This is a genomic window from Mesorhizobium sp. LCM 4576, assembly GCF_001854815.1.
Classification (GTDB): domain Bacteria; phylum Pseudomonadota; class Alphaproteobacteria; order Rhizobiales; family Rhizobiaceae; genus Mesorhizobium; species Mesorhizobium plurifarium.
The window spans coordinates 115,343-173,013 of record NZ_MDDT01000057.1; the positions used below are offsets into that span (position 1 = coordinate 115,343).

General features: G+C 64.8%; 57 protein-coding genes (2 of these 57 running past the window's edge). 31 read left to right on the plus strand and 26 right to left on the minus strand.

All coding sequences use genetic code 11. From position 1 onward, the window contains the following. The 8 genes from LCM4576_RS26315 to LCM4576_RS26350 form a co-directional block, all read right to left on the minus strand. Positions 1-818, minus strand: partial view of an ABC transporter permease gene (locus LCM4576_RS26315; RefSeq protein ID WP_071035410.1) — the 5' portion only. It extends 64 nt beyond the left edge of the window; 818 of the gene's 882 nt are visible here — the first part of the coding sequence; its start codon is at positions 816-818; its stop codon lies off the left edge, out of view. Next, positions 815-1,768: an ABC transporter permease gene (locus tag LCM4576_RS26320; protein WP_116398014.1), complete on the minus strand. Its 954-nt coding sequence runs from the start codon at positions 1,766-1,768 to the stop codon at positions 815-817. Before LCM4576_RS26320 ends, LCM4576_RS26315 begins: the two co-directional genes overlap by 4 nt. A gap of 12 nt (positions 1,769-1,780) precedes the next feature. Continuing rightward, on the minus strand, positions 1,781-4,135 hold the full coding sequence (locus tag LCM4576_RS26325; protein WP_071035411.1) for a molybdopterin guanine dinucleotide-containing S/N-oxide reductase: 2,355 nt from the start codon (positions 4,133-4,135) through the stop codon (positions 1,781-1,783). 119 nt (positions 4,136-4,254) lie between these two features. After that, positions 4,255-5,916, minus strand: coding sequence for an ABC transporter substrate-binding protein (locus LCM4576_RS26330; RefSeq protein WP_071035412.1), 1,662 nt, complete (start codon positions 5,914-5,916; stop codon positions 4,255-4,257). 236 nt (positions 5,917-6,152) lie between these two features. Continuing rightward, positions 6,153-7,337: a mandelate racemase/muconate lactonizing enzyme family protein gene (locus LCM4576_RS26335; protein WP_071035413.1), complete on the minus strand. Its 1,185-nt coding sequence runs from the start codon at positions 7,335-7,337 to the stop codon at positions 6,153-6,155. A 1-nt stretch (position 7,338) separates the two neighbouring features. Then, a complete protein-coding gene (locus LCM4576_RS26340) occupies positions 7,339-8,442 on the minus strand; it encodes a mandelate racemase/muconate lactonizing enzyme family protein (RefSeq protein WP_071035876.1) in 1,104 nt (367 codons plus the stop codon). A gap of 22 nt (positions 8,443-8,464) precedes the next feature. Then, on the minus strand, positions 8,465-9,154 hold the full coding sequence (locus LCM4576_RS26345) for a GntR family transcriptional regulator (RefSeq protein ID WP_071035414.1): 690 nt from the start codon (positions 9,152-9,154) through the stop codon (positions 8,465-8,467). A gap of 97 nt (positions 9,155-9,251) precedes the next feature. Beyond that, on the minus strand, positions 9,252-10,043 hold the full coding sequence (locus tag LCM4576_RS26350) for a 2OG-Fe(II) oxygenase (RefSeq protein WP_244510928.1): 792 nt from the start codon (positions 10,041-10,043) through the stop codon (positions 9,252-9,254). Positions 10,044-10,142: 99 nt separating this feature from the next. On the opposite strand from LCM4576_RS26350, the gene LCM4576_RS26355 reads away from it, so the two are divergent. After that, positions 10,143-11,069, plus strand: coding sequence for a LysR substrate-binding domain-containing protein (locus tag LCM4576_RS26355; RefSeq protein WP_041009050.1), 927 nt, complete (start codon positions 10,143-10,145; stop codon positions 11,067-11,069). A gap of 76 nt (positions 11,070-11,145) precedes the next feature. Here LCM4576_RS26355 and LCM4576_RS26360 read toward each other — a convergent pair whose 3' ends face one another. Genes LCM4576_RS26360 through LCM4576_RS26370 form a run of 3 tightly spaced genes read right to left on the minus strand, consistent with a single transcriptional unit; the run spans position 11,146 to position 15,802 of the window. After that, positions 11,146-12,294: an efflux RND transporter periplasmic adaptor subunit gene (locus LCM4576_RS26360; protein ID WP_071035878.1), complete on the minus strand. Its 1,149-nt coding sequence runs from the start codon at positions 12,292-12,294 to the stop codon at positions 11,146-11,148. Between the two features lie 14 nt (positions 12,295-12,308). Then, a complete protein-coding gene (locus LCM4576_RS26365) occupies positions 12,309-15,506 on the minus strand; it encodes an efflux RND transporter permease subunit (RefSeq protein ID WP_071035415.1) in 3,198 nt (1,065 codons plus the stop codon). Then, positions 15,500-15,802, minus strand: coding sequence for a hypothetical protein (locus LCM4576_RS26370; RefSeq protein ID WP_244510929.1), 303 nt, complete (start codon positions 15,800-15,802; stop codon positions 15,500-15,502). The genes LCM4576_RS26365 and LCM4576_RS26370 overlap by 7 nt, the downstream gene beginning before the upstream one ends. A 188-nt stretch (positions 15,803-15,990) precedes the next feature. Between LCM4576_RS26370 and LCM4576_RS26375 the strand changes: the two genes are divergently transcribed. Further along, entirely contained in the window at positions 15,991-16,572 is a 582-nt protein-coding gene (locus LCM4576_RS26375; protein ID WP_071035417.1) for a TetR/AcrR family transcriptional regulator, read from the plus strand. A 416-nt stretch (positions 16,573-16,988) separates the two neighbouring features. On the opposite strand, the gene LCM4576_RS26380 is transcribed toward LCM4576_RS26375, so the two are convergent. From LCM4576_RS26380 to LCM4576_RS26395, 4 genes are all read right to left on the minus strand, one after another. Then, positions 16,989-18,011 carry a LacI family DNA-binding transcriptional regulator gene (locus LCM4576_RS26380; RefSeq protein ID WP_040990919.1) on the minus strand — a complete coding sequence of 341 codons (1,023 nt, stop codon included), beginning with the start codon at positions 18,009-18,011 and terminating at the stop codon, positions 16,989-16,991. Between the two features lie 87 nt (positions 18,012-18,098). Beyond that, complete coding sequence (locus tag LCM4576_RS26385; RefSeq protein WP_071035418.1) at positions 18,099-18,893, minus strand: ATP-binding cassette domain-containing protein; 795 nt, start codon at positions 18,891-18,893, stop codon at positions 18,099-18,101. Positions 18,894-18,897: 4 nt separating this feature from the next. Continuing rightward, positions 18,898-19,884: an ABC transporter permease gene (locus tag LCM4576_RS26390; protein WP_071035419.1), complete on the minus strand. Its 987-nt coding sequence runs from the start codon at positions 19,882-19,884 to the stop codon at positions 18,898-18,900. Positions 19,885-19,991: 107 nt separating this feature from the next. Beyond that, a complete protein-coding gene (locus LCM4576_RS26395) occupies positions 19,992-20,924 on the minus strand; it encodes a substrate-binding domain-containing protein (protein ID WP_071035420.1) in 933 nt (310 codons plus the stop codon). A gap of 51 nt (positions 20,925-20,975) precedes the next feature. Here LCM4576_RS26395 and LCM4576_RS36390 point away from each other — a divergent pair, with 51 nt between their 5' ends. Further along, on the plus strand, positions 20,976-21,200 hold the full coding sequence (locus LCM4576_RS36390; protein ID WP_131803305.1) for a hypothetical protein: 225 nt from the start codon (positions 20,976-20,978) through the stop codon (positions 21,198-21,200). Here LCM4576_RS36390 and LCM4576_RS26400 read toward each other — a convergent pair. Further along, a complete protein-coding gene (locus LCM4576_RS26400; protein ID WP_071035421.1) occupies positions 21,197-22,354 on the minus strand; it encodes a fumarylacetoacetate hydrolase family protein in 1,158 nt (385 codons plus the stop codon). The genes LCM4576_RS36390 and LCM4576_RS26400 overlap by 4 nt on opposite strands. A 198-nt stretch (positions 22,355-22,552) precedes the next feature. On the opposite strand from LCM4576_RS26400, the gene LCM4576_RS26405 reads away from it, so the two are divergent. From LCM4576_RS26405 to LCM4576_RS26430, 6 genes are all read left to right on the plus strand, one after another. Continuing rightward, complete coding sequence (locus tag LCM4576_RS26405) at positions 22,553-23,836, plus strand: FAD-binding oxidoreductase (protein ID WP_071035422.1); 1,284 nt, start codon at positions 22,553-22,555, stop codon at positions 23,834-23,836. Between the two features lie 99 nt (positions 23,837-23,935). Then, the gene (locus LCM4576_RS26410) at positions 23,936-24,823 is read left to right on the plus strand and encodes an ABC transporter permease (RefSeq protein WP_071035423.1); all 888 of its coding nucleotides are present in this window, start codon (positions 23,936-23,938) and stop codon (positions 24,821-24,823) included. Next, the gene (locus LCM4576_RS26415; protein ID WP_071035424.1) at positions 24,820-25,638 is read left to right on the plus strand and encodes an ABC transporter permease; all 819 of its coding nucleotides are present in this window, start codon (positions 24,820-24,822) and stop codon (positions 25,636-25,638) included. Before LCM4576_RS26410 ends, LCM4576_RS26415 begins: the two co-directional genes overlap by 4 nt. Positions 25,639-25,665: 27 nt before the next feature. Further along, positions 25,666-26,736 (plus strand): ABC transporter substrate-binding protein, encoded by a 1,071-nt coding sequence (locus LCM4576_RS26420; protein WP_071035425.1) that lies wholly within the window; start codon positions 25,666-25,668, stop codon positions 26,734-26,736. A gap of 181 nt (positions 26,737-26,917) precedes the next feature. After that, a complete protein-coding gene (locus LCM4576_RS26425; protein ID WP_071035426.1) occupies positions 26,918-27,526 on the plus strand; it encodes a cupin domain-containing protein in 609 nt (202 codons plus the stop codon). After that, the gene (locus tag LCM4576_RS26430) at positions 27,516-28,601 is read left to right on the plus strand and encodes an ABC transporter ATP-binding protein (RefSeq protein WP_071035427.1); all 1,086 of its coding nucleotides are present in this window, start codon (positions 27,516-27,518) and stop codon (positions 28,599-28,601) included. The genes LCM4576_RS26425 and LCM4576_RS26430 overlap by 11 nt, the downstream gene beginning before the upstream one ends. Positions 28,602-28,614: 13 nt before the next feature. On the opposite strand, the gene LCM4576_RS26435 is transcribed toward LCM4576_RS26430, so the two are convergent. Continuing rightward, positions 28,615-29,316 (minus strand): GntR family transcriptional regulator, encoded by a 702-nt coding sequence (locus LCM4576_RS26435; protein ID WP_071074082.1) that lies wholly within the window; start codon positions 29,314-29,316, stop codon positions 28,615-28,617. Positions 29,317-29,548: 232 nt separating this feature from the next. On the opposite strand from LCM4576_RS26435, the gene LCM4576_RS26440 reads away from it, so the two are divergent. From LCM4576_RS26440 to LCM4576_RS26480, 9 genes are all read left to right on the plus strand, one after another. Further along, complete coding sequence (locus LCM4576_RS26440; RefSeq protein ID WP_071035879.1) at positions 29,549-30,589, plus strand: ABC transporter substrate-binding protein; 1,041 nt, start codon at positions 29,549-29,551, stop codon at positions 30,587-30,589. Between the two features lie 80 nt (positions 30,590-30,669). After that, positions 30,670-31,749: an ABC transporter ATP-binding protein gene (locus LCM4576_RS26445; protein WP_071035880.1), complete on the plus strand. Its 1,080-nt coding sequence runs from the start codon at positions 30,670-30,672 to the stop codon at positions 31,747-31,749. After that, positions 31,746-32,669 (plus strand): ABC transporter permease, encoded by a 924-nt coding sequence (locus tag LCM4576_RS26450; protein WP_071035429.1) that lies wholly within the window; start codon positions 31,746-31,748, stop codon positions 32,667-32,669. Before LCM4576_RS26445 ends, LCM4576_RS26450 begins: the two co-directional genes overlap by 4 nt. After that, entirely contained in the window at positions 32,666-33,466 is an 801-nt protein-coding gene (locus LCM4576_RS26455; protein WP_040990946.1) for an ABC transporter permease, read from the plus strand. Before LCM4576_RS26450 ends, LCM4576_RS26455 begins: the two co-directional genes overlap by 4 nt. 22 nt (positions 33,467-33,488) lie before the next feature. Next, positions 33,489-35,075, plus strand: coding sequence for a gamma-glutamyltransferase (gene ggt / locus LCM4576_RS26460; RefSeq protein WP_071035430.1), 1,587 nt, complete (start codon positions 33,489-33,491; stop codon positions 35,073-35,075). A 50-nt stretch (positions 35,076-35,125) separates the two neighbouring features. After that, positions 35,126-36,655: an acyl--CoA ligase gene (locus LCM4576_RS26465; RefSeq protein ID WP_071035431.1), complete on the plus strand. Its 1,530-nt coding sequence runs from the start codon at positions 35,126-35,128 to the stop codon at positions 36,653-36,655. Beyond that, positions 36,655-37,632: a 2-dehydropantoate 2-reductase gene (locus LCM4576_RS26470; RefSeq protein ID WP_071035432.1), complete on the plus strand. Its 978-nt coding sequence runs from the start codon at positions 36,655-36,657 to the stop codon at positions 37,630-37,632. Before LCM4576_RS26465 ends, LCM4576_RS26470 begins: the two co-directional genes overlap by 1 nt. Positions 37,633-37,734: 102 nt before the next feature. Next, on the plus strand, positions 37,735-38,346 hold the full coding sequence (locus tag LCM4576_RS26475; protein ID WP_071035433.1) for a 2'-5' RNA ligase family protein: 612 nt from the start codon (positions 37,735-37,737) through the stop codon (positions 38,344-38,346). 87 nt (positions 38,347-38,433) lie between these two features. After that, positions 38,434-38,787 (plus strand): nuclear transport factor 2 family protein, encoded by a 354-nt coding sequence (locus LCM4576_RS26480; RefSeq protein ID WP_071035434.1) that lies wholly within the window; start codon positions 38,434-38,436, stop codon positions 38,785-38,787. 96 nt (positions 38,788-38,883) lie between these two features. Here LCM4576_RS26480 and LCM4576_RS26485 read toward each other — a convergent pair whose 3' ends face one another. Both LCM4576_RS26485 and LCM4576_RS26490 read right to left on the minus strand, forming a co-directional pair. After that, entirely contained in the window at positions 38,884-39,363 is a 480-nt protein-coding gene (locus LCM4576_RS26485) for an SRPBCC family protein (RefSeq protein WP_071035435.1), read from the minus strand. Continuing rightward, entirely contained in the window at positions 39,360-39,713 is a 354-nt protein-coding gene (locus LCM4576_RS26490) for a helix-turn-helix transcriptional regulator (protein ID WP_071035436.1), read from the minus strand. The genes LCM4576_RS26485 and LCM4576_RS26490 overlap by 4 nt, the downstream gene beginning before the upstream one ends. Positions 39,714-39,899: 186 nt before the next feature. On the opposite strand from LCM4576_RS26490, the gene LCM4576_RS26495 reads away from it, so the two are divergent. Beyond that, positions 39,900-40,241 (plus strand): ArsC family reductase, encoded by a 342-nt coding sequence (locus tag LCM4576_RS26495; RefSeq protein ID WP_071035881.1) that lies wholly within the window; start codon positions 39,900-39,902, stop codon positions 40,239-40,241. A gap of 211 nt (positions 40,242-40,452) precedes the next feature. Here LCM4576_RS26495 and LCM4576_RS26500 read toward each other — a convergent pair whose 3' ends face one another. The 3 genes from LCM4576_RS26500 to LCM4576_RS26510 form a co-directional block, all read right to left on the minus strand. Then, positions 40,453-40,803, minus strand: coding sequence for a DUF488 domain-containing protein (locus LCM4576_RS26500; protein WP_071035437.1), 351 nt, complete (start codon positions 40,801-40,803; stop codon positions 40,453-40,455). Positions 40,804-40,819: 16 nt separating this feature from the next. Next, positions 40,820-42,076: an aminopeptidase gene (locus tag LCM4576_RS26505; RefSeq protein WP_071035438.1), complete on the minus strand. Its 1,257-nt coding sequence runs from the start codon at positions 42,074-42,076 to the stop codon at positions 40,820-40,822. A gap of 132 nt (positions 42,077-42,208) precedes the next feature. Beyond that, positions 42,209-43,123, minus strand: a complete 915-nt coding sequence (locus LCM4576_RS26510) for a LysR substrate-binding domain-containing protein (RefSeq protein ID WP_071035439.1) — start codon at positions 43,121-43,123, stop codon at positions 42,209-42,211. A 96-nt stretch (positions 43,124-43,219) separates the two neighbouring features. Between LCM4576_RS26510 and LCM4576_RS26515 the strand changes: the two genes are divergently transcribed. The 3 genes from LCM4576_RS26515 to sbmA all read left to right on the plus strand — a co-directional run bounded on the left by LCM4576_RS26515 (position 43,220) and on the right by sbmA (position 46,075). Further along, positions 43,220-43,420, plus strand: coding sequence for a hypothetical protein (locus LCM4576_RS26515; RefSeq protein WP_071035440.1), 201 nt, complete (start codon positions 43,220-43,222; stop codon positions 43,418-43,420). A gap of 82 nt (positions 43,421-43,502) precedes the next feature. Next, the gene (locus LCM4576_RS26520; RefSeq protein WP_244510930.1) at positions 43,503-44,675 is read left to right on the plus strand and encodes a YbfB/YjiJ family MFS transporter; all 1,173 of its coding nucleotides are present in this window, start codon (positions 43,503-43,505) and stop codon (positions 44,673-44,675) included. 122 nt (positions 44,676-44,797) lie between these two features. Beyond that, positions 44,798-46,075, plus strand: a complete 1,278-nt coding sequence (gene sbmA / locus LCM4576_RS26525) for a peptide antibiotic transporter SbmA (RefSeq protein ID WP_071035442.1) — start codon at positions 44,798-44,800, stop codon at positions 46,073-46,075. A 60-nt stretch (positions 46,076-46,135) separates the two neighbouring features. Here the strand turns inward: sbmA and LCM4576_RS26530 are convergent, their stop codons facing one another. After that, positions 46,136-47,188: a polysaccharide deacetylase family protein gene (locus LCM4576_RS26530; RefSeq protein WP_116398015.1), complete on the minus strand. Its 1,053-nt coding sequence runs from the start codon at positions 47,186-47,188 to the stop codon at positions 46,136-46,138. 201 nt (positions 47,189-47,389) lie between these two features. Between LCM4576_RS26530 and LCM4576_RS26535 the strand changes: the two genes are divergently transcribed. Together LCM4576_RS26535 and der are read left to right on the plus strand one after the other, a co-directional pair. Further along, complete coding sequence (locus LCM4576_RS26535) at positions 47,390-48,055, plus strand: tetratricopeptide repeat protein (RefSeq protein ID WP_040990976.1); 666 nt, start codon at positions 47,390-47,392, stop codon at positions 48,053-48,055. Between the two features lie 6 nt (positions 48,056-48,061). Further along, positions 48,062-49,489 carry a ribosome biogenesis GTPase Der gene (gene der / locus LCM4576_RS26540; RefSeq protein WP_071035444.1) on the plus strand — a complete coding sequence of 476 codons (1,428 nt, stop codon included), beginning with the start codon at positions 48,062-48,064 and terminating at the stop codon, positions 49,487-49,489. Positions 49,490-49,745: 256 nt separating this feature from the next. On the opposite strand, the gene LCM4576_RS26545 is transcribed toward der, so the two are convergent. Then, a complete protein-coding gene (locus tag LCM4576_RS26545) occupies positions 49,746-50,666 on the minus strand; it encodes a LysR substrate-binding domain-containing protein (RefSeq protein WP_071035882.1) in 921 nt (306 codons plus the stop codon). 115 nt (positions 50,667-50,781) lie between these two features. Between LCM4576_RS26545 and LCM4576_RS26550 the strand changes: the two genes are divergently transcribed. The 7 genes from LCM4576_RS26550 (at position 50,782) to LCM4576_RS26580 (ending at position 56,343) form a co-directional block, all read left to right on the plus strand. Next, a complete protein-coding gene (locus LCM4576_RS26550; protein ID WP_071035445.1) occupies positions 50,782-52,050 on the plus strand; it encodes an MFS transporter in 1,269 nt (422 codons plus the stop codon). 173 nt (positions 52,051-52,223) lie between these two features. Then, positions 52,224-53,405, plus strand: coding sequence for a cell wall hydrolase (locus LCM4576_RS26555; RefSeq protein ID WP_071035446.1), 1,182 nt, complete (start codon positions 52,224-52,226; stop codon positions 53,403-53,405). A gap of 267 nt (positions 53,406-53,672) precedes the next feature. Continuing rightward, a complete protein-coding gene (locus LCM4576_RS26560) occupies positions 53,673-54,065 on the plus strand; it encodes an AtpZ/AtpI family protein (RefSeq protein WP_071035447.1) in 393 nt (130 codons plus the stop codon). A gap of 66 nt (positions 54,066-54,131) precedes the next feature. After that, a complete protein-coding gene (locus LCM4576_RS26565) occupies positions 54,132-54,893 on the plus strand; it encodes a F0F1 ATP synthase subunit A (RefSeq protein WP_071035448.1) in 762 nt (253 codons plus the stop codon). Between the two features lie 79 nt (positions 54,894-54,972). Further along, a complete protein-coding gene (locus LCM4576_RS26570) occupies positions 54,973-55,197 on the plus strand; it encodes a F0F1 ATP synthase subunit C (RefSeq protein ID WP_027164582.1) in 225 nt (74 codons plus the stop codon). Positions 55,198-55,258: 61 nt separating this feature from the next. Continuing rightward, positions 55,259-55,840, plus strand: a complete 582-nt coding sequence (locus LCM4576_RS26575; RefSeq protein ID WP_071035449.1) for a F0F1 ATP synthase subunit B — start codon at positions 55,259-55,261, stop codon at positions 55,838-55,840. A gap of 11 nt (positions 55,841-55,851) precedes the next feature. Continuing rightward, entirely contained in the window at positions 55,852-56,343 is a 492-nt protein-coding gene (locus LCM4576_RS26580; protein WP_071035450.1) for a F0F1 ATP synthase subunit B, read from the plus strand. Positions 56,344-56,722: 379 nt separating this feature from the next. Here LCM4576_RS26580 and LCM4576_RS26585 read toward each other — a convergent pair whose 3' ends face one another. Together LCM4576_RS26585 and LCM4576_RS26590 are read right to left on the minus strand one after the other, a co-directional pair. Next, the gene (locus LCM4576_RS26585) at positions 56,723-57,418 is read right to left on the minus strand and encodes a ribonuclease HII (RefSeq protein WP_071035451.1); all 696 of its coding nucleotides are present in this window, start codon (positions 57,416-57,418) and stop codon (positions 56,723-56,725) included. 194 nt (positions 57,419-57,612) lie between these two features. Beyond that, positions 57,613-57,671 carry the 3' portion of a PA0069 family radical SAM protein gene (locus LCM4576_RS26590; protein WP_071035452.1) on the minus strand. Its footprint extends 1,096 nt past the window's final position, so the window shows 59 of its 1,155 coding nt (coding positions 1,097-1,155); its start codon lies beyond the right edge, outside the window; the stop codon is at positions 57,613-57,615.

The following is a 57,671-nucleotide window of genomic DNA, read 5'->3' on the forward strand; positions in this document are numbered from 1 at the left end:
ATGGCGAGCGCATCGAACAGCACCGTCCACCAGAAGCCGCCGCCGATCATGCCGTAATTGGAGGAGATCGACAGGCCCCAGTCTGGCGACGGCGGCTGGATGCCGAAGCCCATGAAGGAGAGGGTCGCGACCGCGAAGATGGCATAGCCAAGCCGCACCGTCGTCTCGACCAGGATCGGCGGGATGACGTTGGGCAGGATCTCGACGAACATCGTGTGCAGCGCGCCCTCGTGGCGCAGCTTTGCCGCGGCCACATAGTCGAGCTCGCGTTCGGCCAGCACCGCCGAACGCACCGTCCTGGCGATGATCGGCGCGAAGCTCAGGCCGATGACGACGATGACGGTGATCTTGGAGGTGCCGAGCGCGACGATGGCGAGCAGCGCGATGATCACCACCGGGATCGCCATGAAGGCTTCGAGCACGCGGCTGACGATGTCGTCGACGATGCCGCGGAAATAGCCGATGACGAGGCCGAGCGCGGTGCCGGCTATGGTCGCCAGGATAGTCGCCAGCGGCGCCACGGTGAGGATGTCGCGTGAGCCGACAATGACGCGCGAGAACACGTCGCGGCCGAGCTGGTCGGTGCCGAACCAGTGATTGGCCGCCGGCGGCGTCAGCGCATCGATGATGTCGCTGGCCAGCGGATCGTAGGGGACGAAGTGCTGGCCGAACAGCGCGCAGACGATCCAGAAGACGACGATGCCGAGCCCGGTCAGGAAGGTACCGGACCGTAGCAGCGAATGCAGCACCTCGCCCCAGGGACTGCGCTGTGCGGTGTCGGGCGTCGGCAGGCTGACAGGCGTGTCGGTGGCGCTCATTGCTCTGCTCCCAGCCGGATGCGCGGATTGAGCACCGAATAGAGGAAGTCGGCGACCAACGTGGCCACCGCATAGACGATGCCGATGGTCAGGATGCCGGCCTCGAGCATCGGGAAATCCTTGCCGCGCGCAGCGGTGAAGATCAGCGAGCCGATGCCCTGGTAACGGAACAAAGTCTCGATCACCACCAGGCCGCCGATGAGATAGCCGGTCTGGGTGGCGATCACGGTGATGGTCGGCAGCAGCGCGTTGCGCAGCACATGGCGCCAGATCACCGTGCGCCACGRCAGGCCTTTGAGCACGGCCGTCCTCGTATAGTCGGAATCGAGCGCCTCGATCATGCCGGAGCGCGCCATGCGCGCGATGTAGCCGAACAGCACCAGGAACAGCGGCAGCGAGGGCAGGATGAGGTAGTAGAGCTGGGTGAAGAAGCCGGCGCCTTTCGGCCAGGCGGCGGCGATCGGCAGCCAGCGCAGCCACACCCCGAAGATCAGGATCAGGATGATGCCGGTGACGAACTCGGGCAGCACCGTGACCGACAAACCGCCAAGGCTGATGATGCGGTCGAGCGGCCTGTTGAAATTGAGCGCGGCGATGACRCCGCCGAGGATGCCGATCGGCACCACCAGCACGAAGGCGACCAGCGCCAGCTTCATCGAATTGCCAAGCGCATCGATGACGAAGGGCGCCACCGGCGCGCGGAATACATAGGACGTGCCCATGTCGCCATGCAGGAAGTTCCAGATCCAGCTTCCGTATTGGACAAGCAGCGGCYGGTCGACGCCGAGCGAATGGTTCAGCGCATCCACCGCGCGCTGGTCGGCGAAYGGCCCCAGGATGGCACGCCCGACATTGCCCGGCAGCACCTGGCCGCCGAGGAACACCATGACGCTGAGCAGGAACAGCGTGACGAGCGACAATGCCAGGCGCCGGACGAGGAAAGCTGGAATGGCGTCGTCTCCTTATGAAAGACCTTTGCGCCCGGACATGCCGGGCAAATCGGATAAATCAATAGTGGCAGGCGGATCGAAGGCTGTCACGGGCGGAACGGTTCCCGTAAACCGCGACACCTGAACCAGCGTCGAATTGCAGGTCGGCGACTGCGCAAGCCGCGACGTGCCGCGATCGGGCGTCARCACATTCGGATTGCCGTGCTTTTCGAGGCCTTCCGGCTCGCCTGGCCGTGCCGGGTCGAACCAGGCTCCGGTCGGCAGTTGCACGACGCCGGGGGTCAGGCTGTCGGTGAGCACGGCGCCGGCGAGGCACGATCCGCGCTCGTTGAAAATCTTGACCACCGCGCCGCCCACGATGCCGCGTGCCGCCGCGTCCTCGCGATTGATCAGCAGCGGCGCGCGGCCCGCGACCTTGCCCGCCCGGCTGACCGACCCGTGGTCGTACTGGCTGTGCAGCTTGTCGGCCGGCTGCGGCGACAACAGATGCAGGGGAAACCGTTCGGCAAGGTTCTCATTGCCGAGCCATTCGCGCGGCTCGCGCCAGACGGCGTGGCCGGGACAGTCGTCATAGCCGAAGGACTCGATCGTCGCCGAGAACAGCTCGATGCGCCCGGACGGCGTCGCCAACGGATGCTGCTCCGGATCGGCGCGGAACGCGCCAAGAAAGGTCTGCGACGTCACCGAGCGCGCAAGGTCGGCATGGCCGTCCTGCCAGAAGCGCTCGAAGGGCGGCATCTCCACGCCGGCAGCATTGGCATTCTCTACCGCCTGGCCATAGAGGTGCCGGATCCATTCGTCGGCGCCGCGTCCTTCGGTGAAGGCTTCGCTTGTATCTAGGCGCGCGGCGAGGTCGGCGAAGATGGCAAAATCGTCGCGCGCCTGCTGGAACGGCTCGATCGCCTGCTTCATGGCGACGATGAGGTTTTCCCGGTTCGAGAAGGCGAGGTCGTTGCGCTCCAGCGGCGTCGTCACCGGCAACACGATGTCGGCGTGACGCGACGTCGCCGTCCAGAATTGCTCGTTGACGATCACAGTCTCGGGCCGCTGCCAGGCCTCGACCAGACGGTTTAGGTCCTGGTGGTGATGGAACGGATTGCCACCGGCCCAGTACACGAGCCTGATGTCGGGATAGGTCAGCCTGGCGCCGTTGAAGTCGAACGATCCACCGGGGTTGAGCAGCAGGTCGGCCATGCGCGCGACCGGGATGAAATGCGCCACGGCATTCCTGCCCTGCGGCACCGAGGGCCAGCGGAACCCCATCTCCGGCCTGCCGGCGCCGTTGGTCGAGGAATAGCCGAAGCCGATGCCGCCGCCCGGCAGTCCGATCTGCCCGAGCAGAGCGGCGAGCGTGATCGCCGCCCAGTAGGGCTGCTCGCCATGATCGGCGCGCTGCAGCGACCAGYTGACCATCAGCATGGTGCGGTTGGCGGCCATGTCGCGGGCGAGCGCTTCGATCGTCGCGGTATCGACACCGCTGAGTTTCGCCGCCCAGGCTGGATCCTTCGGCTGGCCGTCGCTATCGCCCAGTATATAAGCGCGCACGGTCCCGAAACCTGTGCAGTAGCGCGTCAGGAACGCCCCGTCGTGCAGGCCCTCGCGGATCAGCACATGGCAGAGCGCCAGCATCACGGCGGTGTCGCTGTTCGGCCTTAGCGGCAGCCATTCGGTCTCGGTCCCGCGCGGCGCGTCGTCGCGCACCGGCGAGACGTTGATCAGCCGCGCGCCGTTGGCGACGGCGTTGCGCAGCGCCGCCGAAGCCTCGTGCCGCGCCGAGCCGCCGCCCTGCACCTGCGTGTTGYGCCAGGGCAGACCGCCGAAGGCCACGATCAGCTTGGCATGTTCTTCGATCCCGTCCCAGGTGGTGTGATTGCCGGTCAGCRCATCGGTGCTGCCCAGCACATGCGGCAGGATGATCTCGGCAGCGCCATAGGAATAGCTCAGCACCGAGCCGGTATAGCCCCCGATCGTGTTGAGGAAGCGGTGGACCTGCCCCTGCGCATGGTGGAAGCGCCCGGCGCTCGCCCAACCATACGAGCCCGCATAGATCGCGCTGTTGCCATGCGTCGAGCGGACGCGCTGCAGCTCGGCGGCCACGATGTCGAGCGCGGTTTCCCAGGAGACTTCGACGAAGGGTTCGTCGACGCGCCTGCTTGCCGGGCTGGACCTGTTTCCCTCCAGCCAGCCGCGCCTGATGGCCGGGCGGGCGACGCGCAACTCGCCCTGCACCGTGCCGAGCATCGACCGGCCGATCGGCGACGGGTCAGGATCGCCGCTCCATGGCTCGACGCCGACGAGCCGGCCGTTCTCGGCGCGGACCTCGTAGGTCCCCCAATGCATTGTGGTGAGCAGGGTAGCGGTTCCCATGGGTCGCATCATCCCGCTACGGCCATCTACGGGCAAGGCGTTTGGCACCCTGTCGCGCTTGGCCGCGAAGCGCCAGCCCTTCCGAAGCCGGCGCTTGCGGGATTACGCTTGCCTCATGCTCAGCCTTTCGACGCCTTGTCGAGGAACAGCTGCGACATGGCGGTGGGCTGCACGCCGGCCACGCCTTTCGCCGTCGCCGTCAGATAGTCGTAGAAATAGCCGAAGATCACCGGCGTTTCCTCGAGCAGCAGCTTCTGGATCTTGCCGGCGTCGGCCTTCTGCGCCTCGAGATCGAGGGCGGCGATATAGCTTGTCGCCAGTTGATCGTAGTCCTTGTTCTTGAAATGCGCGGCGTTCCAGGTGCCGTCGCTCTTCAAGGGCGCCGCGAGATAGACATTGGGCACGCCGCGATGGCCGTAATCGGTGATGCCCATCGCCGAATCCAGCCAGTTCGACTTGCCGAACACGGCATSGCCGTAATAGGCGCTCTGGTCGAGGATGTTGAGCTCGAGCTCGATGCCGATTTCCTTGACCCAGTTCTGGATGAGCTGGGCGTATTCCGGGATTTCCAGGTAGCGCTCGGTGGTCAGCGTCATCTTGAAGCCTTGAGCGAGGCCGGCCGCTTCCATCAACTGCTTGGCCTGGGCGATATCCTGCTTGCGCTGCGGCACGCTGGTGTCGGTCGAAGGGTAGACGGCGGCGAACGGGCTGTCGTTGCCGAGCGCCGAGCGTCCMTTCATCAGGCCGGCGGCGAGCTTCTCGCGRTCGAGGCAGAGCGCGATGGYGCGGCGCACGCGGGCATCCTTCGTCGGGCCTTCGTCGCAATGCATATGCAGCTGCTGATGCGCCGACGACTTCAGGCTGATGATGTCGACATTCGGGTCGTTGAGCACGGCGACACCCGCCAGCACCGGCATCTGGTTGATGATGTCGATCTGTCCGCCCTGCAGCGCCAGGATCTGCGGCTGGATGTCGGTGAAGAAGGTGAATTCGGTGCGGTCCGGCAGAGCCTTCTCGCCCCAGTAATCGTCATTGCGCACGAAGGAGGCGCCGACCTTGGGTGTGTATTTCTCGATCTTGAACGGCCCGGTGCCGTCGAAGCTCTGTTCGTAACCGCCCTTGTAGCTCGCCGGGATGATGACGGCGTTGTAGTTGTCGGACGACAGCATGTAGGGGAAGTTGCCGTTCGGCGCGTCGAGGTGGAATTCGACGGTGTAGTCGTCGACCTTCTTCGAGGCGCCCTTCTGCAGGATGCCGGTGAACACCGACAGCGCGTTGGACGAGTTTGCCGGATCGGCGAGACGGTCGATGCTGGCGACCACGTCGTCGGCCTTCATCTCGCCGCCCGAATGGAATTTCACGCCCTTGCGCAGCTTGAAGGTCCACACCGTGCCGTCGGTGTTGGGGGACCAGCTCTCGGCCAGCGCCGGCTTCAGAACGAGGTCCGGACCGTCGACGCAAAGGAACTCGGCGACCTGCTGCATGACGAGCAGGCCGCCGGCGTCGGCGATGGTGACCGGGTCGATCGCGGCGGCCGGCACGCTGCTGCCGACGCGGATGGTGGCGCCGGGCGCGCCGGCGCGCGCGAGCGACGGCGCGGCGCCGAAACCGGCGGCCATGCCGATGCGGCCGAGCAGCGGCAGCGACAGGCCGAGCAGGCTGCCGTGGCGCACGAATTCGCGGCGGCTGATGCGGCCGTCGATCAGGCCGTCGATGAGATGGTTTTCGAGCGGCGTACGCCCGCGGCGGAGGAGATCGAGAATGCGGTAGTTCTTGCTCATGGGTCTAGGCCCTTTCCCCAGTTGTTGTGGTTGGCGGGTGCATTCAATTTGCGAGTTCCATGGAGTTCTCCGGTCCAGGCACTCAGTATCGGTCGATGTACAGTAGCATGCGGTTCCGACTGGTCCATCCGCTCGTTGGGACGGAAAAGTCAGATTTTCTTGATGAATTGTCTGTCGGCCAGGCGACTTGTGGCCGCCTTTTTCCAGATAAGTCCTGCTAGCTTTTCGACATCCTCCTAATTCAGCGGCAGTCTGCGGTAGGTCCCGGGCTTTTCCGGGTCGTGATATTTGTTGCAAGCACCGTTCTCGACGAAGTCGCGGTGGCAGGCGGCAAGCCTTYCCCGTACCAGCGTGACCCCGAGGCCATGCCCTTCCGGCACCGGCACAGTGTTGTTCTTCGGCGTAAACGGACCTTCCTCGATAATGTCCATCGGCTGCATGCGAAACAGCGACTGGTTGGGCTCCCTGATCCAACCGAGCGCGGCGCACAGATGCAGGTAGCAGGCGCTGCCGATGYCGGTGTCGCCGCTGTAGCACCAGTAGTCGATGCCGGCATGCTCGCAGGYGCCGACGAAGCGCAGCATGCGGTTGATGCCGCCATGCGCGGTCGGGTTGCCGACGAAGGCGTCCGGCACCTTCAGCTCCATGGCGCGGGCGATGTCGATGTTGTGGGTCGAGAACGGTATCGAGGTGTGGCGGCGCAGCTCACGCATCTCCTCGATGGTCGCCACCGGGTCCTCCCAGTTGCGCACGCCGAGTTCTTCCAATGGCCGCGCCAATTGTCTGGCCGTGGCCAGCGAATAAGCCTGGTTGGAATCGATGCGGATCATCGCATCGTCGCCGAGCCTCTTGCGGATCAGCTCGACCATCTTCATGGAAACTTTGGGATCGTGCGTTGAGAACTTGCCTTCGAAGAAGGTCGTGCCGTGGCGCTCGTTGAGCTCGACGCAGTAGTCGGCGACCTCTTCCGGTGTCTTCTCGCCTTTCACCTTGGCGCCGTCGCCGCGCAGCGAGAAATAATCGGTGAAGGGAATGTCCTTGCGCACCGCGCCGCCGAGCAATTGGTAGAGCGGCTGCTTCCACGCCTTGCCCCGCAGGTCCCATAGCGCCATCTCGATGGCGCCGAAGGCCATGATGCGGGTGCGGTCGTTGATCGACTGCACGCCGCTCCAGAAGGGCAGGCAGACTTCCTCCGCGCCGGCGATGTCGAAGGCGTCCCGGCCATTGAGTCTCGGCGCCAGCACGTCGTTGATGATGGCCGCCGCGCCCGGCGTCGGCGCTTCGCCGATGCCGACGAGCCCGTCCTCGGTCTCGACCTCGACGATGGTCGGCGAGAAGCCGTCGAGCTCGCCGAAGACCCAGACGTAAGGCGCTTCCAGCCTGTAGTTGATTGGTGTCGCCTTGACGCGCCTGATCTTCATGTCAGCCGATCTCGAAGAAGGGCTCGCCGAGCAGGCCGGGGTCGACATCGATGCCGAGGCCAGGGCCGTCGGGTACGCCCATATGGCTGCCGGTCACCGGCGGCGCGTTCCTGGCCGTGCGCACCGTGACCCATTCGTGGAAGGCGATGGCGTGCAGCCGGCGTTCCGCCGGTGTCGACAGCGACAGATGCGCCATCGCCGCGGTATCGATCTCGGCGCCGCCGGTGTCTTCCACCGTGATCATGAAGCCGAGATCGACGGCGACGTCGCGGATCAGTCGTGTCTGCGTCACGCCGCCCAGCCGCGAGATCTTCAGCGTCAGCCCGTCGGYGGCACCGCGGCGATGGATCTCCAGCATCTCGCCCAGCGAGGTGACGGACTCGTCCAGCACCATCGGCTTGTCGAGCATGCGGCGCACCGACATGTTCTCATCGAGCGTCGTGCAAGGCTGCTCGAATGTGTAGTCGATGCCGCGCGTGGCATCGGCGAACTGCCGCGCCTGGTAAGGCGTCCAGCCGGCATTGGCGTCRCAGAAGATCACCGTGCCTTTCGGCACGGCAGCGGCCACCGTCGTCACCCGCTCGATGTCGTCATGCACGTTGCCGCCGACCTTGACCTGCAGGCGCCGGCAGCCCTCKGAAATGATCCGCTTGGCCAAAGCCGCCATCTGGTCGAGCGTGCCGTGGGTGACGACCCGGTAGGTCTCCGCCATGTCGCTCTCGCGGCCGCCGAGCATGGTCACCAGCGGCACATCAGCCGCTCGCGCCGCGAGGTCCCAGCACGCCATGTCGAGCGCCGACTTGATGTAGGGGTGGCCCTTGAACACCGTGTCCATCAGCCGGCCGATGCCGGCGAACCCGCGCGGATCCTGGCCGATGAGATGCGGCGCGATCTCCGGCACGCCCGCGCGTGCTCCCGCCGGGAAGGCGGCCGAGTAGAAATTGCCGAGCGGCGCCATCTCGCCCCAACCGGTCAGGCCGCTGTCGGAGGTGATGGCGACGATCACCGCGTCGAAGCAATCGGCGACGCGCCCCTTGGACATGCGGTAGGGCCCGTCCACGAAGGGCTGCACGACATGATAGGCCTTGATGCTCTTGATCTTCACTTTGCCGTCGTCCGCTTGTCGGTCAGTTCTTCGACGCGCGCTTTTCGAGGCCGCGCGCATAGGCGAGAAGCTCCTCGAAATCGAGGTCGATATGCTCGCGCGCATGGCGCTGCGCTGCGCGCATGTCGGCGCCTTTGAGCAGCGCCACATAGGTCTCGTGCACGTCCTCGGCCGGCACCGGCTCGTTGCGCGCCCGCTGGTGCAGGGCGAAATACATCTGCAGCCGGCTGGTCAGGCGCTGCCAGGTCTCCAGCAGCACCGAATTGTCGGCCCATTCGTAGATCAGCCCGTGCAGTTGCAGCGCCGTCTCGATCTGGCGCGTGGTGTCCTTTGCCCGTGTCGCCTGCTTCACCGCTTCATGGCGGCGGTCGAGCTCGTCGAAGAAGCGCTGGTCGCGCTGCGGCCAGGCGAGTTCGATGGCGAATTCATCGAGCACCTTGTTAAGCGAATAGGCGTCGATGATGTCCTTGGCGGTGACGTCGACCACGAAGGTTCCGGCGTAAGGAATGCTGGTCAGGATGCCTTCCTGCACCAACTCGCGCATCGCCTCGCGCAGCGGCGCGCGGCTCACCCGCATCTGCTCGGAAATCCGGAGCTCGTTGAGCTTCTGCCCGGGCTCCAACTGGCCGGTCAGGATGGCGCGCCTGAGCAGGGCGACGATCTCCGCCCTGCGCGTCGTATCCGCGATCGGACCGAAATCCAGCTTTGCCATGGGTCGACTCCCAGGAGGAATTTCTGCAAGACAAGCAGATTGTCGACAATCTAACAAGAGCTGATTTCCACGAACTGCGGATTTTGAACCGGCAGTCTCAAGCCRCTCGCCCGTAGAAACCGATCCGCTCCTCGTCGGTGAWCATCACGCCGGGGCGTTCGTAATAGGAGAACACCGCGATCATGCGCTCGCGATTGCCCTCGACCGTGGTGACGCGATGCGCGGTGTTCTTGCCGCGGAAGACGTTCAGCGTGCCGGCCTTGATGCGCAGGATTTTTGCTTGGGGGTCGCGCCCCTCGAGCAGCTTGGCTACCCCGTCATAATTCGGGTCGCTGTCCGTGCGCAGGTCGGTGCGGTACTCGAAGTCGCCGCCGCGCTCGGGCGCCTGCAGCAACAGCGTCGTGGTGAATTCCGAGCGGTCGAAATGCCAGTTGAGCGCTTCGCCGGCACGGTAGCCCATGACATTGGCTCGGGCGAGGGGATCCTGCATGACGTAAAGGTGCGGCTTGTCCATTGTCGCCGCCAGGAACCGCACCAGCGGCGCGTATTCGTAAATCGAAAGCACGGTGCTACCGGGAATCTGGTCGGCGCAGACCGTGTGGCTGATCGTCTCCACTTTGCGCAGCGCCGGATGATCCGGCGAAAGCTCCGGGATCGACGGCTTGAAATAGATGTTGTGCATTCGCCTGTGGACATGCGAGCGCGTGTCCATCACCGGCCGGATCTCGGCGACGGCCTTTTCGACCATGCCGGGGCGCAGGAAGCCTTCGAGGTTGAACATGCCGTTGGCTGCCAGCGCGGCCTTGGACTCGCCCACCAGCCGTTGCCATTCGGGGGTGCCTTCGCGGTCGAGCGGGTAGCGGTCCAGGTCGAGAATGGTTTCGATCATAGCGTCCTCCGAAATCTGGAGGTCACTTCACACCAAGGAAAACTTTGCCACAACGCGGAAAATTGTTAGGGTTTCCCAAGAAAAACTTTCGAGGATGGCATGGAAAAGCTTCCGCCATTGAACGCGATGAGGGCTTTCGAGGTCGCGGCCCGCGCCGGCTCCTTCACGCTTGCCGCCACCGAGCTCGGCGTCTCCTCGGCCGCGGTCAGCCAGCAGATCCGCAACCTGGAAGACTGGTTCGGCAAGCAGCTCTTCATGCGCAACGGCAACCGCATCGCGTTGACCGACGCCGGCCACGCCATCTATCCGCAGACGGCGCACGCGCTGGGCGAGATCGCGGCGGTCGGCCGGCGCATGCTGGAAGGCGGCCTGCGCACGCGCCTCGTGGTCAGCGTGCCGTTCTCGCTCGCCGAGCTTTGGCTGGCGCCGCGATTGGCGGTGCTGCTTGAAAGCTTCCCGCAAATGGCGATCGACGTCCGCGTCGAGGACGATCCGATCGACGTGGTGCGCCAGAACATCGATCTGCGCATCTCCTATGGCGACTACCACTATCCGGCGCTGAAAATGGTCCGGCTCGTCCATGACGACGTCCTGCCGGTCGCAGCCCCCGAGTTCTGCCAGCGCCACGGCGCTGCCGATCTGGCGGACATGCATGAAAGCCACTTCATCCACACCAATTGGGGGCCGAATTATGCCTCGCATCCGAGCTGGGCGGACTGGTTCGCCGCCGCCGGCGGCAACCGCGCGCCGGACCCCTCGCATGGCCGCCGCGTCGGCTTGTCCAGCCTGGCAATCGGCGCGGCGCGGCTTGGCCTGGGGATAGCTCTGGGCCAAAGGGTCATGGCGAGCCCCGACCTGGAGGCAGGCCGATTGATCGCCCTGTCCTCCGTCTCGGTTCGCCTCGGCCAGCCCTATTGCGCCTTCATGCTGCCGGCCAAGGCAGAACGCGCCGATATCGCCGGCCTGGTCGAACTGCTGGCGAGCAATCCCCGCGAAGCCACGCACAGTGCAGTCGTCGGGGACTGACTGAACCCACACAGCAAAACGGTGCCCTCGACGTGGGAGTCGAGGGCACCGTCGGACCGGAAACTGATGGGGGTTATCAGCTGGCCGGTTTCGGTTGCGGCAAGGGAGAAACCGGCATTCCGGGTCCGATCTTCTGCAGATTGCCCGTGATCACCTGGTCGGTCTCGGAGATGCCGGAGGTCACGGAAATCAGGTCGCCGTCGGTGGGCCCAAGCGATACCAGCTTCTGGTCGACGGTGTTGCCCTTGCCGATGACATAGAGGTACTTGCCGAGCTGGCTGGAACCGAGCGCCACTTGCGGCACCATCAGCGTGTTGGGCTGCTCCTTCACATGCAGCCGCACCCGTACATATTGCCCCGGCAACAGCGTGAACTTGGCGTTGCCGATCGTGGCGCGCGCCGTGATGGTGCCGGTCGAATGGTCGATCGTGTTGTCGATGAAGGTGAGCTCGCCCTTTTGGCTGGGTTGTGTCTCGCCGGGCAGCAAAACGTCGACGGCGATCGGCCCGTTGGCCTTCGCCTGCTCGATCTGCACGAGATCGCTCTCGCTCGGATTGAAGGTCACATAGATCGGGTCGAGCTGCACCAGCGTGTTGAGCACCGTGCCGGCGACGCTGACCAGCGTGCCGACCGAGGCCTGGTTGCGGCCGATGCGTCCCGGGAACGGCGCCTTGATCTCGGCATAGCCGAGATTGAGCTCGGCCGTCCGCACCRCTGCCTGGTCGACGGCAAGCGCGGCCTGGGCCGTGCGCAGATTGCTGGTGCGCTGGTCGAAGCTGYCCTTGTCGAGATAGCCGGCCTTGGCGAGATCTGTGCCGCGGCCGAGATTGGACTTGGCGTATTCGAGCGTCGCGGCATCGCGCTGCACCTGTGCCTTCGCCTGATCCAGCGCGGCCTGATAGTCGTCGGGCGCGATGCGGTAGAGCAGGTCGCCCTGCTTGACGTCGCTGCCGTCGGCCGCGGTCTGCTCCTGCAGATAACCCGGCACACGGGCCTGCAGCGTGATGCTGCGGATCGGCTCGACCCGCGCGGCGTAGTCGAGATAGATCGGCAGCGTCTTCTTGACGACATTCACCACCGGCACCGGCATGACGAAGGCCGCCGGGGCGGGCGCTGCGCCCGCGGTGCCGCTGCCGAGATAGCCCGGATTCAGCAGGTGGACACTTGCCACCGACACTGCGCCCACCGCGACGGCGGCGCCTAGAGCGATTTTCCATCTACGCATTTTGGTCTCCAATCTTATTCAGCCGCTTGTGCGAGCGGCTGAAGCGCCGGCTCGGCGGTCGGTTCGATTTCTTTTGGCTGAGGGGCGTCGTGGTGCCCCTTGGCTGGTTCTTTTTCGCCGCGCTCGCGCAGCTGTTCGATCACCGCGTAAAAGACGGGCACGAAGACCAGCGACAGGATGGTCGCCGCCACCATGCCGCCGAAGACGGTGGTGCCGATCGACTGCCGGCTGGCAGCGCCCGCGCCCGTCGCGAACATCAGCGGCAGCACGCCGAGGATGAAGGCGAAGGCCGTCATCAGGATCGGCCTTAGCCTCAGCCGTGCCGCTTCCATCGAGGCCTCGATGATGGTCAGGCCTTCCTCGCGCCGGCGTCTGGCGAACTCGACGATCAGGATCGCGTTCTTCGCCGCCAGGCCGATCAGCATGACGAAGCCGATCTGCGAGTAGACGTCGATCTGCATGCCGCGCAACAGGAGCACGATGAAGGCGCCGAACAAAGCCAGCGGCACGGCGAGCAGCACCATGAAGGGCATCGCCCAGCTTTCATACTGCGCCGCAAGGATCAGGAAGACGAAGACGATCGCCAGCCCGAACACGACGGAGGCGATCGATCCGGCCTTGAGCTCCTGGAAGGTGATGCCGGTCCATTCATAGCCGAAGTCGCGTGGCAGCACGTTGGCCGCCGCCCGCTCCATCGYGGCCACCGCCTGTCCGGACGAGAAGCCGGGGGCAGCGCCGCCATTGATCAGGGCCGAGGCGTTGTTGTTGTAATGCGGCACGGTCTCCGGACCGACGATCGGCACCAGCTTGCCCAGCGTGCTCAGCGGCACCATGCCGCCCGACGCGTTGCGCACGTAGAGCCTGGAGATGTCGGTTGCGTCGGCGCGCGCGTCCTTGTCGGCCTGGATGGTCACCCGGAAGGTGYGGCCGAACAGGTTGAAATCGTTGACATAGAGCGAGCCGAGATAGATCTGCAGCGTGTTGAAGACGTCCGGCAGGTTGAGGCCGAGAAGCTTCGCCTTGCTGCGGTCGAGGTCGTAGTTGAACTGCGGCGTCGAGGTCGAGAAGGACGAGAACAGCTGCTGCGGGTTGAGTTCGGGCTGCTTGCGCGCCTCCGCGATCAGCGCCTGCGTGACGTCGTTCAGCGCAGCGCTGCCGCGACCCGACAGGTCCTCCACCTGGAACTCGAAGCCACCGGTGGTGCCGAGGCCCGGGATCGAGGGCGGATCGAAGGACAGCGCGAAGGCTTCAGGCATCTGCAACAGCTTGCCGCGCACCTGCTCGACGAGCTTCGAGGCGCTCTGGTCGGGCCCACGCTCGTCCCAGGGCTTCAGGATGRCGAACTCGACCGCTGAGTTCGACTGCGCGGCGCTGGTGAGGAAGTTCAGGCCGCTGATCGAGCCGACGATGTCGACGCCGGGCGTGTTCTGCAGGATGTCGCGCGCCTTCTGCGCCACCGCGTCGGTGCGTTCGAGCGAAGCGCCGTCCGGCAGYTGGATGACGACGAAGAAATAGCCTTGGTCTTCGACGGGCAGGAAGGTCGAGGGCAATTTCTGCCAGACGAAGTAGGTGGCGACCAGGCCGGCCGCGAACAGGCCGAGCATGATCCAGCGCAGCTTGATCAGGATGCGCACGCCATGCGCATAGGCATGCGACAGCCAGTCGAAGCCGGCATTGAACCAGCGGAAGAGCACGAACTGGGTCGCGCCGCGATGGCGCAGGAAGGCAGCGCTCAGCGCCGGCGACAGCGTCAGCGAGTTGAAGGCCGAGATGCCGACCGATATCGCCACGGTCAACGCGAACTGGTTGTAGAGCCGGCCGGAAACGCCCGGGATGAAGGCGACGGGGATGAACACCGCCATCAGCACCGCCGTGGTGGCGATGATCGGTCCCGTCACCTYGGCCATCGCCGCGCGTGTCGCGGCCAGCGGCTTGAGCCCGGCCTCGAGCTGTCGTTCGACATTCTCGACCACGACGATGGCGTCGTCGACGACCAGGCCGATCGCGAGCACCATGCCGAGCAGCGAGAGCATGTTGAGCGAGAAGCCCAGCATGTACATGATCGCCAGCGTCGCGATCAGCGAGACGGGAATGGCGATGGTGGGGATGATGGTGGTGCGCCAGCTCTGCAGGAAGACGAACACCACCGCCACGACCAGCACCAGCGCCTCGCCGAGTGTGATCAGCACGTCATGCATCGAGGCCGACACGAAGCGTGTCGTGTCGTAATGCATGGCGTAGTTGACGCCCTTCGGGAAACGCTGCGACAGCTCCTGCATCTTGTCCTTGACCCGCTGCTGCAGGTCGAGCGCGTTGGAGCCGGGCATCTGGTAGACGGCCAGAACCACGGTCGGGTCCTTGCCGAAGAAGGCGGACGAGGAATATTGCAGCGCGCCGAGCTCGATGCGGGCGACGTCGCGCAGCCGCACCAGCGAGCCATTCTGCGAGTTCGCGCGCACGACGATATCGCCGAATTCCTTCGGGTCACTCAAGCGGCCGACGGCATTGACCTGCATCTCGAAGGCGGTGCCGGCCGGCGCCGGCGACTGGCCGATCTTGCCGGCCGCCACCTGCACGTTCTGCTCGGAAATGGCGTTCTGCACATCGACCGCGGTTATGCCGAGATTGGCCAATTTGTCCGGGTCTAGCCAGACGCGCATCGAATAGCGGCGTTCGCCGAAGATCTGCACGTCGCCGACGCCGGGCAGGCGCTTCAGTGGGTCGACCACCTGCAGATAGGCGAGGTTGCTCAGTGCCACCGGATCGATCGAGCCGTCCGGCGAGGTGAGGTCGACGATCAGCACGAAATTGGGGTTCTGCTTCTTGATCGTCACGCCGCCCTGGTTGACGATGGCGGGCAGGGAGGATGCCGCTTGGCTGACGCGGTTCTGCACGTCGACGGCCGCCGTGCTCAGCGGATAGCCGACGTCGAAGGTGATGGTGATGGTGGACGAGCCGTCATTCGAGCTCGTCGACGACATGTAGGTCATGCCTTGCACGCCGTTGATCTGCTGCTCGAGCGGCGTGGTGACCGTATCGGCCACGACCTGCGCGCTGGCGCCCGGATAGTGCGCGCTGACCACGACCTGCGGCGGCGTGATGTCGGGGAACTGCGAGACCGGCAACAGGAAATAGGCGATCGCGCCGGCGAGCACCATGATGATGGCAATCGCCGACGCGAAGATCGGGCGGTGGATGAAGAAGTTCACCATGATGCGGACGCCTCGCCGAACGGTTTTGCGAAATGGCGCAGGCGCCGGGCCCGGCCGGAACCGGAATCCTGCAGGAAGGATGGCAGGACTTCATCGTCCGGCRCCTGTTCCGCCGCGCGCTGGCGCAGCAGCCGTTCGAAGGCTTTGGGGTCGATCCCATCCGCCTTCATCACCAGCCGGATCATCGGATCCCGGATGGCTTCGTCGATCGTCAGGTCTTTGCGCTTTTGCATAGGAGTGGCTCCTTGCTCGGCCCGCATCGCATGATCACGGACCGCTTTTTTCTCGTTCTTCACCGGCCGAAGCCGCATGACAGGCAGGTTTTGCGTCCTATTTCACTCTGGCAGGACTATCGGAGGCCTTGTCGTTTGACGGCGAGTGATATAGGTGTTACCAGTAAGTAACATACTGGAAGTTACAGACCGGTAACACCCTAGTCAAGAGGTGGCGACGGTTTTTTTGGAAACGACGAAAGGAGATCATCATGACTGACGGCGTCGCGGAGCGTTCCCGCCCCCGGGATCGAATCCTGGAGACGGCGCAGGACATGTTCCACAAGCACGGCATCAAGGGCGTTGGCGTCGACGCCATCACCGAGGCTGYCGGCACCAACAAGATGACGCTTTACCGTCACTTCGAGTCCAAGGACGAGCTGATCATCGAATGCCTGCGCGCCACGGCGGCGAAGGGTGCCGCGGTTTGGGATGAATTCGAGGCCCAGCATCCTGGCGACAAGCTGGCGCAGCTCCATGCCTGGGTTCGCAAAGTCGCGGACATGCTCGTTTCCGACAGCCGTGGCTGCGACATGGCCAATGCCGCGGTCGAGCTGACGGAAACGGATCATCCGGCCAGGCGCGTGATCAAGGAGCTCAAGCAGGCCCAGCGCGACCGCCTCGTCGCGCTGTGCCGGGACGCCGGCATCGGGCAGGCGGAGCTTCTGGCCGACAYGCTGTCGCTGTTGTTCGAGGGCGCGCGCGTGAGCGTGCAGACCGTGGGCAGCGAGGGCCCGAGCGCGCAATTCGTGCGCATGGCCGAAAGCCTGATCGCCTCCTTCCGGGCGCGCTGAACGCGACTTACGGACTCCCCCTCATCCGGCCCTTCGGGCCACCTTCTCCCCGAGGGGAGAAGAGGTAGCGCCGGCGCTGATCGTCTCCTCTCCCCTTGGGGAGAGGTCGGATTGCCCGAATTGCTCTTGCAATTCGACTTGGCAATCCGGGTGAGGGGCTGGCGCACCTCAGCTTACCGCTGATCGGGCAAAGAAAAAGCCCGCTGCCGGGAGGAGGAGGCAGCGGGCTTCGATTTCGAATACGGCACGGGAGGAGGTGTACCGTATTCACCGTCGGTGTCTGGGAGGAGGAAGACATCCGACAGGTCAATAAATACGAGCTGCCCAACGATTCGGCAATTGCCAAGCGTGCATAGCTGCTGTGCAGAATTGCAGGATCAATCGTCAGACAAATCCACGAAACAGTCGCTGGCCTGCTACTGCACCGGCACGTTTTCCTTGAAGATCAGCCGCGGCTCGATGAATTTCTTGGTCAGGTAGGGCGCCGAGGAGGCGATGGAGCCGAGCAGGCGGATGACCGACTGCTCGGCGATCAATCGCGCATTCTGGTCGATGACGACGTCGGCGAGATCGTCGACGAGATAGCGGCGCGTTTCCTTGGTCAGGTCGTGGCAGATGAAGACCGGCTTCCTGCGCGGCTTGGCTTCCAGCAATGCCTTGGCGACGCCCGAGCGCCCCGCGCCGACGCAATAGATGCCGAGCAGCTCGGGTTCGTCGTGCAGCGCCTTGATGGTGGCGCGGTAGCTGGCGTCCGGCTCGTCGTTGATCTCGACGGCGCTGGACACGGTGAGGTTGGGGAACTCCTCGCTCAGCACCGAGCGAAAACCCATCTCGCGCTCCTCGTGGCCGCGATAGGAGCGCGAGCCGACCACCATCGCCAGATGCCCCGTGCGGCCGCCGAGGAAGCGGCCCATCAGCAGCGCCGCCGTGCGGCCGGCCACCCGGTTGTCGATGCCGACATAGGCCGAGCGGGGCGCGGCCGGCACGTCGGAAATCAGMGTGACCAGCCTTATCCCGGCATCGACCAGCTCGCGCAGGATGTTGCGCGTGCGCGGATGGTCGACGGCGATCACGCCGACGCCGTTGGCCTTGAGTGAGAGGTTCTCCACAGCGCTCTGGAGCGCGCCCGGCGAAATGCCGGCAAGGTTGTGGATGCGGCATGAAGCGACCAGCGGCAGGCGCGCCGCATAATCGTCGATGTGGTGGGCAAGGTCGGCCATGAAGGCGTTGGACCCGATCGGCAGGAAGAATTCGAGATGCGCCGGCTTCGAGGGCAGCACGACCTGGTCGAGCGTCGGCAGATAGCCGAGCTGCTTGGCCGCCTCCATCACGCGCTGACGGTTGGCCGCRCTTGCGCCCGGCCGGTTGTTGAGCACCCGGTCGACGGTCGCTGTCGACAGGCCGCAGCTTTTRGCGATATCGGCTACGGTGGCTTTCATGGGTCCAGTCATAGGGGCTTATGCGATCCTGTGCCAGCTCAAGGCGTGAACGGCGCTTGGCCGCTGATGCGATTTGCTGGTCAGCAATCAGCCATGCCGCTGCGGGCCATCGGAAATCGCGTCGCGGATTTCCTTGTCCGACATGCCGGTGATGACGCGCTCGACCTCGGCGACCGTGGTCTTCTTCGGGTCGATGTCGTCGGCCACCACCTTGCCCCGGCGCATCACCACGATTCGGTCGACCACCTGGAAGACGTGGTGGATGTTGTGCGCGATGAAGATGCAGGAATGGCCGGAATCGCGGGCGCTGCGCACGAAGCTCAAGACCCCTTGCGTCTCGGCGACGCCGAGATTGTTGGTCGGTTCGTCGAGGATGATGAGATCGCTGTCGAAATGCATGGCGCGCGCGATCGCCACGGCCTGCCGCTCGCCGCCCGACAGCGAGYCGATCGGCGTCGTCGGCGGGATGTTCTTGGTGATGCCGACTTCCCTCAGCAGGTCGCGCGCCACCGCGTTCATCGCCTCCTGGTCCATGCGGTTGAGGAAGCGCGGCGGCTTGATCGGCTCGCGCCCGAGGAACAGGTTGCGGGCGATCGACAGCTGCGTGACCAGCGCCGAGTCCTGGTAGATCGTCTCGATGCCGTGCGCGATGGCATCGCTGGTCGAGCGCAGCGTCACCTTCTTGCCGCGGATGAAGATGTCGCCGCTGGTCAGCGGCACGGCGCCCGACAGCACCTTGATCAGCGTCGATTTACCGGCGCCGTTGTCGCCGAGCAGGCCGACGATCTCCTTTTCATTGACGTGGAAATTGGCGTCCACCAGCGCCTGCACGCGCCCGTAGGACTTGCGGATGTTTGTCATGCGGATCAGAGGCTCGGCCATCGTCTTAAGTCCCCGCCTGGTGCCGGCGCTCGAGCCATGAATGCAGCGCCATCATGCCGAGGATGATCGCGCCGATGAAGATGTTGTAGGCCAGCCCCGRCACGCCGATCAGCACGATGCCGTTGCGCATGACGCGCAGGATCAGGATGCCGAGCACGGTACCGATGATGGTGCCGCGCCCGCCGGTCAGCGCCGTGCCGCCGATCACCACCATGGCGATGACCTCTAGCTCGTAGCCCGTGCCGCTGTTGGGGTTGGCCGCGGATGTGCGCAGCGACGAGATCACGCCGGCGAGCGATGCCATCACCGCCGACAGGATGAACAGGCCGACCTTGACGCGGTTGACGTTGACRCCGCGCGCGCGGGCGGCATTGGGATTGCCACCGGCGGCCTGGATCCAGTTGCCGGTGCGGCTCTGTGTCAGCACGTAGCCCAGCGCGATCGCGGCGCCGRTGAACCAGAACAGCGAGGYGTAGATGCGAAACGGGCCGACATAGAAGTCGCCGACCAGGATGTTGGCCAGCCAGCTGCCTTCCGCGCTCCAGGTCCGCTGCGGGAAGCCGTCGGTGATGAACAGCGCCGTGCCGCGCACGACCAAAAGCATGCCGAGCGTCACCAGGAAGGACGGGATCTTGAGCTGGGTGACGAACCAGCCATTCACCAGCCCGATCAGCGCGGCAACGATCAGTGCGATCAGCAGGCCCATCTCCAGCGAGGTGACGCCGCTGTTGTAGAGCGTCCACATCAACACCGGCGAGAAGCCGAACAGCGAGCYGACGGAAAGGTCGAATTCGCCCGATGTCATCAGGAGCGTCATCGCCAGCGCGATCAGGCCGAGCTCGACGGTGAAGGCCAGGATGTTGGAAATGTTCTGCGGCRACAGGAAATCGGGATTGATGCCCCAGAAGACAACGAGCTCGACGATGAGCAAAACCAGCGGACCGAATTCCGGCCGTGCGATCAGGCGTTGGATGTGAGAACGGTTTTCCATTGAACCCGCGACGTTACGGCCGGCCTGCCTGGCAGAGGCGGGCGCGGCGGGACAGGAAAAAGGCGGCCGCGACCGGGTGAAGTCGCGACCGTTCGAGTTTCAAGGGATTATTTGCCGGACAGGATCTTGTCGTAGACGCCGGCGGTGTCCTTCTCATAGAGCGCGCCGGTGATGACGTTGAAACCCGGGGGGATGCCGCTGGCGGCCATGTTGGCCAGCGAAAGCGCCACATAGCTGGTCGCCTGCGGGTCCTGCCACTGCGCGGCATTGACATAGCCGTTCAGCACTTCCTGCGTGGTGTCGAGCGAGTTGCCCCAGCCGACCACCGGAATCTCGCCCGGCTTGACGCCGACCTGGTCGAACACGCGCTTGATCGAGCCGGTGACGAGATCGCCGAGGCCTATGATGGCTTTCACCTTGCCTTTGTGCGCGGTGAGATAGTCGACCATGCGGTTGATCACTTCGGCCTGGTCGAGCGTCGCCTCGGTCACCTCATAGGTGATGCCGGCCGGCTCGAACACGCTCTTGATGCCTTCCTCTTCCTGCACGCCATAGGTTGCGCCGGGGATCTCGACCGGCATCCAGACGAAGTCGCCCTTCTTCACCAGGCCCTTGTCGACCAGGTATTGYGCCCAGTGCTTGCCGAAGGTGACGTTGTCGCCGCCGACATAGGCGTTGAAGTTGGCCTTCGGATCGGGCGTGTTGAAGTTGATGATCGGGATGTTGGCCGCGCGCGCTTCCTTGGCGAGCTCAATCAGGCTGYCCGGATCGGGGCTGGTGGTGACGATGCCGTCGGCCTTGGCCGAGATGGCGGCGCGGATCGCCTCCTGCTGCGAGGCCACATCGCCGTTGTGGAAGGACGTGTTGACCTTGTTGCCGGTGTCATCAGCCCATTGCTTGGCGCCAGCGAGGAAGTAGGTCCAGACCGGATCGGCCGGGCCGCCATGCGAAATCCAGTAGAACGTCTTGGCCTCGGCCATCGCCGGAACGGCGAGCATGGCGATCAAGCCAAGCACGAGCAGTCTTAGCCGCGAAAGCATTCGATTTCCTCCCATGTTGAAACTCTCCTCCTGGATCGGCGCGACGCGGCCTTGGACCGCATCTCCTGCCGGCGCCGACCGGAACATCTAGAGCATTCTCTTTTTCCGGCGCTGGCAAGCCTCTATCGCCAATGGATGTTGGGTGAGGCGCGCACGCCATCAGCAATCCCATCAGATTGCATCAGATCAGGTGCTATTTTCTGGGGCAAGCAGGTGCCGTTAGCCCATCGGCTCGCCGTGGTGGCCTGCGGCGATGTCGCCTCGGTCGAGCGCTAGAGAAGGCCTGCCTTGGCCAGGTCGCGCATCAGGTGGCTGGCGCCGTAGGTCCAGTACGGGCAGTCAGGCRACAGGCGCACGCGGTTGGTGAGCGCGCCGAGCTTTTCGGACGAGATGGTGACGATGTCGCCGACCTTGTGCGTAAAACCCTTGCCCTTTTCGCCGCGATCCTTCGAGGGCACGAACATGGTGCCGAGATAGAGCGCCAGCCCGTCCGGATACTGATGGTGCGGCCCCATCGCCGCCTTGACCAGCTCCTCCGGCGAGCGGCTGATTTCCGCCATCGAGCTCGCGCCCTCCAGCGAGAAGCCGTCCTCGCCCTCGACGCTGAGCCGCACCGTGGCGCGCTTGACGTCGGCGATCGAAAACGTCTCGTCGAAGAGCCGGATGAAAGGCCCGAGGGAGGCGGAAGCGTTGTTGTCCTTGGCCTTGCCCAGCAGCAGCGCCGAGCGGCCCTCGACATCGCGCAGATTGACGTCGTTGCCGAGCGTGGCGCCGACGATGCGGCCCGAACTGTCGGCGATCATGGCGATCTCCGGCTCCGGATTGTTCCAGGTGGAGACGGGATGCAGTCCGACATCGGCGCCGAAGCCGACCGAGGCCATAGGCTGGCATTTGGTGAAGATCTCGGCGTCCGGGCCGATGCCCACTTCCAGATATTGCGACCAGGCGCCACGCGAAATCARCTTGGCCTTGATTTCCATCGCCTCCGGCGAGCCGGGTTTCAGCTTCGACAAATCGTGGCCGATCAGACCGGCGATGTCTGCGCGGATGGCGTCCGCCTTCTCCGCCGAGCCGCGCGCCTGCTCCTCAATGACGYGCTCGAGCAGGCTGACGACGAAGGTGACGCCCGAAGCTTTCACCGCCTGCAGATCGACAGGCGAAAGCAGAATGGGCTTCCGGGCGTCGCGTTTGGTCTCGAAGCTGTTCGCCGCGATGTCGGCGAGCGCGCCGACCGCCTTGCCCTTGGCCGAACGCACATGGCCGGCCGGATCCTTCAGCTCGCAAAGGTCGCGCACCGTGGGCGCCGCGCTCGAGGTGATGTCGATCACCTGGCCGTCCCRCACCGTGACCACCAGCGGATGGGACGTTTCGCTGATCCTGGCGCGACCGACGAAAAGGCCGTCGGCGGGCAGGCGGGTTTGGTCGGTCATGGTGATGCTTCCTCTCGATTTTTCGCGCGCGGCACTTTTCCCCGATTTCGCGGAAACGTCTATCCCRCCGACCGCAACATTTATGACCACGCATGTGCTGTCACACAGCCATGGYCGAACTGGCCCATCGAAGCGCTCTTTCAAGTTTATGAAATCGACAATAGGATTTTCACGAAGTTCCAGCGCGTAGGTGACCTCTTGCCCGCAGYCTTTTCCGATCCGATCTGGCGAAAGCCCCAGGCGGCCACGGCGTTCCGGTCCGAACTGTTGGCCGGCGGCACGCTCGACGCGGTCATCGTCGGTGGCGGCATTATGGGGCTATCGACCGCCCTGCACGCAGCGCGCGCGGGCCTTTCCGTTCAGGTGCTTGATGCCGGCGCGATCGGGCAGGGTGCTTCGGGTCTCAATGGCGGCCAGGTTATTCCCGGCCTCAAATATGATCCCGAATGGCTGCTCGAGCACCTCGGAAAGGAGCGCGGCGAAGCCCTGGTCGACTTCGCCGCCGCGACAGCTGACGCGGTGTTCGATGTGATCCGCGACGAGAAGCTGGCCGTGCCGGTCACGCRCAATGGCTGGATCCAGGCCGCGCACACCGAAACCGCCCTGAAGGCAGCCGCCAACCGCGACCGCCAATGGCGCTCGCGCGGCGCCGATGTCGAACTGCTCGACAAGGCGGGGATCGCGGCGATGACCGGCGCCAAAGGCTATCTCGGCGGCTGGCTCGACCGCCGCGCCGGCGTCATCGATCCACTTTCCTACACGATGGAATTGGCGCGCGTCGCCGCGGCCGCCGGCGCCAAGATCGCCGAGCAGCAGCGGGTGGTGAAGCTCGCCAAGGAGGCCAACGCCTGGCGGGTTTCGACGCAAGGCGGCGCCGAGTTGCGCGCCAAATCGGTCGTGCTCGCCACCAACGCCTATACGGACGGGCTGTTGCCCGGGCTTGCCCAGACGATCGTGCCGCTGCATTCCTTCCAGATCGCCACCGTGCCGCTGCCGGCGGACCTTGCCGCAGACATCCTGCCGGGCGGCCAGGCGGTTTCAGATTCCCGCCGCATCCTGGTCTATTACCGCCGGAGTCCCGATGGCCGGATGGTGCTGGGCGGGCGTGGCCGCATGGCGCTGCCTTCAAGTGCGGCCGACTGGGCACATTGCGAACGCGCGCTGCTGCGCCTTTATCCCGCGCTAGCCGGCATCGCGATCGAGAAGCGCTGGTTCGGCCGTGTGGCGCTGACGCCGGACCACCTGCCGCATCTGCATGAGCCGGAAAAGGGCCTGCTCGCGGTCGTCGGCTGCCAGGGCAGGGGCGTTGGCCTGATGAGCGCGCTGGGCAAGCGGATGGCGAACTACCTTGCCAGCGGCGACGCAAGGCAATTGCCGTTCCCGCTGTCGCCGATCAAGCCGATCCCCTTCCACGCCTTCCGCCAGGTCGGCGTCGCTGCCGCGATCACCTGGTATCGGATGCTCGACGCATTTGAGCGTTGACCACGCGTGCGGCGCACAAGCGATTCAGCTTGACAGTTTCATGAATATGAAAAAGCATTGGTGGATTTCAAAAATCCACAATGCCCAACAGGCAGTCAGATGTCGACCATCATTGCAGCACGGCCATTGCCGGAGAACCGCGTCTCGCCGGTGTTCCGCTTCGCCATGCTGCTGCCGGGCGGGCTGGTCACGTTCTTCCTGATCCTCTTCGCGCTTGGCCTCGTGGTCTTCCTCGCCTTCAGGGGCAATGACGGCTCGCTGCTCGGCGTCGGCCTGACGGCGGAGAATTTCCTCACCGTCGCCACCGATCCGCTTTACTGGACAGTGACGCTGCGCTCGCTGGCAATCGCCGGCATGGTGACGCTCGCCACCGTCGTCACCGCCTATCCGGTCGCCTATTACCTCGCCTTCCATGCCGGCCGCCGCCGCAACCTTTTGCTCTTCCTAGTCACGCTGCCCTTCTGGACGAGCTATCTTTTGCGCGTCTTCGCCTGGAAGATCGTGCTTGCCTATAATGGCGTGCTGAACTCGACCTTCATCGAGACCGGCCTATGGTCRCAGCCGACGCTTGCCTTCCTCAACACGCCGGCCGCGGTGGTCGTCACGCTCGCCCACGCCTACGCGCCCTTCGCCATCCTGCCGATCTATGTGGCGCTGGACACGATCCCGAAATCGCTGCTCGAAGCCGCGTCCGATCTCGGCGCGCGGCCCTTCACCAGCTTCCGCCGTGTRGTGCTGCCCAATTCCATGCCGGGCGTGCTGGCTGCGGCGCTCGTCGTCTTTGTGCCGACGGTCGGCGACTATGTCACGCCGGCCATGGTCGGCGGCCCGGCCAGCACCATGATCGGCACACTGATCCAGTCGCAGTTCGGCAAGGCCAATGACTGGCCGTTCGGCGCGGCACTCTCAGTCTGCGTCATGCTGGTGATCCTCTGCGTCGTGCTGGTCACGCGCGGCGCCGACCGCCGGTTCGGCAGCCGCACATGAGCGCCCGGGCCGATGCCAATAGCGACGGCCGCTGGCTTGGCCTCTATGTGCTTGGCTATCTCGTCTTCCTCTATCTGCCGGTGCTTTTGATCCCGCTGTTTTCCTTCAACAACTCCATCCAGGCGGCGTTTCCGTTGCAGGGTTTCACGTTCGACTGGTACCGGACGCTCTACGGCAATCCGGCGCTCTCCGGCGCCTTGGCCAACAGCCTGATCATCGGCGTCGTCGCCGCTTCCGGCGCGACACTCTGCGGCATCACCGTGTCCTACATGGACCTCTACGGCCGCTCGCCGCTCGCCGCCACGATCAGCGCCATCGCCCGGCTGCCGATCCTGATCCCGGGCGTCATCGTCGGTATTTCGCTGTTGATCCTGGTCAACCTCATCGGCCTTGGCCCGTCGCGCGTTTCCATCGTGCTCGGCCACATCCTCGTCGCGCTGCCGACGACGGTGGTGGTCATGCGCAGCCGCTTCGCCGCCATCCCGAAGACGATCCGCGAGGCGGCGCTCGACCTCGGCGCGTCCGACTGGACGACATTCCGGCGCGTCATGCTGCCGCTGAGCGCGCCGGCCGTGCTGTCGGCCTTCATGCTCGCCTTCCTGACCTCGTTCGACGAATTCATCGTCGTCTTCTTCCTCGCCGGCACCGAGCCCACGCTGCCGCTTTATATCTGGAGCCAGCTGCGCTTCCCGCGCTCGCTGCCGACCGTGATGGCGCTGGGAACGGTGATCCTCTGCGTCTCCTTCATCATCGCCGGCGCCGCAGAAATCCTTCGCCATCGCGGCCTCGGCGCCGCGCGCCGCAATCCAGCCTGAACCACAACAAAGAAGAGGAGAACGAAAATGACATTCCACCTGAAATCGATCACCGGACATAAAGCCCGGGCGGGCCTTGCCGCGCTGGCTCTGGCCCTGTCGTCGACGGTCGCTCTGGCCGCCGACAAGCTGCAGTATTTCACCTGGTCGGGCTATGAGTTGCCCGATTTCAACAAGAGCTTCCTTGCCGCGCATCCGGACGGCGTCGAGGCGACGATCTTCGGCGATGACGACGACGCCTTCACCAAGGTCAAGGCCGGCTTCCGCCCTGACATCGCGCATCCCTGCTATGACAAGGTGGCGCGCTGGAACAAGGAAGGTCTGCTGCAGCCGATCGATACCAAGCGCATCAAGAACTGGGATTCGATCTTCCCGGTGTTCAAGAATCTGCCCGACCTGCAGGCCGGCGATGGCAAGGTGTGGATGGTGCCGTGGGACTGGGGCAATACCTCGATCCTCTACCGCACCGACCTGGTGAAGAACCCGGAGGCGAGCTGGAACCTTCTGTGGGACAAGCAATATGCCGGCCGCATGGCGACCATCGACGCGGTGCATGACACGCCGATCGTCGCGGCGTTGCTCGCCGGCGTGAACCCCTTCGACATGACGCCGGCTGAGATGGACAAGGTGGCCGAAAAGCTGCGCGAGCAGCGGCCGCTGCTGTCGAGCTACACCACCGACATGACCTCGGTCGAGCAGGCGCTGGCGAGCGGCCAACTGGTCGCCGCCATGACCTGGAACGCGTCCGCAACGTCGCTGAAGAAGCAGGGCGTGCCGGTCGAGTTCATGAAGCCGAAGGAAGGCATGCTCACCTGGGCCTGCGGCTTCGTCATGCTCAAGGACGCCAAGAACGTCGACCTCGCCTATGACTTCATCAACAGCCGGCTCGATGCCGACTCGGGCAAGTTCCTGATCCAGTCCTACGGCTATGGCAGCTCGCTTTCGACCGCCTTTGCCGGCGTGTCGAAGGAGGAGCTCGACAAGCTGCAACTGCCGGCCGATCCGGACGTGATGCTGAAGAGCACCATCTTCACCGGTCCGATGAAGCAGAATGACGATATGGCCAAGATGTTCGAGAAGGTGAAGGCGGGAGGTTGAGTGGCGCGGACTCCCCTTCTCCCCTTGTGGGAGAAGGTGGCCGCGCAGCGGCCGGATGAGGGGTGTTCCAGGGAAAGCCAACGTCTCACTCCGCTGGAACACCCCTCATCCGTCTCGGCGCTATCGCGCCGATCCACCTTCTCCCACAAGGGGAGAAGGGAAAGACAACGAGGACTGTTGCATGGACTTAGTGGRCGAAGCCGCCGAGAAACCGAAGGACGATGCCGACATTCGCGTCGGTCGGCGCGTGCGGGCGCTGAGRCTCGAGCGCAAGCTGTCGCTGGCCGATCTCGCGGCGAAAGCCGGCATCTCCATTGGCGCGCTCAGCCAGATCGAGCGCGGCATGTCCTCGCTGCGCGTCAAGGTGATCTGGCCGCTGGCGGCGGCGCTCGATATCGAGCCGTCGGCGCTGATCACGGATGGCAACGAGGCGGTCAACGACCTCTATTGCGTGCGCGCCGACAAGCGCCGCGCGATCCCGGTCAAATCCGAAGGCATCGCCAAGGCGCTGCTGTCGCCGCCGGCGGCGACGCTCACCGGCATGCTGGTGACGGTCGAGGCCGGCGGCGGCACGGCGGAGGCCTACGCCCATGCCGGCCATGAATTCGGCTTCGTGATGGGGGGCGAGGTCGAGCTGGTGGTCGATGCCACCACCTATGTGCTCAAGGCCGGCGACAGCTTTGCCTTCAAGAGCACGCTGCTGCACGCCTTCCGCAACCCCGGCGCCGAGCGCTGCCAGATCCTCTGGGTCAACACCACCAAGCCGTCCGAGGTGCGCGATGGCGCCTGAACCACTCGTTCGGCTGCAGAAAGTCTCGAAAGTCTTTCCGGGCGGCATTGTTGGGCTTGATGGTGTCGATCTCGACATCGCTCCCGGTGAGTTTCTGACCCTGCTTGGACCCTCCGGCTGCGGCAAGACGACCAGCCTGCGCGTCATCGCCGGCTTTGAGAGCCCGACGAGCGGCAATGTCTTGCTCGAAAACCGCGACATCACCGGCCTGCGGCCCTTCGACCGTCCGGTCAACACCGTCTTCCAGGACTATGCGCTGTTCCCGCATATGGATGTCGCGGCCAATGTCGGCTTCGGCCTGTCGCTGCGCAAGCTCACCAGTGCTGAGCAAGCCAAACGCGTCCGCGAGGCGCTCGACATGGTAGGCCTTGCCGACAAGCTGCGCGCCCGCGTCTCGGAACTGTCCGGCGGCCAGCGGCAGCGCGTCRCTTTGGCCCGCGCCATCGTCTGCGAGCCGCGCGTGCTCCTGCTCGACGAGCCGCTGTCGGCGCTCGAYGCGCATCTGCGCGAGCAGATGCAGGTCGAGTTGAAGCGGCTGCAGTCGCGGCTGGGCACCACCTTCGTCATGGTCACCCACGACCAGACCGAGGCGCTGTCGATCTCGGACCGCATCGTTGTCATGAACAAGGGCCGCATCGAGCAGATCGCGCCGCCGGCGACGCTTTACGACCGGCCCGCGACGCGCTTCGTCGCCTCCTTCATCGGCACGATGAATCTGCTGCAGTCGCGCTTTGTCGGCCGCGACGGTGAGCGCCTGCGCTTCGCCGCCGGCGAACTGCCGCTGGAGGCGACCTCAGACAACGGCGAGACGCCCGTCGCCGGCGACACCCGCACCATCGGCGTACGCCCGGAGGATCTGCTGGCTGACGGGGAAGCCGGTGAAGGAACCGCGCCGGCGCGGGTGAGCGGCGTCGTCTTCCATGGCCGCAYGCTGCGCCTGCATGCCGAGTTGGGCGAGGGGACCGCGATCATCATCGATGCGCCCCGCCGCGCCGACGGTTCGCAATTCAGCGTCGGCGACGTGGCGCATGTCAGCCTGCGGCGCGGCGCGAACTGCCCGATGCTTTCAAGCTGATGCGACCGGCCTCTCACGACGCCTTGGCAAAGAATCCCTGATAGTCGGACTTGGCCTGCAGCAGGCGCAGGATGTTCTCGCGCGAGCCGCGCACATGGGCGCGGGCGCGCTCGCCGGCCAAAGCGACATCGCCGGCGCAGATCGCGTCGACGATACCGGCATGTTCCTCGCGGGTGAGCTTCCATTCGTCCAGCCACAGAAGCTCCGTCCAGACATATTGCTGGCATTTGTCGAGGATGCCGCAAAGCATGCCGTAGAGCATCTCGTTGCCGCTGATCTCGGCGATCACCCGGTGCAGGTCGATGCCGACCTGGAGTTCCTCGAATTTCTCCCTTGTGCTGCGATCCGGGATCGCCGCCAGCCGCTCGCATTCGGCGAGCATGTCGCGCAGCTTCGCCTTGTCGGCGGCGGTCGCATTGGCCGCCGCGAGTTCCGTCGCGCGCCCGTCGAGCAATTCGCGGATGTCAAAGGCCTCGCGGAACATGGTCAGGTTGAACTCGGCCACGACGTAACCCTGGCGCGGCCGCCCGATCACCAGCCCGTCGCGCTCCAGCCGATTGAAGGCCTCGCGCACCGGYGTGCGGCTGACCTTCAGGCGCTCGGCGATCTCGTTTTCGGTCACCCGGCCGCCCGGCGGGATCTGGCCGGTGATGATCAACGCCTTCAGCTTCTCGAACACCGAGTCGCGCAGCGTGTTTTTCCGTTCCTTTTTCAAACGTCCGCCTCCAACGGCCCCAACGCAGAATCGCATTCTAAAGCTTTTTAGCCCTTGCTTGAAATCAGGCCGTTTCGCGCACCGTGCGTGGCGCCGCCGCTTCCCGCTGTGAAAAGCGCTCGCTGACGACGACCCGTGTTGACATCGCTCTGCCGTAAGTTACACTCAAAATTGTATACAAATTCGCATACCAAATCAACGATAACGGGAACACCGGTTGGAGAAGCGAAAAATGACGAAGAGACTTTGTATTCACGGCATGGCCGTCGCTGGCCTGCTCGCCTCGGTCGCCGTTCCGGCATCGGCTGCCGACACCATCACCGTCGCCTCATGGGGCGGCACCTATCAGGAAGCGCAGACCAAGGCCTTCTTCGATCCGACGGCCAAGGACCTCGGCATCACCATCAAGCAGGACACCACCAACGGCCTCGACGACGTTCGCCTGCAGGTCACCGGCAACGCCGTCAAATGGGACATCACCGAGCTTGGCGCCGACGAATGCGCGCGCGGCGCCAAGGAGGGCCTGTTCGAGAAGCTCGACTACAACGTCATCGACAAGAGCGGCATCAACCCGAAGCTTGTCCACGACGATTGGGTCGGCATCTCCTACACCTCCGTGGTGCTGATCTACCGCACCGACGTCTTCGGCGACAAAGGCCCGAAGACCTGGGCCGATTTCTGGGACGTGGAGAAATTCCCCGGCCGCCGCGCGCTTTCCGRCAGCCAGTCGACCGAAACGCTGAGCGTCGCCGCTTTGGCCAAGGGCATTCCGATCGACAAGGTCTATCCCGTCGACATCGACGGCGCGCTGCAGTCGGTGGACAAGATCCGCGGTCATATCGATGCCTGGTGGACCTCCGGCGCGCAGGCCATGCAACTCGTCAAGGACGGCGAGGTCGATATGGCGAGCATCTGGAACGGCCGCGCCGGCACGCTGAAGAAGGAAGGCGCGCCCGTCAGCTTCTCCTTCGACCAGGGCGTGCTCACCGCCGACTGCATGGTCATCCCGAAGGGCTCGAAGAACAAGGACATCGCCATGAAGGCTCTGGCCAAGTTCGTCAGCCCCGATCTCCAGGCCAATCTGCCGCTCTATGTCGACAACGGCCCGGCCAACGAGAAGGCTTTCGAGACCGGGAAGATCCCGCAGGATCGCATCAAGGACATCAATTCCTCGCCCGAGAACGTCAAGAAGCAGGTGTTGCAGGACCCCGCCTTCTGGCGCGACACCCTCGTCGAGGCGACCGAGAAGTTCAACAACCTGATCCAGCAATAGCGATCTCAACGGAGCGGTGCCCATGAGGCGCCGCTCCGCATCGTTTCGCGAAAAATGATCCGGAGTTGAAGGAGATGCTCTTGTCTGTCGCGCCGTCCGCGCTTCCCATCGGCATCAGCRGCATCGAGAAACGCTTCGGCGGCCTGTCGGTGCTGCATGATCTTGGCCTCGATGTCGCGGCAGGGGAGTTCCTGACGCTGCTCGGGCCGTCGGGCTCGGGAAAGACGACGCTGCTGATGATCCTGGCCGGCTTCGTTCGGGCCAATGCCGGTTCCATCAAGGTCGGCGGCGAGGAGATCATCACCATGCCGCCGCACAAGCGAAACATCGGCATGGTGTTCCAGAACTATGCGCTGTTCCCRCATATGAACGTCTTCCACAACATCGCCTTTCCGCTGAAGCAGCGCCGCGTATCGGCTGCTGAAACGGCCGAACGTGTCGAGAGGGCGCTGGACCTCGTCCAACTGAAGGGTCTCGGCGAGCGCCGCGTCGACCAGCTCTCCGGCGGCCAGCGCCAGCGTGTGGCTTTGGCCCGCGCCATCGTCTTCGAGCCGCGCATCGTCTTGATGGACGAGCCGCTGTCGGCGCTCGACAAGAGCCTGCGCGAGCACATGCAGATCGAATTGCGCAATTTGCACCGAAGGCTGGGCATGACCACCGTCTACGTCACGCACGACCAGCGCGAGGCGATCACCATGTCGGACCGCATCGCCGTCATGAATGCCGGGCGCATCGAGCAGATCGACCAGCCGGAAGTTCTCTACGCCAGGCCCAGGACCAAATTCGTCGCCGGCTTCATCGGCGAATCCAGCTTCATTCCGGTCGAATGCCGCAATAGCGGCGTCTGGCACGAAGGCGGCAAGCTGCGCATGAAGGATCCGATGCCGTCTGCYGGCCGGCATTTGATGGTGGTGCGGCCGGAGAAGCTGCGCGTGATCGCCGGCGAACCCGCGGGCGACGTCAATACCCTGCCGGCAACGGTCGGCGACCTGATCTATCAGGGCGACAGCTTCGTCTGCTACGCGACGCTCAAGGACGGCCGGCAGGTGATTTTGCGCGACTATTGCCGTTCCGACGTGCTGGCAAGACTGCCATCGCCGGGCGAGCCGATCACGCTCGGCATCGATGCGCAGGATGTCGTGCTGGTGGCCGACCAATGAGTGTCGCATCCGCCAGCCTCGATCATGCCGGTCGGTCCGGTGGGGCGCTCAATGCCGATGCCTTGCGCGCCGATGCCCGGCGGGAATCGCATGGCACGCTCGCGCTTCTGTCGCCCGGGCTGTTGCTGGTCTTCGCCGTCATCATCGTGCCGATCGGCTGGCTGTTCTGGCTTTCGCTGTTCGACGAGACCGGTCAGCTCAGCGCTTCCAACTATGCCCGCTTCTTCGAGCAGGCCTCTTACATCAAGACCTTCGTCACCACTTTCAAGGTGGCCTTCGTGGTCACCGGCGCCTGCGTGCTGTTCGGCTATCCGCTGGCCTATATGCTGTCGCAGCTGCCGCGCCGCGCCGCCGGGGTCTGCCTGATCTTCGTCATCCTGCCGTTCTGGACCTCGGTGCTGGTGCGCACCTATGCCTGGCTGGTCATCCTGCAGCGCAAAGGGCTGGTGAACACGTGGTTGATGGATCTCGGCGTCATCTCCCAGCCGCTGCCGCTCGCCAACAATTTCGCCGGCGTCGTCATCGGCATGACCCACATCATGCTGCCCTTCCTGGTGCTRCCGCTTTATGCGTCTATGAAGAGCATCGACACCGACTGCCTGCGCGCCGCCATGAATCTCGGCGCCAGCCCCTCGGCCACCTTCCGGCAGATATTCCTGCCGCTGTCGCTGCCGGGCTTAGCCTCGGGCGTGGTCATCGTCTTCGTGCTCTGCCTCGGCTTCTTCGTCACGCCGGCACTGATGGGCGGCGGCAAGGTCATCATGTGGGCGATGCGCATGGAACAGACCACAAGCCTCTATTCCAACTGGGGCGCGGGGGCGGCGCTCGGCGTCGTGCTGCTCGCCGTCACGCTGGCGCTGCTCGGCCTGTTCCACCGGCTGCTCGGCGCCCGCGCAACCGGAGTCTGGAGCCGGCGATGAGCATGGAAAACGCCCTGCCCATCTCGCATCGGCAACGCCTTTGGCTTTACGCGCTCGGCGGCCTCGTCATGCTGTTCCTGATCGCCCCGTCAGTGATCATCGTCATCATGTCCTTCTCCGGCTCGTCGCTCTTGCAGTTCCCGCCRCAGGAATGGTCGTTGCGCTGGTATGAAGCCTATTTCGGCTCGCTCGAATGGCGCGACGCCACCATCGTCTCGGTCAAGGTTGCGGTGATGACGGCGGTCGTCGCAACGCTGCTCGGCACCGCYGCGGCCTACGCCATCAATGCCCGCACGCTGCGGCTGACGGGCGTCATCAACGCGCTGCTCACGGCATCGCTGATAATCCCGGTCATCCTGATCGGTATCGGCACCTTCTTTCTCTATGCCCGCATCGGCCTCAACAACACGCTGACCGGCCTCGTCATCGCGCATACGGTGCAGGCGTTGCCGCTGGTCGTGCTGACCGTGCTTTCGGGGCTAAGGTCCTACGACATGAACCAGGAGATGGTGGCGCGCAGCCTCGGCGCCGGGCGCTTCTCCGCCTTCTTCCAGGTGACGATGCCGCAAATAAGATTCTCGATCGTCTCGGGCGCGCTGTTCGCCTTCATCACCTCCTTCGACGAGGTGGTGGTGTCGCTGTTCATCTCCGGCGGCGAGACCACGACGCTGACGCGCCGCATGTTCAATGCGCTGCGCGATCAGATCGATCCGACGATCGCCGCCATTTCGACTTGCCTGATCGTGCTATCGATCGTTTTGTTGTCCGCCGCCCAGCTTTTCGGCCGCGGACGTTGAGTTCAGGGATACCAAAACCAGCATGCGTGACTTCCAGTTTCCCGGCCGCTCGCCGGCCCGCGCCACCGAAGCGATGGCCGCGACCTCVCATCCGTTGTCGACGCTTGCCGCTATCGACATGCTGCGCTCCGGCGGCAACGCCATGGACGCCGCGGTTTGCGCGGCCGCGGTGCAGGCCGTGGTCGAACCGCAATCGACCGGCATCGGCGGCGACTGCTTTGTGCTCTATTGTCCGAAAGGGCAGGGCGAGGTGATCGCCTTCAACGGCTCCGGCCGCGCACCCGCCGCCGCGACCGTCGACTGGTACCAGGACAAGGGATTCAGCGAACTGCCGAAGCAGGGCCCGCACGCGGTTACGGTTCCCGGCGCCGTCGACGCCTGGTGCCGGCTGTTGGAAGACCATGGCCGCAAGGGCTTGGCCGATGCGCTCGCTCCAGCCATCCGTTACGCTCAAGAAGGCTATGTCGTGCACGATCGTGTCGCCTTCGACTGGGAAGATCCCGAGACCGACCTGTCGGCCGACGAGGTGGCGACGCGCATCTTCCTGCCGGGCGGCAAGCCCCCAAAGCCGGGCGACATCCACCGCCAGCCGGAGCTGGCGGAGACCTTGCGCGTCATCGCGAAAAAAAGCCGCGCCGGTTTCTATGAAGGCGCGGTCGCGGAGGACCTCGTCGGCCGCCTGCGCGCGCTCGGCGGCCTGCACACGCTCGACGATTTCGCCGCCACCAAGGGCGACTACCGGACCCCGGTCGRCACCGCCTATCGCGGCTACGACATCCACCAGATGCCGCCCAACAACCAGGGCCTGACCGCGCTTTTGATGCTGAACCTGCTTTCGGGCTTCCAGTTGGGCAAGCTCGATCCGGGCGGCGCCGCCCGCCTGCACCTCGAGATCGAGGCAGGGCGTCTGGCCTACCAGGACCGCGATGCGTATGTCGCCGACCAGGATCATGTCGACGTGCCGGTCAAGGCGCTGCTTTCCAGCGCCTATGCCGACAGCTTGCGCGCCGCAATAGACTCCGAGCGCGCCATGACGCATCTGCCGCGTCTCGATCTTCCGGGCAGCGACACGGTCTATATCAGCGTCGTCGACCGCGACCGCAACGCGGTGAGCTTCATCAACTCGACCTATTATTCCTTCGGCAGCGGTGTCGTCGGCCCCAGGACCGGTGTCGTGCTGCAGAACCGTGGTTCCAGCTTCTGCCTCGATCCGAAGCACCCGAATGCAATTGCACCCGGCAAGCGGCCGATGCACACGATCATGYCGGGCATGATGACGAAGGATGGCCGCGCCATGATGCCCTTCGGCGTCATGGGCGGCGGCTACCAGCCCTTCGGGCATGTGCATCTTTTGACCAACATGATCGACTTCGGCATGGACCCGCAGCAGGCGATCGACGCGGCGCGGGTGTTCTACAACCACGACGTCGTCGAGGCCGAGCGAAGCGTGCGCGCCGATGCGATCGAAGGTCTGCGTCGGCTTGGCCATCAGGTGGTCGAGTCCGGTCATCCGCTGGGCGGCGGGCAGGCGGTGCTCATCGATTGGGAAARGGGCACGCTGACCGGCGCTTCCGATCCGCGCAAGGACGGCCTGGCGCTCGGATATTGAGAAGGCCTTTGCTGGACATCGGCCGATCGTTCGAAACATAGTCTGGAACCATGACAAACAGCGAAAACGCCACCGATCTTGCCCATCGCCTTGCACCCGGAGCCGACAACGCGCCGGCCATCGCCGCGCCCGAGCGAACGGCCCTCTCGCATGGCGGACTGCGCCGCCTGATCGGCGATACCGTGGCGCGCTTGAACGCGCTGGGCATCGGCCGTGGCGATCGGGTCGCCATCGTGCTGCCCAACGGCCCGGAGATGGCCACGGCTTTCATCGCCGTGGCGGCCGCCGCGTCCACCGCGCCGCTCAATCCGGCCTACCGGGTCGACGAGCTCGATTTCTATCTGAGCGATATCGGCGTCAAGGCGATCCTCGTCGGCAAGGACGAGCAGGGCCCTTCGGTCGAAGTCGCCGGGCGCCTCGGCATCCCCGTGCTGCGGCTGGTGGTGCCGGAAGGCGCGCCGGCCGGCGCCTTCACGATTGAGGGCGATCCGGTCGGATCGCCGATCGCATCCGGTCTGGCCGCCGATGGCGATGTCGCACTTCTTCTGCACACATCCGGCACCACCTCGCGTCCGAAACTGGTGCCGCTCAGCCACGCCAACCTCGCCGCCTCGGCAGCCCATATAGGGGCGACGCTCGGCCTGACGCCGGCCGACCGCTGCCTCAACATCATGCCGCTGTTTCATATCCACGGCCTGATCGCCGCGGTGCTGTCCTCGCTCGCCGCCGGCGGCAGCGTCTTCTGCACGCCGGGTTTCAATGCGCTGCGTTTCTTCCAGTGGCTCTCAGAGGCCAAACCCAGCTGGTACACCGCGGTGCCCACCATGCACCAGGCGATCCTGCCGCGTGCCGCGCGCAATCCGGAACAGCTTGCCGGGGCGAAGCTGYGCTTCATCCGCTCTTCCTCGGCGTCATTGCCGGCGCAGGTCATGGCCGAGTTGGAGAAGACCTTCGGCTGCCCGGTGATCGAGGCCTATGGCATGACCGAGGCCGCGCATCAGATGGCGTCCAACCGCCTGCCGCCCGGACTGCGCAAGCCAGGCAGCGTCGGCGCGTCGGCCGGACCGGAAGTCGCCGTCATGGCGCCGGACGGGCGGCTGCTCAAGGCCGGCGAGATCGGCGAGATCGTCATTCGCGGCCCCAACGTCACCGCCGGCTACGAAAGGAACCCGGACGCCAATGCCAGCGCCTTCGCCCATGGCTGGTTCCACACCGGCGACCAGGGCGTGCTCGACGAGGACAGCTACCTGCGCGTCACCGGCCGGCTGAAGGAGATCATCAATCGCGGCGGTGAAAAGATCTCGCCGCTCGAGGTCGACGACGTGCTGATGGATCATCCGGCGGTGGCGCAGGTCGTCACCTTCGCCATGCCGCATGACAAGCTGGGTGAAGAGGTCGCGTCCGCAGTCGTGCTGCGCGAAGGCCAGAGCGCCAGCGAGGCCGACATCCGCGGCTTTGCGTCGACCCGGCTCGCCGACTTCAAGGTGCCGCGCAAGGTGGTGATCCTCGATGAAATCCCGAAGGGCGCCACCGGCAAGCTGCAGCGCATCGGTCTCGCGGCAAAACTCGGGCTCGGCTGATGCGCATTGCAGTCTTTGGCGCTGGCGCCATCGGCGRCTATCTTGCCGCCAAGCTGGCGATCGCCGGCAATGTCGATCTTTCGGTAGTGGCGCGCGGCGCGCATCTGGAGGCGATCAAGGCCGACGGCCTTCGCCTGATCGAGGACGGCAAGGAAACGGTTGGCGTGGTCCGCGCCGCTGCCCGCGCCGATGAACTCGGCGTGCAGGACTATGTCGTGCTGGCGCTGAAGGCGCATTCGGTCGGGCCTGCGCTTGACCAGATAGCACCGCTGCTCGGGCCGGACACCRCCGTCGTCACCATGCAGAACGGCGTGCCATGGTGGTATTTTTACGGGGCCGGCGGCGCGCTCGAGGGCACGCGGCTCGACGCGGTCGATCCAGGTGGTGCGATCTGGGAGCGCATCGGCCCGCAGCGCGTCATCGGCTCCGTCGTCTATCCGGCCGTGGAGGTCGACGCGCCCGGTCTGATCCGGCATGTCGAGGGAACGCGCTTTTCGCTGGGCGAGCCGTCCGGCGAGAAGAGCGAGCGAGTGACCGCGCTTGCCCGCGAAATGGTCAAGGCCGGGCTRCAGGCGCCGGTGCGCGAGGACATCCGCTCGGAAATCTGGGTGAAGCTCTGGGGCAACCTCTCCTTCAACCCGATCTCGGCCCTGACCGGCAGCACGCTCGCGGCCATCGTCGCCGACGAAGGCACGCGCGCCACCGCCCGCGCCATGATGCTGGAAGCGCAGGCGATCGGCGAGCGCCTCGGCGTGCGTTTCCTCATCCCCGTCGACCGGCGCATCAAGGGCGCCGGCGATGTCGGCGAGCACAAGACCTCGATGCTGCAGGACCTCGAGCGCGGCCGCCCGATGGAGATCGACGCGCTGGTCACGGCCGTGCAGGAGCTCGGCCGCCTGACCGGCCAGCCGACGCCGACCATCGACACCGTGCTGGCGCTGGTGCGCCGGCTGGCGATCGAGCGCGGGTGTTATTGACTTCATAGACGTGAAGATCGCCCGCCCTTGACTCTTGCCAATGTTCCTGTTTTGTTCTTGTTACGAGCTTAAACAGGAGCGTTCTCAGCCGAACGAGTACGGATGTCTCGGCAGCAAGAGTTTGATTTCGGGATCCCGATTCCTCCACTGCAGCCGAAGCGGCCCGACCGGGTATTCTTCGCGCTATTTTTGCAGGCCAAGGATCGTGCCGCGTTTTGGTCGCTGCAGACACATCTCTGCGATCTCAATGGGATAACTGGGCCGCTGCTACTGAAAGAGCGATTTCACGTCAGTCAACAGCATGTCGGTGACTACAAAAGGCTTCGATCGAAAATCGAATTCGCGGCAAAGCGAGCTGGCCGGTTGGTTGAAATGCCGGCGTTTGAAGTCACATTTCGCCATGCCGTAAGTTTTCCGGGGCGCCCGGCGGCAAAAGGCAGACCGCCATCGCGTCCGTTTGTGCTTTTGGCGGACGATGGGCCGGTCCGCGAACTCAGCCGGCGGATTGGCATTGCGATGAAGGCAAACGGTCTCAAGTCGGCGGATCATTTTGTCCCGCATATGACGCTTGCCTATGACGAGAAATTCGTCCCCAGGCAGCCGATCGATCCAATCGGCTTTGTAGCAAGGGAGTTTGTCCTCATTCACAGCCTGCGCGGCCTGACGATCTACAAGAATTTGAGCCGCTGGCCGCTGATGGCCGCGCCATCCTGACACGAATTGTCACCTGCGGAGCGGCGCATCGCTGGCAGGCGAACGATCGGTCCCTATCTGATCTCTTGTCCAAACCGGGAGGAAATCATGACCACTGCGGAAATTGCCAAGGATTTCACCGAACTCCTCAGGAAGGGCGACAGCCACACCGCCGCCGCGAAATACAATGCCGATGACATCGTCAGCTACGAAGCCATGGAAGGCCCGATGGCCGTGTGCAACGGCAAGGAAGCCGTCAAGCAGAAGGGCRAATGGTGGGAAGCCAACCACGAGGTTCACGGCGGTTCGGTCGAGGGTCCCTACGTCAATGGCGACCAGTTCGCGCTGCGCTTCAGCTTTGACATAACGCCCAAATCGACCGGCGAACGCGTCAAGATGGATGAGGTAGGCCTCTACACGGTCAAGAACGGCAAGATCAGCGAAGAGCGGTTCTACTACTGAGGCTTGCTGGCCTTGGGCTGCGAACGCCCTTCGCAGCATGATCTAGCAATCAGGCATGGCGGCCTCGGATGATACCCAAGCCGCCATGCCCGCTTCTCAGATCGTCTTCACATAGTCCGCCAACTGGTCGGCGACCGTGCCCCAGCCGTCGAAGAACCCCATCTCCTCATGGCTGTTGCGCGTCGCCTCGTCGCGGTGGATGGCGGTGGCGGTGTAGCGCGTGCCTTTGYCCTCGGGCGTCAGCGCGATGACAGCGGTGATGAAGGGCTCGCCGGACGGCCGGTAGCCCGGCAGCAGCGCGTCGGTCCACACCAGCCGCTCGTTCGGCACGATTTCCAGATAGCAGCAGTGACGGTCATTGACCTCCTTGCCGTCGGGCGATTGCATGCGCGTGCGGAACAGGCCTCCAGGCCTGAGGTCGATCTCGCAATCGGTGATGACCCACGGCTTCGGCGTGAACCACTGCTTGACATGCTCCGGCCGCGTCCAGGCGCGCCACAGCAACTCGCGCGGCGCGTCGAGGAAGCGCTCCAGCGTCAGGTCCAGTTTCGGGTTCGGCTTGAACGGATAGCTCACTTTTCACTCTCCTTGAGGTTCATCACATAGGTGTCGAACTGGTCGAGCCGGCGCTCCCACAGCGCGCGCTGTTCGGCGAGCCAGTTTTCCGCAAGCTTCAGCGGTTCGGGCGAAAGGCTGTAGGTTCTGACGCGCCCGGCCTTTTGCGACTGCACCAGCCCGCAACCTTCCAGCACCTTGAGGTGCTCGACGAAGGAGGGAAGCGCCATGCCGAAGGGCTCCGCCAGCTCGCTGACCGAAGCCGGGCTTCTGTTCAACCGCTCCACCACACGCCTGCGTGTCGGATCGGCCAGCGCGCGAAAAATGCCGTCGACGGGCAGTGGATTCTGGCTTGCTGTCTGCAGGCTCATGGCTGTTCCTTCCGAGACCRCCTGGCGGTCGGGCAATTGTTGCCCAAAAATATTTAGGAAAAAACCTTAGTATTGGCAAGGGCCAAAATCGCACCCGGCGCAAGGCGCTGGCAAAGCTTGTGGGGCCGGCCTAGRCTTCCACCGGATTCGAAACCCATCCGACAGAGGCCCCAATTGACCATCACCATGTTCGGCATCACCACCTGCGACACGATCAAGAAGGCGCGCGTCTGGCTGGAGAGCCATAACGTGCCCTATCGTTTTCACGACTACCGGGCAGAGGGGATCGAGGCCGGGAAGCTGAACGATTGGGTCGGCAAGGTCGGCTGGGAAAAGCTGCTCAACAAGGGCAGCACCACGTTTCGCGAGCTGCCGGAGGCGGACAAGGCTGGGCTGGATGAGAAGAAGGCAAAGAAGCTGATGCTCGCCAGGCCCACAATGATCAAGCGGCCGGTGCTGGAGGTGGGGGAGCGGATTTTGGTGGGCTTCAAGCCGGAGGTTTACGAGGAGGCGGTCGGCGGAAAGTAAGATTCGATCTTCATAAGCCGCGTTCCTTCGCGCCCCCCTCTGTCCTGCCGGACATCTCCCCCACAAGGGGGGAGATCAGCCCTCGCGCCGGCTTTCGCCAATGTCCGATGTTGCAGGATGGGCGCCAGCGCCAAAGCTGCCAATCTCCCCCCCAAGTGGGGGAGATGTCCGGCAGGACAGAGGGGGGCGCTGTCCCGCCGGCATCTCAACGTTACGTCCGCAAATACCCCGCCAGCGCCACCGCATTGTTGTGCGCTTCGTCATGCGCGCCGTAGAGCAGCGTCACCTTGCCTTCGCGCAACAGATCACGCAGCTGCGCCACCGCTTCGCCATTCGCGTCAAGCTCCGCCCGGTATCGCTTCTGGAACTCCGCCCAGCGCTCCGGCTCGTGCCCGAACCATTTGCGCAGCTCGTCGCTCGGCGCGATCTCCTTCAGCCACAGCGTCAATTCGGCGTCCTTCTTGCTGACGCCGCGCGGCCAGAGGCGATCGACCAGCACGCGCTGGCCGTCGGCTTTCGCCGGCGGCTCATAAATGCGCTTCACTGCTATGTCGAAGGCCATTCCGCCTCCTTGGCTGTTACGCCCACTCGCCCTTACGCATCACCGGCACGCGGCTGCCGTCCTTGGCCACGCCATCGATGTCGATCCCGTCCGAGCCGATCATCCAGTCGATGTGGATGAAGCTCTTATTGCCGCCGCGCTCGGCGATCTCGTCCTGGCTGAGCGAGGCGCCGTTGACGAAGCATTTCGAATAGCACTGCCCGAGCGCGATGTGGCAGGCGGCGTTCTCGTCGAACAGCGTGTTGAAGAACAGCAGCCCACTCTTCGAAATCGGCGAGGAATGCGGCACCAGCGCCACTTCGCCGAGACGCCGTGCGCCCTCGTCGGTGTCGAGCACCTTCTTCAGCACGTCCTCGCCCTTCGAAGCCTTGGCCTCGACGATCCGCCCGCCTTCGAAGCGCACCGAGATCTCATCGATCAGCGTGCCCTGATAGGAGAGCGGCTTGGTCGAAGAGACGTGGCCCTCGACACGTCTTGCGTGCGGCGTAGTGAAGACCTCCTCGGTCGGGATATTGGGGTTGCAGGTGATGCCGTTCTTCGCCGTCGAGGCGCCGCCCATCCATTCATGGCCATCCGCCAGCCCGACGGTCAGGTCGGTGCCCGGACCGGTGAAATGCAGCGCATGGAAATTGTGCTCGTTGAGCCACTTCGTGCGCTCGGCCAAGGCGGCGTTGTGCGCCTTCCAGTTGCTGATCGGGTCCTCGACATCGACGCGTGAGGCCGAGAAGATGGCGTCGGCGAGCTTCACCACCGCGACGTCGTCCGGGTCACCCGGAAACACCTGTTTGGCCCAGGCAAGGTCGGGATAGGCGACGATGTTCCAGTTGATGTCGAAGCCGGTGATCTTCTCCAGCGCCGGCTGGTAGGCCATCGAGTTCGCCTTGTTGGCGCGCGCCACCTTGGCCGGATCCTGTGACGAGAGCAGCGACGGGTCCTCGCCGCGCACCGCAAGCCGGGCGGCATTGTTCGAGAAGGCCTTCGCCATGCCTTCGTAGAGCCAGCCGGYGGCGCGGTCGAAGCCGGCATCGGCGCCATAGCGGAAGCGCGCCAGCGTGATCTCGTCGTCGTTGAAGATCGGCGTCACCAGCCCGGCGCCGGCCTTGTAGGCGTGCTCGACGATGCGGCGGGTCAGCGGCAGCGCCGCGATCGATGACGTCAGCACCAGGTCCTGYCCGGGCTGCAGCTGCAGCCCGACCTTGACGGCGACTTCCGCCAGCCTGTCGAGCTTCACCGGGTCGATGGTTGCCGAAACGCCGCGCGAATGTGTGGTCATGGTCCTGCCTGCCGTTTGTTGGAGTCCTGGTTCTTACATAGACCGCTGCGGTTGGCCTTTCCACCGCGATCGACTGAGCCTGATCCCGAAAAGTGTGTAGCGGTTTTCGGAAAAGATCATGCTCAAACGAACTCAGGCAGCGCTGTCGAGCGCCCGGAACTGCGCCATGGTCGTTTCGATCTCCTCGCGGATCCAGGCTTTGAAGTCGCGCACCTTGCGGCTTTCGCTCTTGGTCGCCGACGTCACCAGCCAGTAGCCCAGCCCACTCTGCGCGCGCACGCCGAACGGCGCGACCAGCCGCCCGTCGGCCAGCGCGTCGGCCGTCAGCAACTGCCAGGCAAGCATCACGCCATGACCGGCGATCGCCGATTCCAGGCAAAGCATCGGATCGGTGAAGCGCGCCCCCTTCTGGAAGGTGACCGGCTCGACGCCGGCCGCCTCGAACCAGCCGTCCCAGCTGAACATCGCCCGCTCGTCGGTGATGGCGCAGGTCTGCGCCAGATCGCCGATCGATTTCAGCCTGGCCGCGATCGAGGGCGCGCAGACCGGAAACACTTCCTGGGCAAGCAGAAGCTCGGCGCGGTCGCCCGGCCATTTGCCGTCGCCGAGCCGGATGGCGATATCGATGTCGGACCGATCGAGATCGGCGACCCTGGCCGAGGCGTCGATGCGCAAAAGCACGTTCGGATGCCGCGCGAAATGCCGCGACAGCCTGGGCAGCAGCCATTTCGAGGCGAAGGCCGGCGCCACCGAGACGACCAGCGTGCACTCGTTGGCCTCGTCGGCCAGCGCCACCGCTTGCGCGAGCTCGCGGAAGYCGGCGCTGAGCCGTGCCGTGAAGGCGGCGCCGAACTCGGTTGGCACGAGCCCGCCCGGCGTGCGTTCGAACAGCGCCTGTCCGAGCTGCTTCTCGGTGCGCTTGACCTGCTGGCTGACGGCGCTGACCGAGACGCTTAGCTCTGCCGCCGCTGCCGCCAGCGATCCCAGCCGGGCGACGGTTTCCACGGCGCGCAAGCCATTGAGGTGGACGCGATTGAGCATTGCCATTCAGTTTTTCTAAAGCGCATGGATCGAAATCTCAATTGAAACCCGACAGGAAAGGGCAGAATTTAACAAGAACAGCCTTGAGCCATGAGGTGGCCCATGAAGATTTTATCTTTGCTGAAAGGGCTTTCCGGCGCCGAGGCGAGGCCGCGCGATGACGGCGAGATCGCGCGCTGGGTCACCGATCCGCTGTCGCATCCGGTGCTCGACACCATGTCCGAGCGCGAGCTCGGCGACATGCCCTTCCGGCTGACGGCGCGCCGCACGGCTTATGAGACCGCGAGGCCGACCCGTCTCTGAGGCTACGCAGCTCAGGACGGGGTCGCGCTGGCCCAACGCAAACGCATTGTTTCGCCGCAGCGCACACTTATTGTGCGCCGCAATGAACGCCTCGCCATCTCTCCAGCGTCTTGCCCMACTGCGTCTTGCTCTCGCCGGCATGGTCGCGCTCGCCGTCGCCCAAGGCATCGGCCGCTTCGTTTACACGCCGATCCTGCCGGGCATGATGGAAGGGCTGCACTTGACGCCGGCCGATGCCGGCTGGATCGCTTCCGCCAATTATCTCGGCTACCTCATCGGCGCGTTTGCCGCGGCCGGCGACTGGGCACACGGGCGCGAGCGTCTGCTGATGTTCGCCGGCCTTGCGGCCACCGCCGTGCTCGCGGGCCTCATGGGGCTCAACGAGACGATGGCCGCATTCCTCCTCATCCGCTTCCTCGCCGGCCTCGCCAGCGCCTTCGTCATGGTGTTCATGGCCTCGATCGTCTTCAGCCATCTGGCGGAGGCCRGCCGCGGCGATTTGCAAGCGCTGCATTTCGGCGGCGTCGGCGTCGGCATCGCCGTCTCCTCCGCGCTGCTCGCGATCCTCGTCTCCGAACACGCGGATTGGGCCGCCGGCTGGCTATGGTCCGGAGCGCTTTCGGCGATCGRCCTCATCGTCGTCATGCTGCTCGCCGGCTCGACCACGCCGGCCAATGGCGTTGGTGRCCCCGAGCCGGCGTTGCCGAAGGACAGGTCGCTGGCGAAAATGATCGTTGCCTACGGGCTGTTCGGCTTCGGCTATGTGGTGACGGCCACCTTCCTGGTCGCCATCGTGCGCCAGGGCGGCGGCGGGCGGGTCTTCGAGGCCATCGTCTGGATGGTCGCCGGCCTTGCCGGATTTCCCTCGACCTGGTTCTGGCAGAAGCTTGCCGGCCGTATCGGGCTCTACGCCGCTTACGCGGCGACCTGCCTGATCGAGGTGGTCGGCGTCACCGCCAGCGTCGCCGTCAAGGGCGCCGCCGGACCGCTGATTGCCGGCGTCCTGCTCGGCGGCACCTTCATCGCCATCACGGCACTGGGCATACAGATAGGCAGGCAGCTCGCGCCGCGGGCGCCGCGCCGCATCTTCGCGGTGATGACGGCCGCCTTCGGGCTCGGCCAGATCGTCGGCCCGATCGCCGCCGGCCTGCTCGCCCAGTCCTCGGGCAATTATACGCTGGCCTCGATCATGGCGGCGGCCGCGCTGCTCGCCTCCGGCGTCATTGCCTGGTCGGCCGCGCCAAAATCGCCATGATTTGCGGCCTTGTTCGGTGCCGGGCATCGGGCAGGGCATTTTCTTTCCCCCTAATGTGTGACCTTATGCCCGCCGAACAGCAACGCCGCTGATTTGCGGTCAGACCGAGGAAACCCGCCACAGTGTTCGTATCCTTCTTCCCGCAGCCGAAGCTCTTCTTCACCTCGGCCGCCGTCTGGAGCCTCGCCGCTATCCTGTTCTGGTTCTTCGGCGGCGAGCAGTTGGGCGCCGTCTTCGGCCTRCCGCCGGCAGCGGCCGGCACGCCGCCCATCATCGGCATCGCGGTGCTGTGGTCGAAGCCGTTCCTGTGGTTCTACCTCTACTTCGCGGCCTGCGTGGTGATCTTCTACGCCTTCTGGAGCTGGTACGCCCCGCACCCGTGGCAGAACTGGTCGATCCTGATGACCGCCGTCATCCTGTTCTTCATCTACTTCAACGTTCAGGTCTCGGTTGCGGTCAACAATTGGTATGGCCCGTTCTTCGACTACGTTCAGGGCCTGATGTCGGGAACGACTCCCTCGACCAACACGGAATTCTACAAGGGGTTGGCCGATTTCTCCTGGCTKGCGCTGGTCGGCATGAACGTGCAGGTGGTCAATGCCTTCATCGTCAGCCACTGGATCTTCCGCTGGCGCACCGCGATGAACGATTACTTCATGGCCAATTGGGGCCGGCTGCGCCACATCGAGGGCGCYTCGCAGCGTATCCAGGAAGACACGATGCGTTTCTCGCAGATCATGGAGGATTTGGGCTCGACCTTCGTTCAGTCGATCATGACCCTGATCGCCTTTCTGCCGGTCCTGATTCAGCTGCAGGCTCACATCACTGAATTGCCGATCATCGGCGCCGTTCCGCAACCGCTGGTCGTTGCCGCTTTGGGCTGGTGTCTGTTCGGAACGATTTCCGTCATGGTGGCGGGTCTCAAGCTGCCGGGCCTGCAGTTCCGCAACCAGCGTGTCGAGGCAGCCTATCGCAAGGAACTCGTCTAYGGCGAAGATCATCCCGACYGGGCTCAGCCGGCAACGACGACACAATTGTTCACCAATGTCCGCCGCAATTATTTCAAGCTCTATTTCCACTACATCTATTTCAACGTTGTCCGTTACACCTACCTGCAGGCGGACAACATCTTCTCGCTGCTGATCCTCGGGCCTTCGCTGGTCGCGCACAAGATCACGTTCGGCGCGCTGAACCAGATCTCGAACGCGTTCGGCAAGGTGACGAATTCGCTGCAGTTCCTGTTGAATTCGTGGTCGACGATCGTCGAACTGCAGTCGGTGCATAAACGTTTGCGTGCCTTCGAGGCGACGCTGCAAGGCGAACAACTGCCGGCTATCGATCAGCATTATCTGGAACGCGAGCGGGCTGGCATGCGCCCCGAAGATCAGCCGGTAAGTTGAAGCCTGTTGCCCGAATGTGGGAACCGGTTTCGGGATCAAGACGTGCGTAAGATCAAGAACCTAAAGCGCATGGAGCGACTCTGAAAGATCGCGACGCGCTTTGGGGCGCGGCTCAGCCGCCTGCGCACGTCCGGCGCGCTGCCGCGCGACATAATCGCGAAAACTGATGCACTCGACATCGGCTTTCACGCAGACCTCGTCGGCGAACCGCTCCAGCGCGTCCCAATAGGCACCGTTGTTCATCAGCGTGAAGTGGAAGCCGAGCTCCAGCGGCAGGCGCTTGCCGTTGTACTCAGCCTCGAAGGCGGCGTGGAAGGCCTGATAGGCGCGCTCGGTGAATTCGCCCGCCATCGCCGGTTGCTCGGCGCCGTCTGAATGGCGGACATAGAGATTGTAGTCCATGGCGACCACCGGCTTCGCCTTCGGCCCCTCCGGAATGAGCGGCAGGGCGAAGYGGACTATGCCGTTCCGGGTCGGGGGCAACTCCGGGCCGTTCGAAACGCCGCTCGCGTCATATTGGAAGCCCGCCTCGGGCAGCGCTTCGTAAAGCGCCTTGCCGGTCGAAAGGTATGGCGCGCGGAAACCGGTCACGGCATGGCGGGCAAAATCGCGCCAGCCGGCCGGTTCCGGGATGCCGTTGATCGCATAGGCGTTTTCGAAGATGCGCCGCGCGGACGCGAATTCGGCAAGCCAGTCCGCCTTGCTCCAGTCCTTGCCGTCGAAATGGCCGCAGGCATGGCTGCCGATGTCGTGGCCTTCGGCCGCCGCCAGCCGGATCTGCTCGAGCCGGTCCGCGACATCCTGTTTCGAGGCGCCGAAGCCGACATTGGATTTGCCGGCGGCCTTGCCGGGGCCGGCATAGTCCTGCCGCGTCTCCGGCGAGAGCAGGAAGACGCAGGACAGGAAATAGGTGAAATGCGCGCCCGTGCGCTTTGCCAGCGCCCGGCTCCGCTGCCATTGCGAGATCTCGCGGGCGGCGTCGAAAGAGATCAGCACGACCTGCTTGGGTTTGGYCGGCGAGGCGGCTAGCGATCTCGGCGGATCGGCGAAGGCCGCATTGGCTGAGGCGAGCGAGGCGAGACTGAATGCAAGGACGCGGTACGAACGAAGCATTGGCAACCTTTGGGAGGATCTATCCTGYCGATCCGAAGCCGGCTATCGCTCAATTGTGGCACCGGTACGATCCGGGAAGGCTTTGAGGCAGCGGGGACTGYGCGCCGATTTTCCAGCCCGCCCCCTTCCATGCCGACAAAATTTCGCTAAAACGCGGGGCTCAAGAAGCGCCCCCTTCCGGGGCAGCAATGGTTTTGATTGATGTCGGACGACAGTTTTATCCGCGAAGTCAACGAAGAGATTCGTCGCGAGCAGGCGCAGGCGCTGTGGGATCGTTTTGGTCCGGCCATTCTCGGCCTCGCCATCCTGATCGTGCTGGGAACGGCGGCCGTCGTCGGCTATCGCTATTGGGACGAGAGCCGCGCCAACCGTTCAGGCGATGCCTTCTCGCAGGCCCTCAAGCTCGCCAATGACGGCAAGAACGACGAAGCGATCGCCGCGCTCGACCAACTGGAGAAGGACGGCTACGGCGCTTATCCGCTGCTCGCACGCATGCGCGCCGCGACGGTCAAGGCCGACAAGGGCGACGTCGACGGCGCGGTCAAGGATTTCGACGAGGTCGCCGCCGACAACGCCATTCCCGCCGGCATCCGCGACATCGCGCGGCTGAGGGCAGCGCTGCTGCTCGTCGACCACGGCTCTTACGCCGATGTCTCCAGCCGCATCGAGGCACTGACCGCCGACACCAATCCGCTGCGCCATTCGGCGCGCGAGGCGCTCGGCCTTGCCGCCTGGAAGGACGGCAAGTCGGCCGACGCGCTCAAACTGTTCGACCAGATCTCCTCGGACGACGCCGCCCCGCGCAATGTGCGCCAGCGGGCGCARCTGATGTCCGAGCTGATCCGCGGGTCGGGCAACGCGTCGTGATCTTGGATGTCGTTCAAAGTCGCCATCATCGGCCGGCCTAACGTCGGCAAATCGACTCTTTTCAATCGKCTGGTCGGAAAGAAGCTGGCGCTTGTCGACGACACGCCGGGCGTGACGCGCGACCGCCGCGTGCATGCCGCAAAACTCTACGATCTCCATTTCGACGTCATCGACACCGCCGGCTTCGAGGACGCGGCCGCCTCGACACTGCCCGGCCGCATGCGCCAGCAGACCGAGATCGCCATCCGCGAGGCCGACCTCATCTTCTTCACGGTCGACGCCAAATCCGGCCTGATGCCCGACGACCGCACCTTCGCCGAGGTGGTGCGCAAATCCGGCAAGCCGGTGGTGCTGGTCGCCAACAAGGCCGAGGCGCGCGGCGCTCAAGGGGGACTGCTGGAAGCCTGGGAGCTCGGCCTCGGCGAGCCGATCCCCGTCTCGGCCGAGCACGGCCAGGGCATGCCCGACCTGCGCGACGCGGTGGTCGAAGCCTTGGGCGAAGAGCGCGCGCTCGGCGAGGATGAAGACGACAGCGATGAGATCGCCGCCAGCGAGGTGCTGATCGGCGAGGACATCGCCGACCCGGACGTCGAGCCCGCCTATGACGACACCAAGCCGCTGCGCATCGCCGTCGTCGGCCGCCCCAACGCCGGCAAGTCGACGCTGATCAACGCGCTGATCGGCGAGGAGCGGCTGCTCACCGGCCCGGAAGCGGGCATCACGCGCGATTCGATCTCGGTCGACTGGGACTGGYGCGGCCGCCGCATCAAGCTCTTCGACACCGCCGGCATGCGGCGCAAGTCGAAGGTGCAGGAGAAGCTCGAGAAGCTCTCGGTGCAGGACGGCCTGCGCGCCATCCGCTTCGCGGAGATCGTCATCATCGTGCTCGACGCCACCATTCCCTTCGAGAAGCAGGACCTGCAGATCGCCGACCTCATCATCCGCGAGGGCAGGGCGCCGGTGATCGCCTTCAACAAATGGGACCTGATCGACAACCCGCAGGAATTGCTGGCCGAGCTGCGCGAGAAGACCGGGCGGCTCTTGCMGCAGGTGCGCGGCATCCAGGCGGTGACGGTCTCGGCCGAGACCGGGCGCGGCCTCGACAAGCTGATGGAAAGCGTCATCAAGGCGCACAGGGTGTGGAACAGCCGCGTCTCCACCGGCAAGCTCAACCGCTGGCTGGAAGGCATCCTGGCGCATCACCCGCCGCCCGCCGTTGCCGGCCGCCGGCTGAAGATCAAATACGTTACACAAGCCAAGACCCGGCCGCCGGGCTTCGTCGTCTCCTGCTCGCGCCCGGACGCGATGCCGCAATCCTATGTCCGCTACCTGACCAACAGCCTGCGCGAAGCCTTCGACATGCCCGGCGTACCGATCCGCATGGCGCTGCGCACGTCGGACAATCCGTTTGCGGGTCGGGCGAAGAAGCGGTGACCGTTATCTCTGTCGCGGGGTAAAACTCTCGCAACGCTGGCGGGACAGCACCCCCCTCTGCCCTGCCGGGCATCTCCCCCGCAAGGGGGGAGATCAGCGCCCCACTGACGGCGCTCGTCCTGCAACGTCGGCAATTGGCGAAAGCGGTCGCGACATCCAATCTCCCCCCTTGCGGGGGAGATGTCCGGCAGGACAGAGGGGGGTGTGACGGAACGCGACGCTGGCTCCCTTGCTCCCGCCCTGCTTGTCAGAAAGCCTAAGCGACCTCTCGCAGCCCATCGCCGGTCCGCGCCCCCTCCGGCAGCGTCTCCAGCGCCGCCTGCAAGAGAATCTCCGCCAGCCGCGCCGCCACCGGGTCGAGCTCGGCGTCCTTCTGGTGCAGGTGCAGCGCCATCATCGGCAACGCCGGCAGCCCGAGCACGCCCGGCGCGATCGCCCTGACATTGGCCGGCAGGCCGATATCGGTGCGGATCGTGAGACCCAGTCCCGCCGCCACCGCCGCCCAGATGCCGCCGAGGYTGGGGCTTGAGAAAGCCATGCGCCAGGGCATGCCTGCGCGGTCAAGCGTTTCCGTCGCGACAGTACGCAACAGGCAGGGCGCCTCGAACACCACCAGCGGCAGCGGCTCGCCATTGGGCCGACCTGCCTCGATCGGCTTGGCCGGGCCGATCCAGTGCGCCGGCACGTCGGCGACATGCCGGCTGTAGGGCAGGCTCGTGCCGTCATGCCAGGCGAGCGCGATATCGAGATTGCCTGACAGGACGCGCTCGGCCAGGTCATGGCTGCGTCCGATTCGCGCTTCGATGCGGACCTTGGGATGGGYGCGGGCGAAGCGGCCGAGCACGTCCGGCAGCACGGCCTCGCCGAAATCCTCCTGCAGGCCGAGCCGCACCCAGCCTTCCAGCTCGACGTCGCGGATGGCGGAGGCAGCCTCGTCGTTGAGCTCGATCAGCCGCCGCGCATAGCTAAGCATCGTCTCGCCGGCTTCAGTCAATGCCAGGCCGCGCCCCGCCTTGCGGAAGATCGGCGTATCCGCCTGCTCTTCGAGCTTCTTCAATTGCGCGCTGACGGCGGACGTCGAGCGCCCGAGCCGTTCGGCCGCCTTGGCGAAGCTGCCCAGTTCCATGCCGGTGACGAAGGTTCTGAGGACATCGAGATCGAACGTGACGCGGCGCATGAGATTGTCCTGATTTTCAGGATTATCGCTCAAAAACTTCCTGATTTTATGGATTAAGCTATGGCGCTACATCCTGCCCGTCAAGCCGCCAGCCGGCCGTCACGGGAACGGAACCATGTCCGCTATCGTCACACGAAACGACTGTCAGTCGCCTGATGCGCGTGCCGGCGCCCGCCACGCCTTCGGCCCCAATCATCGCTGGAAGGTGCTGGGCATCGGCGTCGCCGCCAATGCCGGCTTCTCCGCCACCTTCTCCGGCATTCCGGCGACCGCTGTGGCGATGCGCCAGGGCTACCACCTCGACAACGCCTCGCTCGGTTTGGCGCTCGGGCTGCTCGGCCTCGGCGTGGCGCTGAGCGAATTGCCCTGGGGCGTGCTCACCGACCGCTGGGGCGACCGCCGCGTGCTCCTGACAGGGCTTGGCGCCACTGCGGCCTGGCTATTCATCATGGCAATGCTCGTCGTACCGACGAAAACAGYCGTTCCCGGCGTCGCGCTGCTCTCGGCAAGCCTGCTCGTCGCCGGCCTGCTCGGCGGCAGCGTCAACGGCTCCAGCGGCCGCGCCATCATGGGCTGGTTCGGCGAGGGCGAGCGCGGCTTTGCCATGARCATCAGGCAGACGGCGGTGCCGCTCGGCGGCGGACTGGGCGCGCTTGTCCTGCCTTCCCTGGCGCTGGCCCTGGGCTTCGCCGCGGTCTTCGGCCTGCTTGCCGCCGTCTCCGCGCTCGCGGCCTGGTTCGCCTGGCGTTGGCTGCACGAACCGCCGGCGGGAAGCGGCGGTCACGCCGCCACCGCCGCAAGCGGCCCGGCGCCGCTACGCAACATCGAGGTGTGGCGCATCTCGACGGCAATAGGCCTGCTCTGCTTCCCGCAGGTCGCGGTGCTGACCTTCGCCTCGGTCTTCCTGCACGACTTCGCCGGCATGGGCACCTTTGTGACCAGCGCCAGCCTCGCCGCCGTGCAGACCGGCGCCATGGTGATGCGCGTCTGGAGCGGGCGCTTCACCGACCGCCACGGCAACCGCCGCCCATTCCTGAAGCTCTGCAGCGCGTTGAGCGCATTTGCCTTCCTGGTGTTGTGGCTGCTGGTGATCGGCGCCGCCGGCGCGCCATTACTCTTGCCGCTRCTTCCGCTGATGGTCGTGGTCGCCGGCATATCCGTCTCGGCCTGGCACGGCGTCGCCTATACCGAGCTTGCCACGCTTGCCGGCGCCGGCCATGTCGGCACCGCGCTCAGCCTCGCCAACAGTTTCGTGTTCATCGGCTTTTGCCTGGTGCCAATCGCCATCCCGTGGATTTTGGTGGCCTTCGCATGGCCGGGCGTGTGGCTCGCGGCCGCAGTCTGCGCGGCGCTCGCCTGGCCGATCTTCCTGCGCCAGGCCTGATCCAGCCAAAGCCGATGCACCCGCCCAGGACCTGATTCTTCATCGGCCCGCCGTGAAAATTGCAAGCCGGCTTTCCTCAAACATGAAAAGAACATGATCGATGTCGTTAACCCGGCATCAAGGTTAATGCTTCATTTTGGCTCTCCGGGGTCAGTAGCGTTCTGGAGAGTTCCGTGCATCGACGCGTTTCAATGCGGCTTGCCGCCGCCGCCGTTGCGAAAAAGCGTTCCTTCCTACCTCCTTTGGTGCTCGGGCTCGGCATTTGGATCGGCTTTCCGTCGGTCGTCGCCTATCAGGATATGGCAAGCCTTATCTCCGGCCTGGAATCGTCCAACATCCGCTGGAACGCCTATATCGAGAAATCCGCCGCCGGCTCGGTGCATGCCGCCGAAATGCCTTTCGTCGATTCCACTGCCACGGGCTCGATCTCCGGCTCCGGCGTGAATCTGCCGGGCGTCGGCACCGTCGCTTTCCGCGGCAAGGGCAACGCCGCCGGCGCGACGCCCGATGAGGACCGCGTCGTGCGCGCCGACAAGAAGGGCCGCCTCGTCCAGGTCTCGCCGGTCGCACCGCCCAAGAATTTCAGCGCCGGCTCGATTTTCGAGCGCACCTCCTCGCTGCTGCGTCCCGCGATGGACAGCGGCCTGAAGCTCACCTTCGCCAAGCCCGGCATCAAGGGCAAGGAAGTCCAGATCGCCCAGGCCTTCCATCTGCGCGAGGACAAGAGGCCGGATCCGGATCTGCCGGCCGCCCTTGTCGCGCTCGTCAACAACGACAAGCCGGACATCCTCGCCACCGCCTATGCCCAGTCCGCGCCCGACTATGCCAAGGCCTCGCCCTTCGAGGCGCTGCTGCAGGACGATCCGAACGACGGCCGCTTCATTCCGCCGATGGGCAAGGGYGACCACGCCTGGCTGCAGAATCCTTTGCCGGCGAGCGTCTTTTCCAAGCCCGAGCAGGCCTGCCTGGCCAAGGGCATCTATTTCGAGGCACGCAGCGAGCCGGTGCGTGGTCAGGCGGCGGTCGCGCAGGTGATTCTCAACCGCGTCCGCAACCCGGCTTATCCGAAGACGATCTGCGGCGTCGTCTACCAAAACGACAGCTGGTTCAACCGCTGCCAGTTTTCCTTCGCCTGTGACGGCAGGAAGAAGAGCATCACCGACCAGGCTTCCTACAAGACTGCCCAGGAGGTCGCCATGGCGGTGACCGCCGGCAAGATCTTCATTCCCGAGGTCGGCTCGTCGACGCATTACTACGCCAATTACGTTCACCCGGGCTGGGCGCGCGCCATGCAGCGCATGACCAGGATCGGGCTGCATATCTTCTATCGCACCTATGGCGGCGGCTGGAGCTGAGCCGTTTAAACGACGCCTCCGCCTGTCCGTCTGCCGGCAGCCTGCGTGCCCCGGCGGACGCGCCTTGCCGCGCGGATTCGCACCGAGTCCTCACGCGGCCGTGAAGGGCACGATGTCGCACCTTGGTAACTAGTTGATTTAACAGCGAAAAATACATCGCTTCGAAGTTCGGCCCGTGGCTTGACGGGGGCTGACCCTCTAACTATGTTGCCGGCGACTTTAGAAGCGGACGGACGGCAATCGTCTGCCCGGGCAGGGGGGGTTGCGATGGCCGACAAAACCGGGCCAGACGGAACCGGAGAAACCGGCCGCGGCAGGCAGCCAGAAGCCACCATCCGCGACGACGAACTTGAGCGCCGCCGGCGCGATCTCGAAGCATCGCTTGCGACGAGACGCACGGACCGGCTCGAGGGGAAAGACGAAGCGAAAGCTGYGACCGGTTACGGTCAGGCGCTGAAACTGTCCAGCGAGTTCATCGCCGGAGTGGTGGTCGGTGTCGGCTTGGGCTGGATCATCGACCGCCTGGCGGGAACAGCGCCTTGGGGTCTGATCGTCGGCCTGTTGCTGGGCTTTGGCGCAGGTATACTCAACGTCCTGCGCTCGGCGGGACTGGCATCCGAATTCGGCCAGGGCGGCAAGCCGCGCGAGCCGAAAGAATGAAGCGGGGCGCCGCAAGGCGCTGAAGTGAACTTAAGAAGCCGGTTGTGGCTTTGACGGGGATTTAAAGTGGCTGCTGCTGACAAGGTCGATCCGATCCACCAGTTCCAGATCCATCCGATCATCCCGCTGCATATCGGCGGCTACGACGTCTCGTTCACCAATTCCTCCCTGTTCATGGTTGTGACGATCGTCCTGGCCTCGGCCTTCCTCTATATGAGCACCGCCAGCCGCGCGCTCATTCCGGGCCGGCTGCAGTCGATCTCCGAGATGGCCTATGAGTTCGTCGGCAACATGCTGCGCGATGCCGCCGGCAAGCAGGGCATGCAGTTYTTCCCGCTGGTGTTCTCGCTGTTCATGTTCGTGCTGGTCGCCAATTTGATCGGCCTGTTCCCCTACTTCTTCACCGTCACCAGCCACATCATCGTCACCTTCACCCTGGCGATCATGGTCATCGGCACCGTCATCGTCTACGGCTTCGCCAAGCACGGCTTCGGCTTCCTCAAGCTGTTCGTGCCGCATGGCGTGCCAGGTTATCTCCTGCCGCTGGTGGTGGCGATCGAAGTCATCTCCTTCGTTTCGCGCCCGGTCAGCCTCTCGGTTCGTCTTTTCGCCAACATGCTGGCGGGCCACATCACGCTGAAAGTGTTCTCGGGCTTCGTCGTTAGCCTCAGCGCGCTGGGCGCCGTCGGCATCGCCGGCTCGGTCCTGCCGCTGGCCATGGCGGTCGCGCTCTCCGCGCTCGAACTGCTGGTCGCCTTCCTGCAGGCCTATGTCTTCGCGGTGCTGACCTGCATGTATCTGAACGACGCGCTGCACCCGAGCCACTGATCGATTTTCACCGGCGCCCCGGCGCCAGCATACCCAACGTACCAACTGCAACGAACAAGCAAACCACAGGAGTTTTGAAATGGACGCAACTGCAGCAGCTGCTATCGGCGCTGGTATCGCCTGCATCGGCATGGGCGGCGCGGGCATCGGCCTCGGCAACATCTTCGGCAGCTACCTCTCGGGCGCGCTCCGCAACCCGTCGGCCGCTGATGGCCAGTTCGGCCGCCTGATCTTCGGCTTCGCCGTGACCGAAGCTCTGGGCATCTTCTCGCTCCTGATCGCTCTGCTCCTGGTCTTCAAGTAAGATTGAGAGCTGACGAAAGGGGCCGCATGGTGCGGCCCCGTTCCATGGACAGGGGAATGAGATGTTCGTGACATCTGCCTATGCGCAAGAAACAGCGCCGGCCGCGGCCGAGGGCGATACGCATGCGGGCACTGCCGTGCCCGCCGCGGAGCATGAAGCGTTCCCGCCGTTCGATGCCAAGACCTTCCCGTCGCAGATCCTGTGGCTGGTCATCACCTTCGGGCTGTTCTACCTGTTCCTGAAGCGCGTTGTGATGCCGCGTCTCGGCGGCATCATCGATGTCCGCAACGACCGCATCACCCAGGACCTCGACCATGCCGCAAGGCTGAAGGGCGAGGCGGATGCCGCCGTTGCCGCCTATGAGCAGGAACTGGCGGAGGCCAAGGCCAACGCCAACAAGATCGGCCAGCAGGCAAGCGACGCCGCCAAGGCGCAAGCCGAGGGCACGCGCAAGAAGCTTGAGGCCGAGCTCGAGAAGAAGCTTGGCGAGGCCGAGGCGAGCATCGCCTCGATCAAGGCCAAGGCGATGAAGGAAGTCGGCACGATCGCCGAGGACACCACATCGGCCATCGTCGAGGCGCTTGTCGGCGGTAAGGCCGACAAGTCCGAGATCGCGGCCGCGGTCAAATCTGCGAGCCGGTGAGGAGCGGGATCATGGACGCCACATCACTCGCCACGCTCTGGGCCACAATCGCCCTGCTCATCTTCCTTGGCGCCGTCATCTATCTGAAGGTGCCGGGCATGCTCGCCAAGTCGCTCGACGCCCGCGCGGCCAAGATCAGCGCCGAGCTCGAGGAAGCGCGCAAGCTTCGTGAGGAAGCCCAGCAACTGCTCGGCCAGTATCAGCAGAAGCGCAAGGAAGCCGAGAAGGAGGCCGCCGACATCGTCGCCGCCGCCAAGCGCGAGGCTGAACTGCTCGCTTCCGAGGYGGCCAAGAAGACCGAGGACTATGTCGCCCGGCGCACCGCGCTTGCCGAGCAGAAGATCAGCCAGGCCGAGCGCGAGGCCGTCAGCGAAGTGCGCGCCTCGGCCGTCGACATCGCCGTCGAAGCCGCCCGCGCGCTGCTCGCCGCCAAGGTCGATGCCAAGGCCGGTGCGGATCTGTTCAAGTCGGCGCTCAATGACGTGAAGGCCAAGCTGAACTGAACTTGCGTCGAAGTTTCGAAGTCAAAAGCCGCCCGGGTAACCCGGCGGCTTTTTTGTTTGGTAAGGAAGCGGGCGTCGAAGCTGCCAATCTCCCCCTTGTGAAGGAGATGCCCGGCAGGGCAGAGGGGGYGCGAAGGATCGCGGCGCCGCAGGATCAAGGTTCCTCGCCCCACGAATGTGGGGAGAGGTGGCTCGGCGAAGCCAAGACGGAGAGGGGAGCGCCCTACGAAGCCCCTCTCCGTCCGCTTCGCGGCCACCTCTCCCCGCCTTTGGCGGGGAGAGGAACCCAAGCACCGTTAAATCGGCGGACAGCGCCTCCCTCTGTCCTGCCGGACATCTCCCCCACGAGGGGAAGATCAGCCGTCACCGGCGCCGTCGCTTATTCCAACCCGGCCAAACCCTCTTCCTCGACCACCTCAGCGCCACCCAGCCGGAAAGGYGCGAACGACGCCCGATGCAGCCGTGCCACCGGCCCATGCATCTCGATCGCGGTGCGGTGCCGGACCGTCGCATAGCCCATATGCACCTCGAAGCCGTAATGCTCGTGATGTCCGCCGCAGCCGCACATCATGCGGTCGCGCATCACCTTGGCGACGATCGAGGCGGCGGCGATCGACTGCGAGCGCTGGTCGCCCTTGATCAGCGCCCGGCCTTCGCAGGCGAGACCAGGAGGAACGTCGCGGCCGTCGGCCAAGGCGAGCTTCGGCTGCAGCGAGAGACCCGYGGCGGCTCGGCGCATCGCTTCGAGGCTTGCCTTCAGGATGTTGCTGTTGTCGATGCCTTCGGCGCTGATCGAGGCCATCGAGACGCTGAGCGCAGTGCCGAGAATCTTGAGGAACAGCGCCTCTCGCTGCAAATGGGTGAGGCGTTTGGAATCGTCGAGGCCTTCCGGGATGTTGGCGGGATTGAGCACCACCGCGGCGGCCACCACCGGACCGGCGAGCGGACCGCGGCCTGCCTCATCCATGCCGGCGACCGGCCACAGCCCGTCGGCCATCGCCTTCGTCTCGATCGAGAAGTCGGGCTTCTCGACCATTTCAAAGAGAAGCGGAGAATCGGAACGCGCGCGAGCCATGGTGCGGCGAGGTTCGCATCGGCTCCGATTCTCCGCAAGTCCTTCCGGGTCGGATGGGGCGTCGGACCGGGAAGGCACCGTCTCACGGCCGGGGGACAAGGGCCGGACGGAATTTCGAACAAGTGACAATTCCAGACGGAAAATCGCTGTGTCTGGAAGTGCTTGGCACCGGCCCGTCATGGCCGGCACCCAAGTCAAAGCAGCATCAGTTGCTCGCCGGCGCCGGAGCCTGCGACGAAGTGGTCGGTGCGAA

Excerpts from the sequence above, each read along its gene's own strand:
- LCM4576_RS26345 (WP_071035414.1), bottom strand. The coding sequence starts at position 9,154 with ATGGCAAAGCTGGATTTCGGTCCGATCGCGGATACGACGCGCAGGGCG.
- LCM4576_RS26355 (WP_041009050.1), top strand. The coding sequence starts at position 10,143 with ATGGAAAAGCTTCCGCCATTGAACGCGATGAGGGCTTTCGAGGTCGCG.
- LCM4576_RS26475 (WP_071035433.1), top strand. The coding sequence starts at position 37,735 with ATGTCTCGGCAGCAAGAGTTTGATTTCGGGATCCCGATTCCTCCACTG.
- LCM4576_RS26490 (WP_071035436.1), bottom strand. The coding sequence starts at position 39,713 with ATGAGCCTGCAGACAGCAAGCCAGAATCCACTGCCCGTCGACGGCATT.
- LCM4576_RS26515 (WP_071035440.1), top strand. The coding sequence starts at position 43,220 with ATGAAGATTTTATCTTTGCTGAAAGGGCTTTCCGGCGCCGAGGCGAGG.
- LCM4576_RS26495 (WP_071035881.1), top strand. The coding sequence starts at position 39,900 with ATGTTCGGCATCACCACCTGCGACACGATCAAGAAGGCGCGCGTCTGG.
- LCM4576_RS26420 (WP_071035425.1), top strand. The coding sequence starts at position 25,666 with ATGACATTCCACCTGAAATCGATCACCGGACATAAAGCCCGGGCGGGC.
- LCM4576_RS26570 (WP_027164582.1), top strand. The coding sequence starts at position 54,973 with ATGGACGCAACTGCAGCAGCTGCTATCGGCGCTGGTATCGCCTGCATC.
- LCM4576_RS26500 (WP_071035437.1), bottom strand. The coding sequence starts at position 40,803 with ATGGCCTTCGACATAGCAGTGAAGCGCATTTATGAGCCGCCGGCGAAA.
- LCM4576_RS26575 (WP_071035449.1), top strand. The coding sequence starts at position 55,259 with ATGTTCGTGACATCTGCCTATGCGCAAGAAACAGCGCCGGCCGCGGCC.
- LCM4576_RS26415 (WP_071035424.1), top strand. The coding sequence starts at position 24,820 with ATGAGCGCCCGGGCCGATGCCAATAGCGACGGCCGCTGGCTTGGCCTC.